General features: G+C 57.1%; 53 protein-coding genes (2 of these 53 only partly in view). 24 read left to right on the forward strand and 29 right to left on the reverse strand.

What is annotated here, in order from left to right; genetic code table 11:
• The 4 genes from prfA to P4L78_RS04865 form a co-directional block, all read right to left on the reverse strand.
• On the reverse strand, window positions 1-704 hold the 5' portion of the coding sequence (gene prfA, locus P4L78_RS04850) for a peptide chain release factor 1 (RefSeq protein WP_283148257.1). Its footprint begins 373 nt before the window's first position; the window shows 704 of its 1077 coding nt (coding positions 1-704); it begins with the start codon at window positions 702-704; its stop codon lies beyond the left edge, outside the window.
• Window positions 701-1162, reverse strand: a complete 462-nt coding sequence (locus P4L78_RS04855; protein WP_283148258.1) for a GNAT family N-acetyltransferase — start codon at window positions 1160-1162, stop codon at window positions 701-703. The genes prfA and P4L78_RS04855 overlap by 4 nt, the downstream gene beginning before the upstream one ends.
• A gap of 5 nt (window positions 1163-1167) precedes the next feature.
• On the reverse strand, window positions 1168-2421 hold the full coding sequence (hemA, locus tag P4L78_RS04860; RefSeq protein ID WP_283148259.1) for a glutamyl-tRNA reductase: 1254 nt from the start codon (window positions 2419-2421) through the stop codon (window positions 1168-1170).
• A gap of 199 nt (window positions 2422-2620) precedes the next feature.
• On the reverse strand, window positions 2621-3871 hold the full coding sequence (locus P4L78_RS04865; RefSeq protein ID WP_283148260.1) for an ABC transporter substrate-binding protein: 1251 nt from the start codon (window positions 3869-3871) through the stop codon (window positions 2621-2623).
• Between the two features lie 291 nt (window positions 3872-4162).
• On the opposite strand from P4L78_RS04865, the gene P4L78_RS04870 reads away from it, so the two are divergent.
• Window positions 4163-5188 (forward strand): LacI family DNA-binding transcriptional regulator, encoded by a 1026-nt coding sequence (locus P4L78_RS04870; RefSeq protein WP_309327121.1) that lies wholly within the window; start codon window positions 4163-4165, stop codon window positions 5186-5188.
• 78 nt (window positions 5189-5266) lie between these two features.
• A complete protein-coding gene (locus P4L78_RS04875; protein ID WP_309327122.1) occupies window positions 5267-5683 on the forward strand; it encodes a hypothetical protein in 417 nt (138 codons plus the stop codon).
• 68 nt (window positions 5684-5751) lie between these two features.
• Here P4L78_RS04875 and feoB read toward each other — a convergent pair whose 3' ends face one another.
• Entirely contained in the window at window positions 5752-7524 is a 1773-nt protein-coding gene (gene feoB / locus P4L78_RS04880) for a ferrous iron transport protein B (RefSeq protein WP_283148263.1), read from the reverse strand.
• 2 nt (window positions 7525-7526) lie between these two features.
• Window positions 7527-7781 carry a FeoA family protein gene (locus P4L78_RS04885; protein WP_283148264.1) on the reverse strand — a complete coding sequence of 85 codons (255 nt, stop codon included), beginning with the start codon at window positions 7779-7781 and terminating at the stop codon, window positions 7527-7529.
• A 532-nt stretch (window positions 7782-8313) separates the two neighbouring features.
• Between P4L78_RS04885 and gltB the strand changes: the two genes are divergently transcribed.
• Window positions 8314-12945 (forward strand): glutamate synthase large subunit, encoded by a 4632-nt coding sequence (gltB, locus tag P4L78_RS04890; RefSeq protein ID WP_309327123.1) that lies wholly within the window; start codon window positions 8314-8316, stop codon window positions 12943-12945.
• A complete protein-coding gene (locus P4L78_RS04895) occupies window positions 12946-14412 on the forward strand; it encodes a glutamate synthase subunit beta (RefSeq protein WP_309327124.1) in 1467 nt (488 codons plus the stop codon). It abuts the gene before it with no gap.
• A 78-nt stretch (window positions 14413-14490) separates the two neighbouring features.
• Here P4L78_RS04895 and P4L78_RS04900 read toward each other — a convergent pair whose 3' ends face one another.
• The 3 genes from P4L78_RS04900 to P4L78_RS04910 all read right to left on the reverse strand — a co-directional run bounded on the left by P4L78_RS04900 (window position 14491) and on the right by P4L78_RS04910 (window position 18437).
• Entirely contained in the window at window positions 14491-16314 is a 1824-nt protein-coding gene (locus P4L78_RS04900; RefSeq protein ID WP_309327125.1) for a hypothetical protein, read from the reverse strand.
• Between the two features lie 388 nt (window positions 16315-16702).
• A complete protein-coding gene (locus P4L78_RS04905) occupies window positions 16703-17122 on the reverse strand; it encodes a hypothetical protein (RefSeq protein ID WP_309327126.1) in 420 nt (139 codons plus the stop codon).
• A gap of 190 nt (window positions 17123-17312) precedes the next feature.
• Entirely contained in the window at window positions 17313-18437 is a 1125-nt protein-coding gene (locus P4L78_RS04910; protein WP_309327127.1) for an ABC transporter substrate-binding protein, read from the reverse strand.
• 116 nt (window positions 18438-18553) lie between these two features.
• On the opposite strand from P4L78_RS04910, the gene coaD reads away from it, so the two are divergent.
• The 3 genes from coaD (at window position 18554) to P4L78_RS04925 (ending at window position 20855) form a co-directional block, all read left to right on the forward strand.
• Window positions 18554-19054, forward strand: coding sequence for a pantetheine-phosphate adenylyltransferase (gene coaD / locus P4L78_RS04915; RefSeq protein WP_283148270.1), 501 nt, complete (start codon window positions 18554-18556; stop codon window positions 19052-19054).
• A 144-nt stretch (window positions 19055-19198) separates the two neighbouring features.
• Window positions 19199-20137 carry a class I SAM-dependent methyltransferase gene (locus P4L78_RS04920; protein ID WP_309327128.1) on the forward strand — a complete coding sequence of 313 codons (939 nt, stop codon included), beginning with the start codon at window positions 19199-19201 and terminating at the stop codon, window positions 20135-20137.
• Between the two features lie 100 nt (window positions 20138-20237).
• Entirely contained in the window at window positions 20238-20855 is a 618-nt protein-coding gene (locus P4L78_RS04925) for a lytic transglycosylase domain-containing protein (RefSeq protein ID WP_283148272.1), read from the forward strand.
• Between the two features lie 75 nt (window positions 20856-20930).
• Here the strand turns inward: P4L78_RS04925 and P4L78_RS04930 are convergent, their stop codons facing one another.
• The 5 genes from P4L78_RS04930 to P4L78_RS04950 form a co-directional block, all read right to left on the reverse strand.
• Window positions 20931-21692 (reverse strand): Crp/Fnr family transcriptional regulator, encoded by a 762-nt coding sequence (locus tag P4L78_RS04930; protein ID WP_283148273.1) that lies wholly within the window; start codon window positions 21690-21692, stop codon window positions 20931-20933.
• 57 nt (window positions 21693-21749) lie between these two features.
• Window positions 21750-22520 carry an exodeoxyribonuclease III gene (xth, locus tag P4L78_RS04935; RefSeq protein ID WP_283148274.1) on the reverse strand — a complete coding sequence of 257 codons (771 nt, stop codon included), beginning with the start codon at window positions 22518-22520 and terminating at the stop codon, window positions 21750-21752.
• Window positions 22521-22591: 71 nt separating this feature from the next.
• Window positions 22592-23074 (reverse strand): glutaredoxin family protein, encoded by a 483-nt coding sequence (locus P4L78_RS04940; protein ID WP_283148275.1) that lies wholly within the window; start codon window positions 23072-23074, stop codon window positions 22592-22594.
• A 53-nt stretch (window positions 23075-23127) separates the two neighbouring features.
• On the reverse strand, window positions 23128-23568 hold the full coding sequence (locus P4L78_RS04945) for a hypothetical protein (protein WP_309327129.1): 441 nt from the start codon (window positions 23566-23568) through the stop codon (window positions 23128-23130).
• On the reverse strand, window positions 23559-24509 hold the full coding sequence (locus tag P4L78_RS04950; protein ID WP_309327130.1) for a Nudix family hydrolase: 951 nt from the start codon (window positions 24507-24509) through the stop codon (window positions 23559-23561). The genes P4L78_RS04945 and P4L78_RS04950 overlap by 10 nt, the downstream gene beginning before the upstream one ends.
• A 110-nt stretch (window positions 24510-24619) precedes the next feature.
• Between P4L78_RS04950 and P4L78_RS04955 the strand changes: the two genes are divergently transcribed.
• Entirely contained in the window at window positions 24620-25072 is a 453-nt protein-coding gene (locus tag P4L78_RS04955) for a hypothetical protein (protein WP_309327131.1), read from the forward strand.
• Between the two features lie 22 nt (window positions 25073-25094).
• Here P4L78_RS04955 and P4L78_RS04960 read toward each other — a convergent pair whose 3' ends face one another.
• Complete coding sequence (locus P4L78_RS04960) at window positions 25095-25961, reverse strand: ATP-binding protein (RefSeq protein ID WP_283148279.1); 867 nt, start codon at window positions 25959-25961, stop codon at window positions 25095-25097.
• Window positions 25962-26484: 523 nt separating this feature from the next.
• On the opposite strand from P4L78_RS04960, the gene dapA reads away from it, so the two are divergent.
• Window positions 26485-27414 (forward strand): 4-hydroxy-tetrahydrodipicolinate synthase, encoded by a 930-nt coding sequence (gene dapA / locus P4L78_RS04965; protein ID WP_309327132.1) that lies wholly within the window; start codon window positions 26485-26487, stop codon window positions 27412-27414.
• 100 nt (window positions 27415-27514) lie between these two features.
• Here the strand turns inward: dapA and argJ are convergent, their stop codons facing one another.
• The 4 genes from argJ to P4L78_RS04985 form a co-directional block, all read right to left on the reverse strand.
• The gene (gene argJ, locus P4L78_RS04970) at window positions 27515-28744 is read right to left on the reverse strand and encodes a bifunctional glutamate N-acetyltransferase/amino-acid acetyltransferase ArgJ (protein ID WP_283148281.1); all 1230 of its coding nucleotides are present in this window, start codon (window positions 28742-28744) and stop codon (window positions 27515-27517) included.
• Between the two features lie 181 nt (window positions 28745-28925).
• Window positions 28926-29582, reverse strand: coding sequence for an FAD-dependent oxidoreductase (locus P4L78_RS04975; RefSeq protein WP_309327133.1), 657 nt, complete (start codon window positions 29580-29582; stop codon window positions 28926-28928).
• Between the two features lie 186 nt (window positions 29583-29768).
• Window positions 29769-30806, reverse strand: a complete 1038-nt coding sequence (gene mutY, locus P4L78_RS04980; RefSeq protein ID WP_309327134.1) for an A/G-specific adenine glycosylase — start codon at window positions 30804-30806, stop codon at window positions 29769-29771.
• A 5-nt stretch (window positions 30807-30811) separates the two neighbouring features.
• On the reverse strand, window positions 30812-33085 hold the full coding sequence (locus P4L78_RS04985) for an AsmA family protein (protein ID WP_309327135.1): 2274 nt from the start codon (window positions 33083-33085) through the stop codon (window positions 30812-30814).
• A 151-nt stretch (window positions 33086-33236) separates the two neighbouring features.
• Here P4L78_RS04985 and P4L78_RS04990 point away from each other — a divergent pair, with 151 nt between their 5' ends.
• The 3 genes from P4L78_RS04990 (at window position 33237) to rlmD (ending at window position 35588) form a co-directional block, all read left to right on the forward strand.
• A complete protein-coding gene (locus P4L78_RS04990) occupies window positions 33237-33647 on the forward strand; it encodes a thioesterase family protein (RefSeq protein ID WP_309327136.1) in 411 nt (136 codons plus the stop codon).
• A gap of 2 nt (window positions 33648-33649) precedes the next feature.
• Window positions 33650-34132 (forward strand): LEA type 2 family protein, encoded by a 483-nt coding sequence (locus P4L78_RS04995; RefSeq protein WP_309327137.1) that lies wholly within the window; start codon window positions 33650-33652, stop codon window positions 34130-34132.
• Window positions 34133-34286: 154 nt separating this feature from the next.
• Window positions 34287-35588 (forward strand): 23S rRNA (uracil(1939)-C(5))-methyltransferase RlmD, encoded by a 1302-nt coding sequence (gene rlmD, locus P4L78_RS05000; protein ID WP_309327138.1) that lies wholly within the window; start codon window positions 34287-34289, stop codon window positions 35586-35588.
• Between the two features lie 121 nt (window positions 35589-35709).
• Here rlmD and P4L78_RS05005 read toward each other — a convergent pair whose 3' ends face one another.
• Window positions 35710-35916 (reverse strand): hypothetical protein, encoded by a 207-nt coding sequence (locus P4L78_RS05005; protein ID WP_283148288.1) that lies wholly within the window; start codon window positions 35914-35916, stop codon window positions 35710-35712.
• Window positions 35917-36146: 230 nt separating this feature from the next.
• Between P4L78_RS05005 and pnuC the strand changes: the two genes are divergently transcribed.
• Both pnuC and P4L78_RS05015 read left to right on the forward strand, forming a co-directional pair.
• On the forward strand, window positions 36147-36719 hold the full coding sequence (gene pnuC / locus P4L78_RS05010) for a nicotinamide riboside transporter PnuC (RefSeq protein ID WP_283148289.1): 573 nt from the start codon (window positions 36147-36149) through the stop codon (window positions 36717-36719).
• Window positions 36716-37225 (forward strand): ATP-binding protein, encoded by a 510-nt coding sequence (locus P4L78_RS05015; RefSeq protein ID WP_309327139.1) that lies wholly within the window; start codon window positions 36716-36718, stop codon window positions 37223-37225. Before pnuC ends, P4L78_RS05015 begins: the two co-directional genes overlap by 4 nt.
• Before the next feature lie 41 nt (window positions 37226-37266).
• Here the strand turns inward: P4L78_RS05015 and P4L78_RS05020 are convergent, their stop codons facing one another.
• The 3 genes from P4L78_RS05020 to xseA form a co-directional block, all read right to left on the reverse strand.
• A complete protein-coding gene (locus P4L78_RS05020) occupies window positions 37267-39267 on the reverse strand; it encodes a UvrD-helicase domain-containing protein (RefSeq protein WP_309327140.1) in 2001 nt (666 codons plus the stop codon).
• 114 nt (window positions 39268-39381) lie between these two features.
• Window positions 39382-40512: a PLP-dependent cysteine synthase family protein gene (locus P4L78_RS05025; RefSeq protein WP_283148292.1), complete on the reverse strand. Its 1131-nt coding sequence runs from the start codon at window positions 40510-40512 to the stop codon at window positions 39382-39384.
• 104 nt (window positions 40513-40616) lie between these two features.
• Window positions 40617-41933, reverse strand: coding sequence for an exodeoxyribonuclease VII large subunit (xseA, locus tag P4L78_RS05030; RefSeq protein WP_309327142.1), 1317 nt, complete (start codon window positions 41931-41933; stop codon window positions 40617-40619).
• 594 nt (window positions 41934-42527) lie between these two features.
• Here xseA and P4L78_RS05035 point away from each other — a divergent pair.
• The 6 genes from P4L78_RS05035 to adk all read left to right on the forward strand — a co-directional run bounded on the left by P4L78_RS05035 (window position 42528) and on the right by adk (window position 46304).
• A complete protein-coding gene (locus P4L78_RS05035) occupies window positions 42528-43154 on the forward strand; it encodes a MotA/TolQ/ExbB proton channel family protein (protein ID WP_283148294.1) in 627 nt (208 codons plus the stop codon).
• 15 nt (window positions 43155-43169) lie between these two features.
• Window positions 43170-43592, forward strand: a complete 423-nt coding sequence (locus tag P4L78_RS05040) for a biopolymer transporter ExbD (RefSeq protein ID WP_283148295.1) — start codon at window positions 43170-43172, stop codon at window positions 43590-43592.
• A complete protein-coding gene (gene lpxK / locus P4L78_RS05045; RefSeq protein WP_309327143.1) occupies window positions 43592-44647 on the forward strand; it encodes a tetraacyldisaccharide 4'-kinase in 1056 nt (351 codons plus the stop codon). The genes P4L78_RS05040 and lpxK overlap by 1 nt, the downstream gene beginning before the upstream one ends.
• Window positions 44628-44813, forward strand: coding sequence for a Trm112 family protein (locus P4L78_RS05050; RefSeq protein ID WP_283148297.1), 186 nt, complete (start codon window positions 44628-44630; stop codon window positions 44811-44813). Before lpxK ends, P4L78_RS05050 begins: the two co-directional genes overlap by 20 nt.
• The gene (kdsB, locus tag P4L78_RS05055; RefSeq protein WP_309327144.1) at window positions 44810-45574 is read left to right on the forward strand and encodes a 3-deoxy-manno-octulosonate cytidylyltransferase; all 765 of its coding nucleotides are present in this window, start codon (window positions 44810-44812) and stop codon (window positions 45572-45574) included. The genes P4L78_RS05050 and kdsB overlap by 4 nt, the downstream gene beginning before the upstream one ends.
• Window positions 45575-45647: 73 nt before the next feature.
• Complete coding sequence (adk, locus tag P4L78_RS05060; protein ID WP_309327145.1) at window positions 45648-46304, forward strand: adenylate kinase; 657 nt, start codon at window positions 45648-45650, stop codon at window positions 46302-46304.
• Between the two features lie 73 nt (window positions 46305-46377).
• Here the strand turns inward: adk and P4L78_RS05065 are convergent, their stop codons facing one another.
• The 5 genes from P4L78_RS05065 to aceB form a co-directional block, all read right to left on the reverse strand.
• Window positions 46378-47013, reverse strand: a complete 636-nt coding sequence (locus tag P4L78_RS05065) for a histidine phosphatase family protein (RefSeq protein WP_283148300.1) — start codon at window positions 47011-47013, stop codon at window positions 46378-46380.
• Between the two features lie 122 nt (window positions 47014-47135).
• Window positions 47136-47633, reverse strand: coding sequence for a glycine zipper 2TM domain-containing protein (locus P4L78_RS05070; RefSeq protein WP_283148301.1), 498 nt, complete (start codon window positions 47631-47633; stop codon window positions 47136-47138).
• A gap of 153 nt (window positions 47634-47786) precedes the next feature.
• Window positions 47787-48404 (reverse strand): glutathione S-transferase N-terminal domain-containing protein, encoded by a 618-nt coding sequence (locus tag P4L78_RS05075; RefSeq protein WP_283148302.1) that lies wholly within the window; start codon window positions 48402-48404, stop codon window positions 47787-47789.
• Window positions 48405-48571: 167 nt separating this feature from the next.
• Window positions 48572-49885, reverse strand: a complete 1314-nt coding sequence (locus tag P4L78_RS05080; RefSeq protein ID WP_309327146.1) for a DUF3422 domain-containing protein — start codon at window positions 49883-49885, stop codon at window positions 48572-48574.
• Between the two features lie 822 nt (window positions 49886-50707).
• Window positions 50708-52303, reverse strand: coding sequence for a malate synthase A (gene aceB / locus P4L78_RS05085; RefSeq protein WP_309327147.1), 1596 nt, complete (start codon window positions 52301-52303; stop codon window positions 50708-50710).
• Between the two features lie 215 nt (window positions 52304-52518).
• Here aceB and P4L78_RS05090 point away from each other — a divergent pair, with 215 nt between their 5' ends.
• The 3 genes from P4L78_RS05090 (at window position 52519) to P4L78_RS05100 (ending at window position 55019) form a co-directional block, all read left to right on the forward strand.
• Window positions 52519-53415, forward strand: coding sequence for a LysR family transcriptional regulator (locus P4L78_RS05090; protein WP_309327148.1), 897 nt, complete (start codon window positions 52519-52521; stop codon window positions 53413-53415).
• 199 nt (window positions 53416-53614) lie between these two features.
• The gene (locus P4L78_RS05095) at window positions 53615-54070 is read left to right on the forward strand and encodes a hypothetical protein (protein WP_309327149.1); all 456 of its coding nucleotides are present in this window, start codon (window positions 53615-53617) and stop codon (window positions 54068-54070) included.
• 304 nt (window positions 54071-54374) lie between these two features.
• Window positions 54375-55019: a glutathione S-transferase family protein gene (locus P4L78_RS05100; protein WP_283148307.1), complete on the forward strand. Its 645-nt coding sequence runs from the start codon at window positions 54375-54377 to the stop codon at window positions 55017-55019.
• A gap of 694 nt (window positions 55020-55713) precedes the next feature.
• Here P4L78_RS05100 and aceA read toward each other — a convergent pair.
• Window positions 55714-56994 (reverse strand): isocitrate lyase, encoded by a 1281-nt coding sequence (aceA, locus tag P4L78_RS05105; RefSeq protein ID WP_309327150.1) that lies wholly within the window; start codon window positions 56992-56994, stop codon window positions 55714-55716.
• A 579-nt stretch (window positions 56995-57573) separates the two neighbouring features.
• On the opposite strand from aceA, the gene grpE reads away from it, so the two are divergent.
• A protein-coding gene (gene grpE / locus P4L78_RS05110; RefSeq protein WP_283148309.1) for a nucleotide exchange factor GrpE crosses the window boundary here: on the forward strand, window positions 57574-57671 show its 5' portion. The gene runs 445 nt beyond the window's last position; only the first 98 of its 543 coding nucleotides appear in the window; its start codon is at window positions 57574-57576; its stop codon lies beyond the right edge, outside the window.

The following is a 57671-nucleotide window of genomic DNA, read 5'->3' on the forward strand; positions in this document are numbered from 1 at the left end:
TGCCCGCCCGCGCCTGAAGCGCGGAAGGTGTCGATACGCAGATCAGCAGGGTTGATGTTGACCTCTTCGGCCTCATCCGCCTCTGGCATTACCGCCACGGTACACGCGGAAGTATGAATCCGACCTTGCGTTTCGGTTACCGGTACGCGCTGCACACGGTGGCCGCCGCTCTCGAATTTCAGCCGCGAATACGCACCAAAGCCGACGATGCGGGCGATGATTTCCTTGTAGCCACCCAGGTCGGATTCGCTGGCGGACATGATCTCCACCTGCCAACGGTTGCGCTCGGCAAAGCGGCTGTACATGCGGAACAGATCGGCCGAGAACAGTGCCGATTCATCGCCACCGGTACCGGCGCGGATTTCCAGAAAAATATTGCGCTCGTCGTTCGGGTCTTTGGGCAGCAAGGCTTTTTGCAGGTCCAGCTCCAGCGTTTCCAGCTTTTGCTTGCCGTCTTTGATCTCTTCCTCGGCCATTTCTTTCATGTCCGGGTCGGTCAGCATGTCTTGCGCCGCGGCGATATCGGCTTCGATCTGGTTGAATTGGTGATACAGCGCCACCACCGGCTCCAGCTCGGCGTGCTCACGCGTGAGCTTGCGATACTGGTTCATATCGCGCGTGGCTTCTTCCGAAGCCAGCAGCGCGCCGACTTCTTCCAGCCGGTCAGCCAGTTGTGCCAGTTTGGCGAGAATCGAAGGTTTCATTGTTTGTACGGGTCCGTATTTAACCGTTCCAGATAACGCTCGGGACGGGCCGCTGGTTTCCAGCCAAATTGTTCATAAAGGCCGTGCGCGTCGGCGGTAAACAGCATCCAGCGGCGCAAGCCTTGCAAGTCCGGATGAGTGTGTATGCATTGCAGCAGCCATTTGGACAAACCTTGGCCACGATGTTCGGTATCGATAAACACGTCGCCCAGATAGCCAATGGTGGCGCCGTCGGTAATCACGCGGGCAAAACCCACCAAGCGCTCGCCCTCGTAAATGCCAAAGCACAAGGCACCTTGCACCGAACGATGGAATGTCTCGAATGGCATACCTTTGGCCCAATAGGATTGGCGGCCAATAAAGTCATAAGCAGTTTCAAGGTTGAGATTCAGGCGCGCAGGGTCGGTGTCGACCTCAAACGCGCCCTGTTGCCAACGGGCGGTCTGAAAGTGGGACATCACAGCTATTCCTCGTCGTGCAGGCGAAAAAGGCGGCGGGCGGCCACGACCAGCGCGGCTTGCTCCTCACCAGAGGCGGCATTCAGTGAAGCGAGTGGGGCGTGCAGAAATTTGGCGGATAGCTGTGCGGTGAGTTTTTCCAGCACTTCTTCCGGATTGTCGCCTGCGGCCAGGCGTTTCTTGGCGCGGGCCAGTTCGTTACGGGCGGCGCGGTCGGCGTTGTCGCGCAAATCGCGAATGGTGGGCACCAGTTCGCGGCTGGCCAGCCAGTGATTGAACTCGCTCACGTGGTCAGAGATCAACGCTTCGGCGGCGACCACTTCGCCCTGGCGCGCATGCACGCCTTGGCGGACCACTTCGGATAGATCGTCCACTGTGTAGAGGTAGACATCGGCCAGCTCGGCGGCTTCAGGCTCCACATCACGTGGCACGGCCAGATCAACGATGAAAATGGGGCGATGTTTGCGCAGTTTGATGGCGCGCTCGATCATGCCTTTGCCTATCACCGGCAGTGGCGAGGCAGTGGAGCTGACCACGATATCGAATTCATGCAGGCGCTCGGCCAGATCGGTCAGCAACATGGCGTCGCCGCCATGTTCTTGTGCCAGCCGTTCGCCGCGTTCGAGGGTGCGATTGGCCACAGCGATTCGGGCAGGCTTTTGCGCGGCAAAATAAGTGGCGCACAGTTCGATCATCTCGCCAGCGCCCACAAATAACACTTTGCATTCGCCCACTGACGGAAAAATGCGTTCGGCCAGCTTGACTGCCGCGGCGGCCATAGAAACCGATGCCGAACCAATACGCGTTTGTGTGCGCACATCTTTGGCGACTTGGAACGCGCGCTGGAACAAGCCATTGAGCAGCACACCCATACTGCCCGATTCACGCGCCTGGCGTTCCGCGTCTTTCAGTTGCCCCAGAATCTGGGTTTCGCCCAGCACCATTGAATCGAGCCCGGCTGCCACGCGAAAAGCATGTTTGGCGGCGTCCTGGCCGGAATGCAGATAAAGATAGCTGCCCAACTCATCCGGATTGCGGCCGCGATTGGCGGCGTACCAGTCCAGCAACGCCTTGCCATCGTGGGCGTTGCAGTAGAGTTCGGTGCGATTACAGGTGGAGATGATGGCCGCTTCCATGACGCCAGGTTGCGCCACGAGGCCTGGCAGCGCGGTCTGCAATTCGGTCGGCGAGAAGGCAAGCCGCTCCCGCACCGATAGCGGAGCGGTTTCGTGATTGACGCCGAGTACGAGCAGATTCATCGCTGCAGAAGAAATTCAAAACAGCCGATTATACCGTGATTGGGGGTGTTTGCTTACGACGATTGCCGAATGGCTGGCAGATCAAGAGCTTGGCTTGGCGGCCGGTATGGCGCCATGCGGCGCAAATGAATGGTTACGGACAGGAGGCCCGGCCACTTGGAGTAGTAGCCAGGCCAATTTCCCTCAAGTCGGTCAGTGCTTATTTGGTCTGCGCCGCAGCGGCAATTTTCTCAGCGGCCATTTGCGCAGTCATGCTGTCGTCGTTCCAGAATTGGGCGGCCACATCATAGATGGCACCTTCCACTGCGGGCGAGATTGCCATGTCATGAGCCCATGACGGTACCAGCGTGCCCTTGGCTGCTGCGGCTTTGAAGTCGGCTGCGGATTTTTTTCCGCACTCGTCAAACTTGCTCAAGTCCATACCCTGACGCGCGGGGATCGACCCCTTGTATAGATTGAAGACTTCCTGGAATTTCGGGCTCATCAGCAACTGGGCCAGGTCTTTCTGACCCTTTTGCGCATCCTTGTCTTTGAGCTTGAAGAAGGCAAACGAATCTACGTTAAAGGTATACGAGCCCGCACTGCCCGGCGCCGCCACGCACAGGTAATCCTTGCCCGCTTGTTTGCCCGCTACCGTGAACTCGCCCTTGGCCCAGTCCCCCATAAACTGCATACCGGCCTTGCCGTTGATAACCATGGCGGTGGCCAGGTTCCAGTCACGACCATTGGCGGCCTTGTCGGTATACGGCTTGATGCGTTTGTAGGTTTCCAGCACCTTGATCATGGTGACGCTCTTGAGCGAGGCTTGATCCAGCTTCACAAACGCCTTTTTGTAAAAGTCCGCGCCACCCACACCCAGGGCGACGCTTTCCAGCAATTCGGCCTCTTGCCAGGATTGCCCGCCAATGGCTACGGCGGTGACGCCGGACTTTTGCAAGGCATCAGCAGTTTTGAAGAATTCGTCCCAGGTGGTCGGGACTTTGGCGTTGGCTTTCTTGAGTACATCGGCGTTGATCCACAGCCAGTTCACACGGTGCACGTTGACTGGGGCCGCCACATATTGACCCTTGTACTTCATGACATTCGCCACCACCGGCGGCAGGACTTTGTCCCAGTTGTCGGCCTTGGCCACATCATCAATCGACACCAGTACGCCCTGATCGCCCCATTCCTGAATGGCTGGGCCTTTCAACTGTGCTGCCGCAGGCGGGTTGCCAGAGACCACGCGGGTTTTCAGCGCAGTCATGGCGTTTTCTCCTGCACCACCGGCCACGGCAAAGTCTTTCCATTTGTCGCCCTTGGCTTCGAGCATGGTTTTTAGTTCGCCCGCTGCTTTGGCTTCGCCGCCGGATGTCCAGTAATGCAGCACTTCCACTTCGGCCGCTTGCGCCGCTAACGCGCTCACGCCAAAGACAGCGGCAGCACACAAGGTCAGTCTCAGGTTCAACATGATCGATCTCCAGAATGAAGTGTATGGACCACGATTGTTTTCGCAGCCCGACAGTGGTGCCAGCGCAGGTCTTGGGATGGCTTTGGTTGTTGGTGCAGGGCAAATGTTGTCAGATTTTCATGACTACATTGCGAGTAATGTTAACGTTAACAGAGGAGGGTGTCACAATAAATGAATACCCCGATAGGGCGAGCCTCTGCGGGGTGACGCCGGAAAAATCCGGTATCCTGAAAGGATTCAAACATGGACATCCGGACAACCAGCCCCGGATGTTGAGTAGCAAAAAGCACCATGCCGCGTAAACCCAGTCAAAAAACCGCTCGCGCCGCGACCTTGCATGATGTGGCCGCCAAAGTGGGCGTAAGTGCGATTACCGTGTCGCGTGCGCTTAACGCGCCCGATCTGGTCTCGGAAAAAGTGCGCACGCAAATCCTCGCCACCGTGGATGAACTTGGCTACGTGCCCAATCGCTCAGCCCGCACGCTGGTGTCCTCGCGCTCGCATACGGTGGCGGTGCTGATTCCGTCGTTATCCAACACCGTATTTATCGACACGTTGGCGGGTATCAATGAAGTGCTTGATCCGCGTGGTTATCAGATATTGATTGGCAACACTGCCTATGACGACGAGAAAGAAGAGCGCCTGCTGCGCACTTATCTATCGCACAAGCCGGACGGGGTGCTGTTGACCGGCACACGGCAACAGGCGCAAATGCGTGCGCAGCTGGCGCGCCTCGGCATTCCGGCGGTGCATATGATGGAGCTGGATCCCAGCAATGAGCGCTTGTGTGTGGGGTTCTCGCAGGAAGAAGCAGGGCGGCAGATCACCGAGCATTTGCTGGCACGGGGTTATCGGCATATCGCCTTTTTTGGCGCGCGGCTTGATCCACGAGTGATGCAGCGGCTGGATGGTTATCGCAAAGCGCTGCAAGGGGCAGGTTGTTATACGCAGGAACTGGAATATCTGAATCCGCGCCCATCCCGCATTGGCCTTGGCGTGGAAATGCTGGACGTGTTGCGCCGTGAGCACCCGGAGTGCGATGCCGTGTTTTGCTGCAATGATGACTTGGCGCTAGGTGTGCTGACGGGGTGCCAACGCACCGGCATCGCCGTGCCGTCGCAGCTGGCCGTGACCGGGTTCAATGATCTGGAAGGGGCTGCTTGGGCGACGCCCACACTGACCAGTGTACGAACACCGCGATATCGGGTTGGTCTGGAAGCCGCCAAGTTGTTGCTGCAACTCATGGATGGCAACGCTCCGCCAGCACAACGGCAACTGGACCTTGGCTTTGAACTGCAATTACGTGGCAGTAGCTGACGTGTGATTCACATGCAGTGACTGTGCCAGCGAGCAAACGCAGACTGGTTCTCGAATGTTTTATTTTCCTGGCAAGACATGGATCGCCTGAACGAACTCCCGATCAATACAGATATCCCGCCCTATGGTGCGGATGATCAAACCGAGCAAAGCTGGCGCTGGTTGCAGGCTGTGGGCCAACTGGTGGCCGCCGAACTGGTACAGCAACCGCGCGGTACGCTGGCGCTGGTAGAAGAAACTGACTGCGTTTACTGGGTGTTGGTGCTGGAAGAACAAGTTTATCTGGCAACCGCGCCGATCCACGACGGCGAAATCATGTTGCAACATGGCGCGTTGTTGCAGGGTTTGATTGGTGTCAGCGTGGAAGAACTGGTTTATCGGCGGATGGCGCTTGAGAACTGGTTGCTGGCTCAGCCAACCATGCGCATCGGCGAGCCCAAGCGCTTGCAACTGTGGAGCGAAGTGCCCAAACAGGGCGAGTGGGATAGCAATTGAAGATGTCGATAAGGTGGATTGGCTATGCCGAATCCACCTTGCGAATTTTCTCGCCTGACAAGCAAGCGTTACAACCAGCCAGTCACCAAGCGCGTGCCTTGGTAAAACACAAAGCACAGCACCCATGCCAGTCCTAGCGACCAGACCACCGACCCCGCCGTGAACCAGGCGCTTTTCGATTCTTTATGCATGGTGGCAACCGTTGCCACGCAGGGCACGTAGATCAGGGTGAACAGCATGAACGAGATCGCCGAAACCGGGTCCATACTGCCTGCCAGATGATGCGCCAGTGCATCGCCCTGCACCCCGGTAATGACCGACAGCGCGCCCAGAACGACCTCCTTGGCGACAAAACCAAAAATCAACGCAATCGACATTTCGGAATGAATGCCAATCGGCGTCAGGACTGGCTCTAGCACGTTGGCAATCATCCCCGCATAGCTGGCGTGTTCCGATGGGTAATGGGTAAGGAACCACACCAGCAATACCCCAACCACAATCATGGTCGAAGCCATGCGCAGGAAAGAACGGGTTTCGCCCCAGCCGCGAGCGCGAATCTGCCTTAGCAACGGCATGCGGAACGGTGGCAATTCCAGTGCAAAAGGCTCGCTGGAGGCAAAGCGTTTGCGGAAGACCCAGGCCGAACCGAGCGCGATGACGATGCTCGCTAGATACAACCCTAGCAACACCCACGGCGCCTGCGTTGGCGTGAACAGCGCCGAAGATAGAAACAGAAAAATCTGCAACCGCGCTGAACACAACGAGAACGGAATAGTGAGCATGGTCAGCTTGCGCGCGTTGGGATCGCGGATCACCCGCGTGCCCATCAACGCGGGCACGTTGCAGCCAAAGCCCATCAGCAGCATGACAAAACCACGGCCATCCAGCCCCAGGCGGCTCATCAGGCCATCCATCATGAAGGCGGCGCGGGCAAAATAGCCGGAGTCTTCAATGATCGCCATCAGCGAGAAAAACAGGAAGATCAGCGGGGCAAAGGTCAGCACCGTGCCCGCGCCGTCGAACAGCCCGTCGAGCAAGGCGCCGCGTACAAATTCGGGCGCACCGGCGAGTGCGGGTTCCAGCCAGGTGTGTTTGATCCAGTCCATGCCGCTGCCCAATGCATCCTGGAGCGGAGAACCAATGGCAAAGGTGAGCTGAAACAAGATGAACATCATCAAGATAAATAGTGGCAAACCAAGCGCCGGGTGCAGAATCCAGCGGTCCAGTTTCTCGGTCATGCTCGCCGGCATGGTCGGCGGACGGGAGACAAAGGCATGATGCAGCCGGGTTTCTTCGGCATGGAATGCCGTAGCCGCTTGCAGGCTGGAGAAATCAAGCTGGATATCGCCGTTCAGCGCAATGTGCTGGCTGATGGCGGTTTTCAGTTCTGGCACGCCCTGGCCCAGTTTGGCCGAGATCGGCAATACCGGGCAGCCCAGTTGGGCCGATAGCCTGGCGTAGTCGATGACGATGCCCGCGCGTTTGGCTTCGTCCGTCATATTGAGCGCGACAATCATCGGCGCGCCCAGGGCTTTCAATTGCAAAGCCAGTGCGAGTTGGCGATCCAGTTGGGTGGCGTTCAGCAGCACCACAATGGCGCTCAGTTCGGTATTGGCCAGAAACGCCTGCGCTACGCGTTCGTCTTCAGCGCCGCCTGATAAATCATAAATACCCGGTAGATCGACCAGTTGCACCATGCTGCCGCCCAGCAAAATACGATGCGTGGCCAATTCAACCGTGAGCCCCGGCCAGTTGGCGACGCGGGCATTGCCACCGGTGATACGGTTGAATAGTGTGGATTTGCCGGTGTTTGGCATGCCAACGAGCGCGATCCGTTTCATGATCAGGCCTCGTTACGCTGGATGGGCAGGGCGGAGATTTCGACTTCAATGGCGCGGGCGTGTTCCCGGCGCAACATCAGTTCAGTGTTGCCAATTCGCACTTGCAACGGCCCGCCAAGCCAGCCGCGCCTGAGTACTGTAAGCTCGCGCTCCGGGCGTAATCCCATGGCAAAAAGACGTTGGGTAAGTTCGGCCGGAGTATGTAGTTTTAATACACGAGCGGGCGTTTGCAGCGGCAGATCGAAAAGCGGACACATGGGTGATTTCCGGTTTCAAGAATCATTCTCAATTATTGAATCATGATTACCCGGAAGAAGCTGTGCATTGATACCTATCAAGCCTGTGCCTTGGCAGGTAAAAATCACAGTGGCATATGGTGTGTAGTTTGCTGATGCGTGGCTGACTCGCTGCATACATAAAACGATGTAGTCGAAGGCCGTGCACTAACAAAATCGCGTTTCCCGACAAACGTCAGGGTGTTTGCACTAATTTCTGTCATTTTTTAGAAAAAATGCCTCTGATCGGGGCGCAATTTCTGGCAATATAATTGCCATTTTGTGCAATGCGTTATACCAACGCGCAAGGCACCGTGCGCTGGCTACCCCGCCAGCCAAGTCGACGCTAGCTCCGTGCGATCCGGACCAGCCGCTCGACCCCTGTCATGATTCGAAAATTGGACCGAGGCTGACGCAATGTCGGCCTTTTTTGACCTGCGCGCCCGAGGTACTAGAGGTTCTAGTTAAACCAGGCTGCGCTTAGCCAGAAGGAAAGAGCGTGATGGATCACGTGATGCCCCAGCAACAGGGGATGTACGATCCCGCTAACGAACACGATGCCTGTGGTGTCGGTTTCGTCGCCCATATGAAGGGCCAGAAGAGCCATTCGATCGTCGAGCAAGGGTTGTTGATCCTGAAGAATCTGGATCACCGCGGTGCCGTAGGTGCCGATCCGTTGCAAGGTGACGGCGCTGGTATTCTGATTCAAATCCCCGATGCTTTGTATCGCGAAGAAATGGCGAAACAAGGCGTCACGCTGCCCGCCTTTGGCGAGTACGGCGTGGGCATGATTTTCCTGCCGCAAGAAGCCGCCTCGCGCGCTGCCTGTCAGGAAGAAATCGAGCGTGCTGTGCGCGTGGAAGGGCAAGTGCTGCTGGGCTGGCGCGATGTGCCGGTCAACCGCGACATGCCAATGTCCCCGACCGTGCGCGCCAAAGAGCCGGTGATTCGCCAGATTTTCGTCGGCCGCGGCCCGGACGTGCTGGTGACCGATGCGCTGGAGCGCAAGCTGTATATCATCCGCAAATCGGCCAGCCACGCGATTCGCCGCCTCAAGCTCACGCATGGCCACGAGTTCTATGTGCCGTCGTTCTCCGCCCGCACCGTAAACTACAAAGGTCTGCTGCTGGCTGACCAGGTGGGCGTGTATTACAACGATCTGGCCGATGCGCGCTGCGTATCCGCGCTGGCACTGGTGCACCAACGCTTCTCGACCAATACCTTCCCGACATGGGACTTGGCGCATCCGTTCCGCATGATTGCCCACAACGGTGAAATCAACACCGTGCGCGGCAACGTGAACTGGATTACCGCCCGTGAAAAAGCCATCAGCTCGCCGGTATTGGGCAAGAGCCTGGAAAAAGTCTGGCCGCTGATTTATCCTGGCCAGTCTGACTCAGCCTCGTTCGACAACGCGCTCGAACTGTTGGTGATGGGCGGTTATTCGCTGGCGCAAGCCGTGATGATGATGATTCCGGAAGCGTGGGAAAAACACACGCTGATGGACGAAAACCGTCGCGCCTTCTATGAATACCACGCCGCGATGATGGAACCATGGGATGGTCCTGCCGCCGTGGCGTTTACTGATGGTCGCCAGATTGGTGCCACGCTGGACCGTAACGGTCTGCGTCCGGCGCGTTATCTGGTCACCAACGATGACTTGGTGGTGATGGCTTCCGAATCTGGCGTACTGCCGATCGCCGATAGCCGCATCAACAAAAAATGGCGTCTGCAGCCAGGCAAGATGTTCCTGATCGATCTGGAACAAGGCCGCATCATCGACGACCAGGAAATCAAGAACACGCTGTCCAACTCCAAGCCGTACAAAGAGTGGATCGGCAAGATTCGTATCAAGCTGGACGAAGTTCAAAGCGCCACGGAAATCCCGAAGGCGCCCTGTTCGACTGTGCTCGATTGCCAACAAGCTTTTGGTTACACCCAGGAAGACATCAAGTTCATCCTGGAGCCGATGGCCAAGAACGGCGAAGAAGGCACTGGTTCGATGGGTAACGACTCGGCGCTGCCAGTATTGTCGAACAAGTCCAAGACGCTGTATTCCTACTTCAAGCAGCTGTTTGCGCAGGTGACCAACCCGCCAATCGACCCGATCCGTGAAGATCTGGTGATGTCGCTGGTGTCGTTTATTGGTCCAAAGCCCAACCTGCTGGACCCGGCTGACATCAACCCCCCAATCCGCCTGGAAGTGTCGCAACCGGTGCTGTCGGCCGACGATATCGAAAAAATTCGTTATATCGGCAAGTACACCGGCGGCAAATTCCGCTCGCACGAACTGAATATCTGTTACCCGGCTAGCTGGGGCGCGGCAGGTATTGAAGCTCGCATGGCGTCGTTGGTGGCTGAAGCCGAAGACGCCGTGAAGAGCGGTGCCAACATCCTGATCGTGTCGGATCGCAAGATGGATCGCAACAACGTGGCGATCCCGGCTCTGCTGGCCACGTCCGGTATTCACCTGCATCTGGTGAACGAAGGCCTGCGTACCAGCACCGGTCTGGTGGTGGAAACCGGTTCGGCACGCGAAACGCATCACTTTGCCCTGCTGGGCGGGTTCGGCGCTGAAGCCGTTCACCCGTACCTGGTTATGGCAACACTGGCCGATATGGCCGGTGGCGATGCTGAAACCGCAGCCAAGTATCAAAAGAACTTCATCAAGGCCGTGGGTAAGGGCTTGATGAAGGTGATGTCCAAGATGGGCATCTCGACTTACATGTCTTATACCGGCGCGCAGATTTTTGAAGCCGTGGGCCTGAAGAAGTCACTCGTTGCCAAGTACTTCACCGGCACGCCTTCGAACATTGAAGGTCTGGGCTTGTTTGAAGTGGCTGACGAAACCTTCAAACTGCACAACGCTGCGTTCTCGACCGATCCGGTACTGGCTGACGCGCTGGATGCGGGTGGTGAGTACGCCTTCCGTATCCGTGGTGAAGACCACATGTGGACGCCGGATTCGATCGCCAAGCTGCAGCACGCCACGCGTACCGGCAAGACTGAGACATACAAGGAATACGCCAAGCTGATCAACGATCAGACCAAGCGCCACCTGACTTTGCGCGGCCTGTTTGAACTGAAACCAGCCGGTGCCCCGGTGCCGCTGGAAGAAGTCGAATCGGCTAAAGACATCGTCAAACGCTTTGCTACTGGCGCAATGTCGCTGGGCTCGATCTCGACCGAAGCTCACACCACGCTGGCCATTGCAATGAACCGGATCGGCGGCAAGTCGAACACCGGCGAAGGCGGCGAAGATGCACGTCGTTTCATTCCGCTCAAGGCGGGTGAAACCTTGTCGGAAGTGATCGGCAAAGGCCGCATCGAGCGCGACTACACCTTCAAAGAGGGTGACAGCCTGCGTTCGGCGATCAAGCAAGTTGCGTCGGGTCGTTTTGGTGTCACCACCGAATACCTGGTCAACGCGGATCAAATCCAGATCAAGATGGCGCAGGGCGCCAAGCCGGGCGAGGGCGGTCAACTGCCAGGGCACAAGGTTTCCGAATACATCGGTTTCCTGCGTCACTCCGTACCGGGCGTGGGTCTGATTTCGCCACCGCCGCACCATGACATCTATTCGATTGAAGATCTGGCCCAGCTGATTCACGATCTGAAAAACGTGAATCGTCAGGCGTCGATCTCGGTCAAGCTGGTGTCGGAAGTCGGTATCGGGACCGTCGCTGCTGGTGTCACCAAGGCCAAGGCGGACCACATTGTGGTCGCGGGCCATGACGGCGGCACCGGCGCTTCGCCGCTGTCTTCGATCAAGCATGCCGGTACTTCATGGGAACTCGGCCTGGCTGAAACTCAGCAAACGCTGGTGCTCAATCAGTTGCGTGGCCGCGTGCGCGTGCAGGTTGACGGTCAAATGAAGACTGGTCGTGACGTGGTGATTGGTGCGCTGCTGGGCGCCGATGAATTCGGCTTTGCCACCGCGCCGCTGGTCGTCGAAGGTTGCATCATGATGCGCAAGTGTCACCTGAACACCTGCCCGGTCGGTGTGGCGACACAAGATCCGGTACTGCGTCAGCGCTTCTCTGGTCAGCCAGAGCACGTGGTGAACTACTTCTTTTTCGTTGCTGAAGAAGTACGTGAACTGATGGCACAACTGGGCGTACGCAAGTTTGACGAGCTGGTTGGCCGTGCCGACCTGCTGGACAAGCGCGCCGGTATCGAACACTGGAAGGCGCAAGGTCTGGACTTCGGTCGTGTGTTCCATCAGCCGGATGTTCCGGCAGAGGTGCCGCGCCTGCATGTCGATACTCAAGACCACGCGCTGGAAAAAGCTCTGGACAACCAACTGGTTGCCGCCGCCATGCCCGCGCTGGAAAAAGGCGAGAACGTTAATCTCACCTTCCCGATCAAGAACATCAACCGCACTGCGGGTGCGATGCTCTCCGGTGAAGTGGCCCGCCGTTACGGCAACAAGGGTCTGCCGGATGGCACCATCCATATCACGCTCAATGGCACGGCTGGTCAAAGCTTCGCGGCTTTCCTGGCTCGTGGCATTACGCTGAATCTGGTTGGCGAAGGTAACGACTACGTCGGTAAGGGTTTGTCCGGTGGCCGTATCGTGATCCGTCCGCATGCCGAGTTTGCTGGTCACACCGCAGAGAACATCATCTCCGGCAACACCGTGCTGTATGGCGCCACCGAAGGTGAAGCCTTCCTGGCTGGCGTGGGTGGCGAGCGCTTCTGTGTACGTAACTCCGGCGCGACTGCCGTGGTGGAAGGCGTGGGCGATCACGGTTGTGAATACATGACTGGCGGTACGGTTGCCGTGCTGGGTAAAACCGGCCGTAACTTTGCAGCAGGGATGTCGGGCGGCGTGGCCTATGTGTATGACGTGGATGGCGACTTTGCTGACCACTGCAACATGGCCCAAGTCGCGCTGGAAGCGGTTGTTCCGGCTGCCGAACAAGCTGCCGACGAACCGAAACACCGCGGCATGGCCGACGAAACCCAGCTCAAGGCGCTGATTGAACAGCATCTGGCGTTGACTGGTAGCTCGCGTGCCAAAGAACTGCTGGCAGATTGGCCAGCGGCACGTGCCCGCTTCGTCAAGGTGTTCCCGAACGAATACCGTCGTGCACTGAAGGATATGGCTGCAAGCAAGAGCACGCAGCACAAGGAGATCGCATAAATGGGCAAGTCTACGGGTTTCATGGAATTTGAGCGCGTATCAGAGTCTTACGCGCCCGTGGCCGAGCGTGTTACCAATTACCGCGAGTTCGTGCTGCGTTTGACTGATGATGCCGCCAAAGTGCAAGGCGTGCGCTGCATGGATTGCGGAATTCCGTTCTGCAATAACGGCTGCCCGGTGAACAACATCATTCCGGACTGGAATGACCTGGTTTATCGCGGCAACTGGCAAGAAGCGCTGACCGTACTGCATTCGACCAATAACTTCCCGGAGTTCACCGGTCGTATCTGCCCGGCACCATGCGAAGCGGCCTGTACCCTCGGCATTAACGCTGATCCGGTCGGCATCAAGTCGATCGAGCGTTATATCGTCGACAAGGGTTGGGAAAACGGCTGGATCGCGCCGCAGATCGCTCCGGTGAAAACCGGCAAGACCGTTGCGATTGTCGGTTCCGGCCCGGCCGGTATGGCCGCCGCGCAGCAACTGGCGCGAGCAGGCCACGCAGTGACTGTGTTCGAAAAGAGCAGTCGCGTGGGCGGTTTGCTGCGTTATGGCATCCCCGACTTCAAGCTGGAAAAATCCATCATTGATCGCCGCATGGTACAAATGGAAGCCGAAGGCGTGGCCTTCCGCACCAAGACTATCGTGGCTGTCGATGGCAAGTTGCCAGCCGGTATCGTGAACGATGCCGTCACCGTGGTGACACCAGACCAGCTCAAGGCAGAGTTCGACGCCGTGATCCTGGCCGGTGGTTCCGAAGTGCCGCGCGATCTGCCGGTACCAGGCCGTGAATTGACTGGTGTGCATTACGCGCTGGAATTCTTGATTCCACAAAACAAGTCGGTTGCTGGCGATGGCCCGAACCCGATTTCCGCCGAAGGCAAGCATGTGGTGGTGATTGGTGGTGGCGATACCGGTTCCGATTGCGTGGGTACCTCCAACCGTCACGGTGCAGTCGCCGTAACGCAACTGGAAGTGATGCCAATGCCGCCGGAACAAGAAAACAAGTCGGTGACTTGGCCGTACTGGCCGCTCAAGCTGCGCACTTCGTCCAGTCACGAAGAAGGCGTAGACCGCGACTTCGCCGTGATGACCAAAGAATTCATCGGCGAAAACGGCAAGCTGACCGCGATCAAGTGCGTACGTCTGGAATGGCAAGGCGGCAAGCCAGTTGAAGTTGCTGGCAGCGAGTTTGAAATCAAGGCCGATCTGGTCTTCCTGGCCATGGGCTTTACCAATCCGGTTGCCAGCATTCTGGAAGGCTTCGGCGTGGAACGTGACGCTCGCGGCAATGCCAATGCCACTACCGATGGTGAAGGTTGTTACGCCACCAACGTAGCCAAGGTCTTCGCTGCCGGTGACGTACGCCGTGGTCAATCGCTGGTGGTCTGGGCCATCCGCGAAGGCCGCCAGGCTGCGCGGGAAGTCGATGCTTTCCTGATGGGCTCATCGTTGCTGCCGCGCTGATTTATCAAGCGTAAGCGTAATAAGAAAAACGGCATCTGGCGATGCCGTTTTTTTATTTCCAGGATTTTCAGAAAAAAATCAGTTTGTGGGGCTGAGCCACTGCGCACTGGTCATTGCAATCCGGCCGGCACCCACCTTGCTGTTGGGGCCACTGAGCAGATCCTTCAACTGACTGACTTCATGCATGTGCGCGGTATAGGCCGGAGTACCGTTGTGCCACACAAACGGGATTTCCGGTGCCTGAAGTGGCCCAAGTGTCGAGCCAGCGCCATGACTATTACCTTCCCAAGTCGCCCAGACATTGCCGAGCGTGTCTGTATACGTTGACTGTTGGGATGCGAATGGCATTTGTGAAGCCAGCAAGTCATGCCTGACGTCGAATGCCCGGATCGCGCCGGTATAGGCTGGATTGGATGGGTCTGACTGGTTGTTGCGCAAGGGGGTTAGCACCCCAAGATACGCACTCTTTGCAATTTCCATGGAGCCACCCTCAGTGGAAATGGAACCGTTGGAGATGATTTCGAAGTGGTACTTCTGGGTGCCGCCCTTGCCATCAAGGTCTTTGGATAACTGCGGGTCCAGGCTGACGATGTTGTCCCGCCATTGCTTTGTCAACAGGTTATCCGAACTGTCCGCATACAAATTGTAGATATGAACATCGCCGCTGCGCAGTCGGGGCATGCGATCCTGGAGGTTTTTGAAGTAGTCGTGATGGAGCGTAACGGTGTAAACGCTGGACTCTTTCAGGTCCAGCGCACCAACCAGCGAGTTCTTCTTCTGGGGCGTAGCGACGCGGATGATGTCAGCTTCACTGAAGCCTGCCTTGCGCAGGTAGTCGTACATCGGATTATTGGCGCGATCAGCTTCGATGGCATCGAACTCGTGCCGCATGAACGCCGGGTCTTCCAGCACGATCTCGCTCCACGAAATGGTCACCCCCGTAGTGCCTCCGGTTGCACTTGAAGCACCCTTGATGTCGGTGATGCCATCATAGGCTTTGGTAAACGTGCAATGGTCGATCCACACGCCGTTCACTACACCGCCACCGTCGCCAGTGGTGATGAAGTCCCAGTCGTTCTTGTCGTAGTTGCCTTTGGTTCCCTCATCCCATTCCCACATCTCGGCGAACTTCAGATTGCGCAGGATGATGTTGCTGCCGTTCTTGATATTGAACTCGGCGTGACGGATGGTCGCGCCATTCTTCGAAAAGATCGTCAGACCGCTGAATGACTGAATGTTGATCAGGGAAGTACCAGCCGCCCGCATGGTCGTAAGCGTTGTTGCCGGCAGGGTGGATGGATTGTTCGAACTCATGTTGCCAGTCTGATTTGCGGTACCGATCTCGTTCCAGCCAAGGTTCAGGTCAGCCGTGATTTCGATAACTTTGCAGGGGGTCTTTGCCGTTGTCTTGATGTTGTTGATAGCCGCAGTGAACTGGTTAGCATTCCCTACTTTGCAGTAATTGGCGCTGGTTTCGGCAATCACCCCGCCGCCGGTGACATTTGCGGTTTGCGCGTAACCTTCCAGGTTGAACAGCGCCAGACTGCTGGATGCCACTGGATTGGCCATTGCTACCGAGCTTTGAGTGAATTCGTTGGGAGAGGGTGTCGGGTTGGACGTCGGGGTTGGTGTAGGTGTTGGTGTAGGTGTTGGCTGAGATGTTGGCTGAGATGTTGGTGTGGGAGTCGGTGCGGAGTCTGGATTGATGGTTGGAGTCGGAGTGGGTTGAGATTCAGGGTTTGGAGTTGGGCTGGGGGCTTCAGTCGGGATTGGCGTTGGAGTTACCAAGCCATCTTCGTAACTGTTGCCACCACCGCAGGCGCTGAGTGCAAGGGCTAATGCTGCCGATAATAAGGCGAAGCGCCTGGTGTGGCTTTCTGGATATTGTTTTGCGGTTGACATTTAATCTTCCTCCTGTTTGACCTTTGATATATCAGACTGGCTGATCTGGTCATGCTACAAGCGGCGGAAGGAGGCTACTTTCTGATCCTGTTGTTCAATGATGTAAGTCAATTGTCAACTTGTATAATTTTCATCTGACATATTTGTAATGAATAAAAAGGCACCTGCTCGAAAATAAATAGCCATCTCTCCATCAGCTAGCCGTGTTTTGGCAAAGCGCAGTGCGCCCGATATTAACGGTATGAAGGGATATTGAGCTGGAGAAGTACTCTGAGTTCGGGTGGGGGATGGCAGATTCCGGCCCGAACTATTGAACGACGGTGTGTTGTGTATTTCAAAATTGAAAGCCCCCGGCTTGCGAGGGCTTTGTATTTGGCTTTGCTCTAACTTAAAACACAATATGCGTGTCCCCGCCACCGCGGCTTGCGACCTGGACGGTGCGGCTTTGCACCTTGTCATCCAGCGTGGCGTTGATCTTGTATTTGCCTGCGGGGAGTTTGGCGTAGAGGTAAGGGCCGGTGGTGGTCGTATCCAGCACTATCTGGCCCTTGGCGCCGGTCACCTGAACTTTGACGCCGGACTCAAACTCGCCACCTTTGCCGGTAAACAGTACATGCAGGTTGTAATCACTGCGGGACGATTTGAGTTGGGTCATTTCTTCATCGCCAACACCGCCACTGATATAGCTACCACCGTTTTCAGTTTGCTGGGGCTGCAAAGGCTGGGCCATATCGTCGGCCATGACTTGGTGAGCCAGCAGGGCTAGTGGAAGGGCACAGGTTGCAATCGCACTTTTGATTGAAATCATCGTGTTTTCTCCTTGTCACGTTTGATGTCACGGTTGGGATAAGTGGCGTGTCGCCATATCTGGTTCGACGAAATGATCTGTGGAAGGTTTCAATGAAATTGCCGCATTCGAATGTAGGCTATGGCTGACAAAGATAAAAAAAACCGGCAAGGTGGCCGGTTTTTTCTTCAAAGACATACATTATCAAACGTTAACGAGTGAGCGTGCCGGTAGGCGAGATCATCGTCAGTTCAACAAAGTTTGAGCCCAGACGTTTCTTGTCGCTGAAGTCGACGATGAAGCCGCCCAGGTCGAACCGCTTCATGTTGTTGAGAGCGGCATAGACGCTGGCACGAGTCGGTGTTTTACCAGCGCGTTTGATGGCTTCAGTCACCAGGCGGGCCGAGATATAGCCTTCCAGCAAGGCGTAGCTTGGATAATCGCCGGTCTTCAGAAACGGTTCGGCGTCTTTCTGGAAGTCTCGCACCAGCTTCAGTTGAGCGTTGGTAGGTGCCGGAAAGACTTGCGACAAGCCAATGCCATGCGCGTTGCCGATACCTACCAGCTTGGTCACTTCGTCATATTGAATGGGCGACAAGCCGTACAGTTGCGAAGTGCCACCCAGCGCCTTGTATTGCTTGGCAAAGGTGCCGGCAGGTTTGGAAATCGCGACCATGATGATGGCTTCCGGGTTGACCTTGGCCAGTTCTTGCGCGGCTGCGTTAGTGTCTCCGCTGTTTTTGTCGTACCAGCCTTCGCCGGCCAACGTCAGTTTGCGCTTGGCCAACTCTTCCTTCACCGCGGCATAGCCGGCTTCACCGAAGCCATCTTTTTGCGCCAGCACGGCAATGCGCGTTACGCCCAGATGGTCGTTCAACAAGGACACGATCTTTTCGACTTCCTGGGTGTAGCCAGCACGCGTCTGGAAGAAATATGCGCTGGCGCCAGTGCGTACGCTGTCAGCGCCGGTATAGGCGCCCACCAGCGATATCCCGGAGGTATCCAGAATCTTTGATTTGATCAGTTCCTGCAGCGGGGTGGTGCCGTAGTAACCAATCAGAGCGACGGCGTTTTCTTTATCGATCAGATCGCGGGTATTGGCCAGCGTGCGCGCCGCATCGTAGCCGTCATCACGCGTGATCAGATTGATATGCTCACCGTTGATGCCACCTTGGGCATTCACACGGCCAAAGTAGATTGAGGCACCCAAAGCCAATGCCTTGCCAGTATCGCCAGCCAGACCAGAGGTGGGAACCGATTCGCCGATATTGATATCGGCATATGCGAGGGTTGCTACAGAGAAGGCAAGTGCAAGCAGAGTTCGAACCACGGTCATTCCCCCAACTTCTTATGTGAATTTATAGTTAATACATACCCAGGATTTATTGAAGTCATCTTTGTTTAACATTCGAGGATGTTATAGTGGCGGCTCGCGTCTGGAAAGGAAATGACATGCGGCGTGGCGTTTATGCCGGTAGCTTCGATCCGGTGACCAATGGCCATTTATGGATGATCGAACACGGTGTGCGTTTATTCGACGAAATGATCGTAGCGATCGGTGAGAATCCCGATAAACGCTACACGTTCAGTGTCGAAGAACGCCTGGCGATGTTGCGTGAATCAACCCAGCATTTGCCCAATTTGCGGGTAGAGCGGTTTGAGAACCGCTTCTTGGTTGATTACGCGCGTGACCTGAATGCGGATTACATCATTCGCGGGATTCGTGAGGCGGCCGATTACGAGTTCGAGCGCAAAATGCGCTATGTGAATGCGGATCTGGCGCCCCATATCGACACCATCTTTTTGATGCCACCGCGCGAGATTGCGGAGGTCAGCTCTACCATGGTTAAAGGCTTGGTCGGGCCGGAAGGGTGGGAGGGCGTTGTTGGGCAATATGTGCCGGAGCCCGTATTCAAGCGACTGCTGGCGTTGTCTAGCCGTAACCCGATCTGACCGGCAACTGGCTATCTGACCAGTTGCCCTGTGTAACCTGTTCTGGCGAGTGCGACGGCAAAACTGCCGTACCTCGCCTATTGTTTTTTGCATTGATCGCCACGCGTTGCGTCTGAGCTGCGCGGGCATACCGGATACGAATTCATGCCTGATATCGCCAGTTACAGTAACCGGCTCGCCAAGAACTTCAAACGCCTGAGCAAATGGGCGCGCAAGGAAGACATCAGTTGTTTTCGCTTGTACGACCGCGACGTGCCTGAGTTTCCGGTGATTGTGGATTGGTACGACGGCCATGTGCAGTTGCAGGAATACGATACCGGCTGGGTAATGACCGAAGAGGCGCACGAAGAGTGGCTGTCGGATATCTGGTACGCCACTGCCGATGCCCTGGGGATCGATGAAGACCTGGTCGCTATCAAAACCCGCGCCCGCCAGCGTGGCGTGAGTCAGTATGAGAAGAATGAAGTCGAAAGCGAACAGTTCGTGGTCGAAGAGCACGGGCTCAAGTTCCTGGTGAACCTGGATGCTTATCTGGATACCGGCTTGTTCCTGGATCACCGCAACACCCGCCAGCGCGTGCGCCAGGAAGCAGCGGGCAAACGCGTGCTGAACCTGTTCTGTTACACCGGCGCGTTTTCGGTGTACGCGGCGGCGGGTGGTGCCAAAGCGACGACCTCGGTTGATCTGTCCAACACATATCTGGACTGGACCGCGCGCAATATGGCGCTCAATGGTTTCGACAACCCGGCCCATCGCCGCGTGCGCACCGACGTCTTGCAGTACCTGGAAGAAACGCTGGATGGTGGCTGGTTGTTTGACTTGATCATTCTGGACCCGCCGTCGTTCTCCAACTCCAAGAAGATGCAAGGCGTGCTGGACGTGCAGCGTGACCACCGCTGGATGGTGGAAAGCTGTCTGGATTTGTTACATCCGGGCGGAGTGTTGTATTTTTCCAATAACTTGCGCACCTTCAAAATGGACGAAGCGTTGATTCCTTTATGTGAGGACATCACCGAGCAATCCATCCCGGAAGACTTCCGCAACAAGCGTATCCACCAGTGTTACCGCTTCCAGAAGCCATAACACTGCTGGCTTGAGCGGGTAAGCGTGACGCATTGCCAGCTATAAGGCATTGACCAGCTTGCCCGGCGGGCTTACATTCGCGCCATTGTGCTGTCTTGATGTGTTTCCAGTGAAAAAAGCCTTATTTATCTGTTTGTTAGCCTGTTCCTGTTTCGCCTTCGCGGGTGCCCAGAAAGAAGAGGCGTTGTCCACGTCCGTACAGTCGGCCATGGCCCGTTCGGTGGGCGATGGCATTCAGCCGCGGCTGGTATTTGATAACAAGGCCGAAGGTGATGCCTGGCTGGCCGAAATGTCGCAGCGCCTCACCAAAAAGATCCCCGATGAATTCATGCGCCGCAAGCTGCTGGTGGCCGTGCAATACGAAGCCACCCGCGCCGGGCTCGACCCGCAAATGGTGCTCGGTCTGATCAATGTCGAAAGCGGCTTTAATCGCTACGCGATCTCCAGCGTGGGTGCACGCGGCTTGATGCAGGTGATGCCGTTCTGGGTGCGCCAGATTGGTACCACTGACCAGAACCTGCTGGATATCAACACCAACCTGCGTTACGGCTGCACCATCCTGCGTTATTACCTGGATGTGGAGAACGGCGACTTGTTCCGTGCGCTGGGCCGCTACAACGGCAGCCTGGGCAAGCCCGATTATCCCAATCTGGTTTATGGCTCATGGAAGGCGCTGTTTTCGTGGCACGATATCGGCGGCAATATCGCCCAGCGTTAACCGCGCCAGTTGTCCGCAGCGCGAGCAACAAAAAACCCGGTCATTGGCCGGGTTTTTTGTTGCTACGAAGGAGGCTCAGTGCGGCAATTCATCCGGCTTGAGCAGGCGTAGATAGCCACCTGACAGATCGACCAGGCCGTCATCCACCCACACATTCAACTGCTTGTTGACTGATTCACGGCTGGCACCGACCAGATTGGCAATTTCCTGCTGGGTCAGTTTCAGATCGATCAACACACCGCGATCGGTTTGATCGCCATGCTGCTCGCCCAACTGGCGCAACATCTTGCCCAGGCGTTGCGGCAAATTCAGGAACAACGTGTCCTGCAACAGGTCATCGGCCGAACGCAGGCGCTGGCACAACGCGGCGATCAACTGGCGCATTACTTTTGGATGGGTTTCCAGAAATGCCATCACCGATTCGCGCCGCAAGACCAGCAGCTCACAGGGTTCCAGTGTCTCAACGCCAGCCGAACGCATGCCACCATCGAGCATCGCGAGTTCACCGAAGACTTCCCCGGCTTCAAGCAGGCTTAACGTGGCTTCGCGGCCGTCTTCAGTGCTGCGCACAACCTTGAGCCGACCATGCAGCACGGCATACATTTCATCACCGGGCGTACCCTGGGAGATGACACTTTGCTTGGCCCGCACGGTGCGTAATTCGGCATGCTGGGCCAGACCTTCCAGTTCATCCGGGGTCAGCTCGCAAAACAGGCTGCTACCGGACAGGAGTTTTGCTTTATCCATATGAATACAGGCGAGTTTTGTTTGAACGCGCTCATTCTGCACCAACGCCGGGTTGCTGTCGCTGGTCGTGAACGATCTTGACGATGTCATTAATACGCAGCGGCCAGCACCAGCGCGTTATAACTGCTAGCCAGACGCGAGAGGGACTTAGTCGGCCAGCGTTACGATCACGGGCGTATGGTCTGACGGCCGTTCGTGGCGGCGCGGCTCTTTGTCGATGCTGCAGGCAATGATGCGGTCTTTGAGCGCGGCGGACACCAGCAAGTGGTCAATCCGCAGGCCAGCGTTACGCTTGAAGCCATACATGCGGTAATCCCACCAGCTGAAGGATTTTTCGGCCTGATCAAACAAGCGGAATGAGTCTGTCAGCCCCAATGCCACCAACTGGCGAAATGCCGAGCGCTCTGGCCCGGACACCAGTACCTGGCCTTCCCACTTGGCAGGATCATGCACGTCGCGATCTTCCGGGGCGATATTGTAATCGCCACCCAGAATCAGTTGCGGATGGCTCACCAGTTCAGCTTGTAACCAATCCGTAAACGCCTTGAGCCAGTTCAGCTTGTAGCCATATTTATCTGAGTCCAGGCTCTGACCATTCGGGATGTACGCACAAACAAAGCGGATGCCGTTGACGGTGGCGGCGATTACGCGTTTTTGTTCATCGCCAAAACCAGGAATGTTGACGACGACTTCTTCCAGCGGGGCGCGCGCAATAATGGCGACACCGTTGTAGGTTTTTTGCCCGGCGAACACCACGTGAAATCCAGCGGCTTCAATCTCCGCCTGCGGGAAGGCATGGTCTTCCAGCTTGGTTTCCTGCAATCCCAGCGCGGTGATTTGTGGATTGGCTGCCAGCCATTCCAGTACCTGCGGCAGGCGGATTTTCAGGCTGTTGACATTCCAGGTGGCAAATTGCATCGGGGCATCCATAAGACAACGCGCCGGCCATGGCCGACGCGGTGAGTGTTCAGGTCACGCTTTACGTGTGTTCAGGGCTTTTCAGGCGGTACTTCAGCGGAATAACCGGCTTTGGTCAAGACGGCCTGCCATAAAGTCAGATCCCAGCCTTTATATATGTCTTTGCCGACCGCCAGCACAGGCAAGGGGCTGGTGGTTTCCCCAGTTAATTTATAGAACGCCAACACCTCTTGCTGCGAACCGGTGATTGAATGCAGTTCGTACGGCACCTTGTTGGTGTTGAGCAGATCGCGCGCAGCCGTGCACGGCGGGCAGTTTTCAATCACATACAGTTTGATGCCCGAAGCCGCTGCAGCGGCGGCACTGGCATTACTGCGGCCATCCATTACGTTTGGCTTGATGGTACGCGTTTGTGCCTGGACATGATTGGGCGGGGTGTCGCTGAAAAACAAATTGCCGTGGTCATCGCGCCATTGATAGACCGAGGCAGCAAGCACCTGCGTGGCAACGAGGGCGACCGTGAGCAATAAAAGAAAGCGGGACCGGGTTTTCATATCCACAATTATGCCGTAACAGCCTTACAACAGTAATGCGCAATGGGTCACACTCAGCGGGACTGAGTGGTCAAGATGACGTTGTTACCATCCAGATTCAGGGTAAGTTGCCAGTCATGCCGCGCCTGGGTACAGAATGGCAATGCAGTCTGGGTTTGCCATTGATTGCTCCCCGTCGCGGCAAAATGAAAGCGGTTCGGCCCCATCTCCATCCCCACCATTTGCCAGCTTGCGCTTGCCTGTTTGAGCGGTTCGCCTTGCAAAATCAATGTGAAGGGATGTGCCGGGTTGATCGGGCGATCGCTTTTTACCGCGAATGATTTCCCGTTCAATACAAACTGGCAGCCCTGGGTCAGATCGGCGCAGGCGGCTTCAACCTGCGCCACCGGCGCACTGCTTCCAGGATGAATCCAGCCCAGACTCCAGACCAGGAAAAACACGCCAACGGCAATGGCTGCGCTAGCGCTGGCGATGCTGCGCAAATTCACAGCCATGCCCCAGACAACCATGCGATACCGTGAGCGCCGTTTTGCTGGGCGATGCTGACATCGCTCGCTTGCAAACCACCGATGGCGTAGAGCGGAAACGGCCAGCCCTGGGCGGCGAGTTCTGCAAAGCCCGTCCAACCCATCGGAGCTTGATCGGGATGACTGGTCGTGGCCTGCACGTGTCCAGCCATGGCGAAATCGACCCCGATGCGCTGCGCCTGCGCCAGCTCTGCCGGGTTGTGCGCCGAAGCGCCTACCCAATCCAGCCCACGTGGCCGCTGACTGAACTGGGCCGCAATGCGGGCCGGTAAATGGACACCGTCTGCGCGTAGATCGCGAGCTAGCTCGGCGTGGGTATGCAGCAGTACTTTGGCGTCATGGCGGCGAGCAAGGGCAATGACCTGTTGCGCCAGATCGCCATAGGCGTTGGCCGATAACTGCGGTTCGCGCAGTATCAGCCATTGCATACCGTTTTCCAGCGCACTTTGCCAGCGGGCAAGCCATGGCTCGACGCCCAGCCCAGCCGCGTTTGACAGTGCCAGTGTGGCGGGCAATTGCAGGCCGCGCATGATTGGGCCATTGGCGGGCAGGATCGGCGACACGCACAGAGTCCGGTTGGCTTGCCACGCAAACGATTGACCTTCGCGGGCTTGCAATTCACCTTCCCAGCCGGTGACCCGGAAGAAGTGCAGCCGCACGGTAGCGTGAGGATAGGTAAAACTCTGAGTCAGCCAGGGTGTCGCCTTAGTGACCGTTATGCCCATTTCTTCATGCAATTCGCGCTTGAGCGCGTCCAGAGCGGTTTCGCCAGCCTCCAGCTTGCCGCCGGGAAACTCCCAGAAGCCCGCAAACGGTTTGCCCTCTGGTCTGCTGCCGAGCAGGAAACGACCGTCAGGCTGAATCAGAATGCCCACGGCGACATCAACGATACGTTCATTGCCGCTCATGTCATCGCTCCATGGCTCATGTGAATGTATGCAATCGTGTTTAAAACTACTAAGATCATCTTGGCTTTTAACTTTTGTAAGTAATGATTTTCTTAACCCGGTTGCCCATCGTGTCACAGCAAATTACTGAAATCCAGCCTGTTACTGTCGAACAAAGCTGGCGGCTGCTTGCTGCGCTCGCCCGTTCACCCTGGACCGTTTGCAGCATTGTGGCCGCATCGCCGGTACGGGTGGAAAATGGCCAGGCGTGGGGTTTGCTGGTGCAGGTCCTGATCGTGCAGGAGGATGGCTGGTATCTGGTGCGCGACGCCTTGCCCAATAGCTTGCAGGAACTGGTCGAAGGATTGCGGGGTAGTGGTCGGCCAGCATTTTTTGCCGCTGGCAAAGTGCGACCATTAAGCGCTGACTCAATGGAAGATGCTGCCCGGCATCTGATCGGCGTGCCGCCAAAAGTCATGTCTGAAGGTACCCTGCAACAGTTCTACAACCTGTTTACGCCTTGCCTTGGCGAAACGGTGCGCTTTGTCGAGCCCATGCCGCAACCAGCGGCATTAAGCCGATAAGCGCTCCCCGTTGGCCGGTGGCTCAGTGGCTGCCAGCCCAGTCCCGCGCGAATTGCCAGGCGATACGGCCACTGCGAGCCCCGCGCCCCAAGGCCCAGTTCAAAGCTTCACGCTCCACTTCGTCGTTCCATTCCGGTTGCCCAAAGTGACTCAGCCAGTGGCGCACGGCGTTCAGATATTCCGGCTGGCTGAAACCGTAGAACGACAGCCACAGACCAAAGCGCTCGGATAACGCGATCTTCTCTTCAATGGCTTCGGCAAAGTGGATTTCATCGCCCACGTGTTTGGTTTGTTCGTTTTCGCTGAAATATTCCGGCACCAGATGGCGGCGGTTGGATGTCGCATAAATAAGCACATTGGCGCTGGGCGCGGCAATGGAGCCGTCCAGTGCAGTCTTGAGTGCCTGATAACCGTAATCGCCTTCTTCAAACGAAAGATCATCACAAAACACCAGATAGTTTTCGGCACGATCGGCCACTAGCGCCACGATATCGGGCAGATCGGTCAAATGCGCTTTATCGACTTCAATCAAACGCAGACCGGATGGTTGAAACTCGTTCCAGGCTGCTTTGACTAGCGACGACTTGCCGCAGCCACGCGAGCCGGTCAGCAATACGTTGTTAGCCAGCTTTCCCGCAACAAACTGGCGGGTATTTTCAACCAGCCGATGCTTTTGCGGTTCGATGTTCTGCAAATCATCCAGGCCAATTTTGTGGACGTGTTTGATCGCCTGCAGGTAGCGATGACCATTATTGACGCGCCAACGATAAGCGCTGGCAGACCAATCAGTTACGGGCGGCGCCGGTGGCAGCGCAGATTCCAGACGCGAGATCAGGCTTTGCAGTTGCGCGGTGAGTTTCTCGAAATGGGGGTCCAGTGGATGCGCCATGTTGGATGCTCGTAACGGAAGAAATGAAGAAAATGGACTCAAGCGTACACTTTCAGGCGAGCAGGCTCGACCCCATCGCGATGATTTAATCTCGATAAATCATCTATCTATATGTTTTATCATGATAATTTTGCTCGTTAGTAGATGGCCGGGACTGGTTCTGACCGCTTTGCCTGGCGCGCATGCGTTGCCCGATTCCGGTTATCCCACTCATAGCAGGCTTTACACGGCACCTTCGGCGCAGCTACAGTTGCTGCTGTCACCGACCCAATACCGATCACCATCGTGAACCAGACCCTGCCCGTTTCCGCTGCTGTGTGTTCCCTTTATGGGGCTGCTGGCGTGCGCGTGTCTGCCGGTAAAAAATCGAAAAAACAGATGCTCCGCTGACGGGCTCTGTGTCCCGTTTGCGCGAGCGCCAACGGGACTGCCAGATCACCTTGCCTTAGACGACCTTTGCAGAATCCCCGGCGCCACCGCAATGGGCTGCTGACAACGCAAATTTCGTTTATCCAGAGAGGCAATGATGACTGTCCCCAGTACCACAAACCCTGTTTCACCCTCAACGACCACCACGCCTGTCACTGCCTTTAGCGGCATCTGGGTGCCTTTGGTTACGCCATTTCATCACGGCAAGCTTGATCTGCCTGCTATGCAAAAACTGACGCTGGATTTGCTGGCACGCGGCGTGGATGGTCTGGTGGTCTGTGGTACAACCGGCGAAGCGGCCACCCAAACCGAGGCCGAGCAATTTGAACAACTGGCAGTGGTCAAAGCGGCGGCCGGAAAAACACCGGTGCTGATGGGCATCAGTGGCAGCAATACCGCCGAAATGACTGGCTTGGTTGAGCGAGCGGAACGGCATGGTGCTGACGGTTTGTTGATTAGCGCGCCAGCCTACGTGCGACCGTCCCAGGCCGGGATTCGCCTGCATTTTGAAATGCTGGTTGCGGCTACCAGGTTGCCCATCGTGCTCTACAACATTCCGTATCGCACCGGCGTCAATATTGAAATCGACACAGTCAAAGCGCTGTCCGCCAATCCCCAGTTTGTGGCGATCAAGGAAAGTGGTGGCGGCAATCTGGCGCAACTGACTGCCTTGATCGAACAAACGCCGCTAAAAGTATTGAGTGGCGAGGATCATCTGATCTTCATCACGGCCTGTCTGGGTGGGCATGGTGGTATTTCGGCCGCGGCACATATCCGCCCCGATCTTTATCGCAAAATGCTGGCGCACGTCGGCGCTGGCGAATTGCCGCAAGCGCGGGCGATTGCGCAGGCGCTGGCACCGCTGATCAAGCTGCTGTTCAGCGAGCCCAATCCCGCCCCGGTCAAAGCAGCGCTGGCAATGCTGGGGTTGATCCGCAATGAATTGCGTTTGCCCATGACGCCGGCTTCCAGCGCATTACGGCAGCAACTAGAGCAGATACTGCCGAGGGTGATGGCGTTGTAGTTGGCCACAAAAACAACGGCCCTGATTTGCCATATGGGCAAGTCAGGGCCGTTGATAAACATACTGCTATCTATCCAGACTGGCGCCGGGGTATGGGTTGTTAGCTGCGATAGTCCGCGTTGATCTTTACGTAGTCGTATGAGAAGTCGCAGGTCCAGATGGTGGCATTTTCAGCGCCGCGATTGAGTTTCACCGTAATGGTGATCTCCGCCTCCTGCATCACGCGCTTGCCTTGTTCTTCGGTGTAGCTGGTCGCACGGCCGCCGTCTTTGGCGACCAGCACGTCGCCCAGCCACACTTCCAGCTTGTCGACATCCAGATCGGGCACCGCCGAATAACCAATAGCGCACAAAATGCGGCCCAGATTGGGATCGCTGGCGAAGAACGCGGTTTTGATCAGCGGCGAGCGGCCAATGGCATAACCAACGGCTTTGCACTCTTCGCGCGAAGTGCCGCCTTCCACGTTGATGGTCATGAACTTGGTCGCGCCTTCACCATCACGAATGATGGCTTGGGCGAGAGTTTGTGCCACATCCAGCACCGCGTCGCGCAGCACGGCAAATTCGGCGCTGGTTTCACTGGTGATTTCAGCCGCGCCGGACTGGCCGGTGGCGATCAGGATGTAACTGTCGTTGGTGGAGGTATCGCCATCCACCGTAATGCTGTTGAACGAGCGATCCGCAGTCCACGCCACCAGCTTTTGCAGCAGTTCTTGCGAAACAGCGGCGTCGGTCGCTACATAACCCAGCATGGTCGCCATATTGGGATGGATCATGCCCGCGCCTTTGGAAATACCGGTGACGGTGACGGTTTTGCCATCAATCTGTACCTGGCGGCTGGCCGCCTTGGGCGCCACGTCGGTGGTCATGATGGCTTGGGCTGCTTGCGCCCAGTGGGCTGGTTGCAGGTCTGTCAGCGCGGCGGGCAGGGCCGCGATGATCTTTTCATGCGGCAGCGGTTCCAGAATCACGCCAGTAGAAAACGGCAGCACTTGCTCCGGTGCAATCTGCATTTGCCCGGCCAAAGCCGTACAAATGGCTTGAGCGCGAGCCAGACCATCGACACCGGTGCCGGCATTGGCATTGCCGGTGTTAACGACCAGCGCGCGGATATCGCCACGTGCGGCCAGATGCTCGCGGCACAGGCGTACCGGTGCGGCGCAGAATTTGTTCAGGGTAAACACACCGGCAGCACGGCTACCGGCGGCCAATCGGATGACCAGCACGTCTTTGCGGCCAGCAGTTTTGACACCGGCGGAGGCAATGCCCAATTCAACCCCGGCAACCGGGTGAAGACTGGACGGATCGAGTGCAGGCAGATTGACCGGCATGGTGCTTATCCTTGAGAGCGGCTGAAAACCAACAAGGATACCGGAATCACGTTACATCTGGCAGCGCTGAAGGCGGCATTTTTTAGGGGATAAACAGCGAGGGAAAGCCAGGCGCCTGGCAGGTTGGGCGTAGCGGATACAGGCCGCAGCAATCCGGCGGCATGTTGTTCAGGAAGGATGGTCAGTGCTGGGTGGTAGCAATGCCCGGTGCAGCATGCATGGCGTTGGCCAGTGCTCGGGTGCGTTCCAGATCGAATGATGCCGGATTACTTATTGCCACGGTTTCTTCCGTGTTCTGCCATTCATGCGGTAGCCACTGCGAGCACGCATCCGCAGTCACCACTACGCGGTCAGCACGCATGGTGCCGTTCAGGGTGTAAACGCAGCCTTTTTCCACCGCGAGAATGGTGCGGCAGGGAAAATAATCGATGTGCTGGCTTAGCCAGTGCTTGAGGGTGCGCAGCGCCAGTTGCAAATCACCGTGGGCCAATTCTTCGAACGACCAACCCGGCGCCGGATTGGCGTGCCGGACTGCGCCGGTGAGGCATTCACGCAGGACTTTGGCTTCCAGCTCGTCGCGTTGCAACAGCGACAAACCGGCGGATTGCGCCCGGGCGGTGGGGATGCGGTGCCAGCGCTCGCGGCTGGGGCGGGTGAGCGGCAGTAGCTGCGGTGGCAGCCCGTTTTGCAGAATCAATCCGGCTTCGGCCGGCGCGTGACCGTCAACGCCACTTTCCAGCAGCGCTACGCTTAAACCTCGTTGCAGTGCGACCCAGGCTCGCGAAAGCCCGGCAATGCCACTACCAACGATCACAACGTCCCACACATCCTCACGCATATCCCCTCCTTGGGGGATGACTACATCATTGATGCAATTCGTCTTTTTTAGCTGCATGCCAAATCAGGTTCGTTTGATACGACTGATTGGTCTGGCGCAGCATAGCCCTTGTTGGGCGGCAGGGCACTGCGCTCTGTCAGCTTTTCTTGTAAGTTTATCGGGTTTATTTAGAAAATTGGAAATTGCTTATATAGACGGTAGCAACAGCAGTTTGCGCAGGGCCGTAGGAATGCCTGCAGCGAGGGCTTCTTCGCGGGTAAACCAGCGGGTATTGCTGGCTTGCACGCCAGTTGTCGCCAAAACCCGGGCCGGTTGCGGCGTGATGGTCAGCCGGAAATGAGTGAAGACGTGAACCAGCTCGGGCAGGCTGGGCTCCAGCTCAATCTGCAAACCAAAGCGTGACTGAAAATCCTGTTCTGCTGCCAGCGTCGTGCTGGTTTCCGGCAGGCACCACAATCCGCCCCAGATGCCGGTAGGCGGGCGTTGTTCCAGCAGCAAACGACCGTGATCTGACACCAGCAACATCACGGTTTGCCGCTCCGGGATTTTCTTTTTGGGCTTGGGAGCCGGCAGTTCAAGTTGACGACCCTCGCGCCGGGCTACGCAATCTTCGTTGAGCGGGCAGGTCAGGCAAGCGGGCTTTTTGGGCGTACAGAGCGTGGCACCGAGATCCATGATGCCTTGGGTGTACGCCGGCATATCTGCCGCTGCTGGCAACAAGAATTCTGCCAGCGCCCACATGCGGGTCTCGATGGCTTTGCTGGCGACGTTGCCGTCAATTCCGGCCCAACGTGCCAGCACGCGTTTGACGTTGCCATCAAGTATTGCTGCCCGAGTCTGGTAGCTGAACGCGGCAATGGCGGCGGCGGTGGAGCGGCCCACGCCCGGCAGGCTGCAGATATCTTCTGGTGTGCGTGGAAAAACGCCGCCGAAATCCGCCATTACTTTTTTTGCGGCCGCGTGCAGATTGCGCGCGCGGGTGTAGTAGCCCAGGCCAGCCCACAGTGCCATAACGTCGTCGTGCGATGCGGCGGCGAGATCGGCCACGGTTGGGCAGCGCTCCAGAAAACGCTGGTAGTAGCCGATGACGGTGGTGACCTGCGTCTGCTGCAGCATGATCTCTGATAACCACACGCGGTACGGGTCGCTCACTTGCCAAGGCAAGTCATGGCGACCATGCGTGGCGTGCCAGGCCAGCAAACGTTCGGCAAATGTTGCTGGCATGAGGTTCAGGGCTTCTTCTTGGGGGAAACAGCGGTGGGTGGTGCGGATTTGCCTGCTTTGGCCGGTTTGACAGCGGCTTTGGCGGCTGCCGCGCGGGCCTTTTCAGCTTTTTCGGCAGCGGCTTTCTGGCGTTTGATGAATTGCTCTTTCACGTCACCGTATTCGACGTGATAGTCCGGCGAAGCCAGCGGACCAGACAAAGTAATGGGCAGCGTCAACCCGGCCAGGCTGGCCAGTTCCGGCACACGTGAGTTGGCGGTGGCCTGCATCTGGTAATCGATATAACCCTGACCAAGGTCGATAGCGCCATTGCCGGTGAGCTTGATAACGCCGGTAGCAACGGCCAGATCGCTATTGCGTGCCACGCCGTCCTTGATTTGCAAACTGGCCTGCAGTTGGGTGAAGCGGGTACGCGCATCCAGATCGGCGGGCTGGGTAATATCGCCGCCCAGTAACGCCAGCTGCTTGCTGGTATTGCGTAGCAGCGCTTCAACGTCGATACCGCGAATCGCCCCTTCTTTGAGCTGAAGATGAGCGCTGCCGTTAGTGGTGCGGCGCAAGTCTTCCAGCGAGGTGCCACGGCCGGAGATATCCAGATCAACCTGGCCCCGCCCTTCAAAGCGGCTGGTATCAAGCACGTCAACCAGCAGCGTGTTGATATTGGTGTCCGTCAGGCGCTGGCGGGCGTGAAATGCCGGTTGGTCGCCCGAGGTGTCGATTTCCATGCTGCCGGTCAGTTGCCCTTCGTACAGGGTCGCCTGCAGCGGATCGAGTGTGAGCTTGCGATCCTTGGCGTTGAAGCTCATTGCGATGTCGTCAACGTGCAGGTTCTTCACGACCAGCTCGCCGATCCGCACCTGACCTTGGGCGCGGGCGTGCTGCAGCCAGGTAAAGTCGAGGTCTTTGCTGGGGTCGACCTGTTTGGCGCCTTCACTGACCACCGGCAGATACGGCGTGAGGTCCAGCTTGCTGATATTGAAGTCAAACTGGTATTCGGGCGAGACAAAATCATTCACGCCCAGGCTCATCGAAACCGGTTCGTGGTCCAACTGCCCGCGGCTGGCCAGATGCAAAAATTCCGAGCGCAAATCCAGCGTGCTGTTGCCAGCCAGTTGCAGGCCGATTTCGCCCCGCGGCAAAGCGGCGTTACTGTAACTGCCGGTCAGGTTGTATGCGGGCAATGAGAAGCGGGTACCGCCTTGCATTTCCAGCGGGCTGACAAATTTGGCAGTCAGTTTCTGCCCTGGGCTATTGAGTGCCACGTTGATGCTGGCGGCATCGGCGCGTAGCACACCGCCCTGGTTGCCAGACAGTTTGGGCACCATCATTTGCGCCGAAAGCCGATTGCCCGGGCTCTGCATATCCACCTGCAACTTGAGGCGGTTAAGCGAAATCACGTTATGCACTACGCCGATTTCCGGCAGATCCAGCTCGCCAGTCCAGCTTTGCCCGGCGCGTTTGCCTGATGCACTCAGACGCAGATCGCCACCGGTCAGTCGCAGCGGTTGCCAGCCATAAACCAGATTGCCAATGGCGGTGATTTGCGAATCGGCCACCTTCAAGGAGGGCGAACTATCGCCTTGTTGGGTGATGTCCAGGCGCAAATCGGCCACCAGCAGGCGCCGTTCCTGCGCGTGATAGCGCATGGCCGCGGTGCCTTTGATCTTGCCATGCCATTGCAGCGCTTGCGGGGGGCCGACCTGCAACTCGCCATCCAGCGCGAGTTCACCGTTTTTCGGATCGCCCAGCTTGTCCATGTTCCATTGCAGATTGGTCAGGCGGAAGTTTTCATTCAAACCGTTGTCGCGGTAGGCCAGATCGCCATCGCTGAATGCCACACGGTCGATATCAAAATTGATACCGCTGCCCACATCGCGTTTTCGTAGCAGATCATCAAAGTTGTAGGTGCCATCAGGCTGGCGTTCGATATGCACCTGCGGATGATCTACGTCCAGCCGGTGTACCACCACCGAGCGCGAGCGTAACAGTGGCCATACCGAAAACTCCACGCGCACATGTTCGGCCTGCGCAAACACTTGCGTACTGTGCGGCTCGGTCAGTGTTACCTTGTCCAGCAGCAGCGATGGACGCGGTAACAAGACAAGCCGGGTTCGCCCCTGCACATTGAGCGTGCGCTGGGTATCGTGTTCCATTTGGGCGACCAATGCGTTCTGGGCAAAGTCCGCTTGCAGGAACCAGGGCGCGATTCCGACGACGGCGATTAACGCCGTAATCAGCAAAAGCGTGATCCGGAAAGGTTTGGAGTGGCGCAGGTCCATCTGGAGCGATGCTGCTTTTTATGTAAGTATGGTTGTCGGTGGTCTCGGGATTATCCCTAACACCCGCGGATTTATCAAAGAGCATGTTCGTTTTGGTTTGGTTCCCGCAGTGCTCCTGTACTGCAGTTCACAGAAATCAGATGGAGTTGCAATGCCGTATCGTACCGAGATCAAGGTTCGCGGGTATCACCTCGACCTTTATGGCCACGTGAATAACGCTCGATATCTTGAGTTCCTGGAAGAAGCCCGCTGGAACATGATGGAACTGCATGGCGACCTCGAATGGTTCATGCAACGACGCTATGCCCTGGTGGTGAGCCGCATCGACATCCGCTACAAACGGCCCGCCACCATGGGCGATTTGCTGGTGGTGGAAACCCGCTCGGGTGAAATGGGCGAACGGCATGTCATTGTGGAACAGAAAATCGTGCGGGCCGATAACGGCAAAGTGGTGGCAGAGGCCGAAGTGACGGTGGCAGTCGTGCATCCGGAAACCCCCGGCGCCTTGCCCATGCAAGGCGAGATCGCCGAGCGTTTTGCGCAACTGGTCAGGGAGCACTGAACATGCGGCGTTTGCTGGTACTGATGCTGGTACTGATGCTGGCGCTGTTACTGGCCAGCTGTGGTGGTTTGCCCATGAACTGGGAAAAACCGCGCATTTCTCTGGCTGGCATTACCCTGAAACAGGCCAATTTCTTGCAGCAGCGCTTTACTCTGGCGCTGACGATCCAGAACCCCAACAATATTTCGGTGCCAGTGACCGGGCTGGAAGCGCGGCTCACGGTGAATGGCCAGGAAATGGCGCAGGGTGTTTCCAACGAAGCGCTGACCATTCCGGCGTTGGGTGAGGCGACGGTGCATATTGATGTGATCAGTAATATCTCGCAGCTGATCAAGCAGTTACGTGTACTCAAGCCCGACGAAGTGCCTACCTACAAGCTGGCGGGCAAGATCTACTTGCCAATGAAACCCGATGGCATCGCCTTCAGCAAAACCGGTGATATGCCGCCTCGTGATGAATGGCTGCCCAAGGATTTGCGCTTCTGAAATCCGGCCGTATCGCAGTGTGTAAAAACGGAGCCAAGGCTCCGTTTTTTTGTTGCCCGGCGTCAGCCCAGGCCCGCGTTGGGCGATCTGCAAGCACCATCGTCATGTGCGCAGGTATAATTGTCTGTTTTGTCAGTCCATTAGACTAATCACCATGCCGCAAGCCCGGATTGAATCGCTGGACCACGAAGGTCACGGCGTTGCCCATGTTGAGGGCAAGACCATTTTTATCGACGGCGCACTGCCGTTTGAAACGGTCACCTATAACAGCTATCGCAAAAAGCCTGCTTTCGAGAACGCGCAGGCGCTGCAAATCCATAACGAAAGCTTTATGCGCACCAAGCCGCAATGCCCGCACTTTGGCGTATGCGGTGGCTGCTCTTTGCAGCATATGGAGTTCACGGCCCAGGTCGCTGCCAAGCAACGCGTGCTGGAAGACAATCTGCAGCGCATTGGTAGTGTGAAGCCGGAAACCTTGCTGCCAGCCATTTACGGCCCGCAATGGGGCTATCGCCATCGCGCGCGTTTGTCGGTACGTTACGTTGCCAAAAAGGGCGGCGTTTTGGTGGGTTTCCACGAAAAGCGCTCATCGTTCATCGCCGACATGACTGAATGCCATGTGCTACCCAAGTCGATGTCCGATCAACTGGTTCCGCTGCGTGAACTGGTAGGCAAGTTGTCGATTGTGGATCGCATGCCACAAATTGAACTGGCCATTGGCGAGAACATCACCGTGCTGGTGTTCCGCAATATGGAAGCCATCAACGAACAAGACGAAGCTCACTTCAAGGCCTATGCCGACCAGTGGGGCGTGCAAATCTGGCTGCAACCCAAAGGCCCGGACACCGCTTACCCGTTGTACCCGCTGGATGCTCCGCCGCTCACATACCAGATGCCCGAGTTCGGCATCACCATGCCGTTCAAGCCAACCGAATTCACCCAAGTGAACCACGCGGTGAATCGCGTCATGGTGGAACGGGCCATTCGCTTGCTTGATCCGCAACCGGGCGAAGTCATTGCCGACATGTTCTGCGGCTTGGGCAATTTCACCCTGCCGATCGCCCGCCGCGGCGCCAAGGTGCTGGGTATGGAAGGTCTGCAGCAATTGGTCGACCGCGCTTTTGAAGGTGCCCGCCACAACCAACTGGAACACCTGACTGATTTCAAGGTCGCCAACCTGTTCGAAATGACTGAAGAATGGCTCGATAAACTCGGTCACTTCGACAAAATGCTGATCGACCCGCCACGCGATGGCGCCATGGAGCTGGTCAAGTCGATCAGTGCCGAACATGGCCCCAAGCGCATTGTTTATGTGTCCTGTAGCCCATCCACGCTGGCACGCGATGCCAACATCCTGGTCAATGACAAGGGCTATACGCTCAAGTCGTCAGGCATCGTAAACATGTTCCCGCACACCGGGCATGTGGAATCGATGGCGTTGTTTGAGAAGGATTGATGGTTGTCTCTGCCTGATCGGGCAATAAACCACCAAAATAAAACCCCGGGTCAGACGAGCCGGGGTTTTGTTTTGGAATGAGATTTGATAAAGCCGGATCGAATCCGGTTAGCGGCTATAGTCAGGCAAATGTATCAATCGTGCGGCCCATGCTGACCAGGCCCGAGCCAATAGCGCTCACGCCACTACCCACGGCACTGACGGCTGTGCCGACCACGGTGGCCGCAGTGCCAACCGTCTTCGCCACGGCCTGCACCGGCAACCCGGCAGCACCCGTTATCAGGCTGGGAGCAGCGGCGGCCAGCAATCCTGATGCAATTGAGTTCATGGGCGCTCTCCGGCTGGGTGGCGATAAACGGGAAGTCTGGCCAGGCTTGTCGCCAAAGCCGCTGTAGCCAAGTTGTACCAAGGTTGTAGCATTTGTAGTGGCGCCAAAAAAATGCCACTGCAATATTTTTGCACGATTTGCCCTAAGCGGCCACGCCAAACGGCGTGACTATCTGTGCGTGCTACCATCCCACTCCATTTTGAAACGCCATTGCAAAGGTCAGTTCAGGCATGAGCAATCTTGAAATTATTGGTTTTGTGACCACGCTGCTGGGCATCTGGCTGGCTACACGCGGGCATGTGCTCACCTGGCCTTTGCAACTGGTTGCCAGTTTGCTGTACGTCTATCTGTTTCTGGATGCGCATCTGTTTGGCGAGAGTGTGTTGCAGTTTGTCTACGCCGCGCTGGCGGTGTATGGCTGGTGGAGTTGGCAGCGCAAACCGGTCAGCGATACCGGCAGTACGCGCAGCTTGCCGATAAGTCATATGTCACGCCGAGAATGGGTCTGGATCAATCTGCTGGGCGTGGCATGCACGGCGGGCGTGGCGACCATGCAGGTGCATTTCTTGCCCACGGATGTGCCTGTGCTGGATTCGGGCATTTTTGTGTTCGGTTTGCTGGCGCAATGGATGCAGGCGCGCAAGAAGATCGAAAACTGGCCGTACTGGATTGTGCTCGACACGGTCGCGGCCGGGGTTTACTGGCACAAATCGCTGCAACTGACTGCCGTGCTTTATATCATCCTGGCCGTTCTGGCGGCGTGGGGCTGGTGGCAATGGCGACGTGAGGTTCGCGGGCAATGACGCGCAAAATCGCTATCGTCGGGCCGGAGTCCAGCGGTAAAACCACGCTGGCGCGTGATCTGGCCGCCGCCTTGGGCTGCGATTGGGTGCCGGAATATGTCCGTGAGTATTTTGCGGCCAAGGGCAACAGCGATTATGTGCTGGACGATATCGTCGCCATTGCTCACGGCCAGCGGGCGGTAGAGCAGGGCGTGTTACCGGATCAAGACTGGCTGGTGTGTGATACCAACGGTTTGGTCTGCAAAATCTGGGCAGAAGTACGGTTTGGCCATTGTCCGCAGGAAATCACGGCTCAATGGCCCGCGCATGACTATGCGTTGCACGTATTGGTCGCACCGGATATCCCGTGGGAGCCCGACCCTTTGCGCGAAAATCCGACTGATCGGGATTGGCTGTTTGGTTTATATGAAGCGGCGTTGATTGAGGCAGGTGTGAAATACGTGGTGGTGCGCAGTGGGCGAGAGCAGCGGGTGGCCGCTGTGCTGGCGGCTCTGGCAACAGTTTGAACCGTTGCCGGGATATCGGGATTCTCGCAGCGAACCCCTGGTTACATCCCGCCCAATTTATCCATCAACCCGGCCAGGGTGGCGCGGCCTTCGGTTTTGGTGACCTGATTCTGGCCTTTATCTGGCGCCAATCGTCCGGTAACGCGGATATCCTCGGGTGGCAATTCACGCAGAAAGCGCGACGGCTCGACAATTTGCCACTCGCCAGCACGGCGGCGCTTGCCGCAATAGCTGATGGTCAAGGTGCGCTGGGCGCGGGTAATGCCGACGTACATCAGCCGCCGTTCTTCTTCCACCATGCCCGATTCAATTGAGTTGGCATGCGGCAGGATGTCTTCCTCACAGCCAATCAGAAACACGTGCGGATATTCCAGGCCTTTGGAGGCATGCAGGGTGGACATGCGCACGGCGTCGACTTCTTCTTCATCGCGGCCTTCCAGCATGGTGATCAGCGCGATGGTTTGCATCACCTCAATCAGATTTTTGCCTTTGTCTTCGCTGTGTTTCTTCACCCAGCCGCAGAACTCCTGCACATTTTTCCACTTGGCTTCGGCCGGCTTGGGATCATCGCTGTCGTATAGCCAGGTTTCGTAGTCAATCGCCCCGAGCATTTCTTCCAGCAAGGGGCCCGCTGCCTCACGCTGGGCGCGCGGTTGCATGCGATTGATGAATTCGCAGAAATTGTGCAAAGGCTCGTACTGCTGCGGCTGCACCTGATGAATAAAGCCTTCTTCGTAAGCCGCCGCAAATAGCGAGATCTGGCGATTTGAGGCATAAGCGCCCAGTTTTTCCAGCGTCACGTTACCCACGCCGCGCTTGGGCGTGGTCACTGCGCGGATAAACGCCGGATCATCATCTTCATTGGCAATGAGGCGCAGATAGCCCAGAACGTCCTTGATTTCGGCCCGATCAAAAAATGATTGCCCGCCGGCCATCACGTAGGGAATGCGATGTTCGCGCAACTGCGTTTCGATAATGCGGGATTGGTGATTGCCGCGATACAGCACCGCGTAATCAGAGAACTTGGTGTTGTGCAGAAACTTGTGGTTGAGCATGTTCATCGCCACCATTTCGGCTTCAGCTTCCTCGCTCTTGGCCTCGATCACCTGGATTGGATCGCCAATGCCCAAGTCAGACCACAGGGTCTTTTCAAACAACTTGGGGTTGTTGGAGATCACCGCGTTAGCGCATTTCAGAATGCGCGCCACCGAGCGGTAGTTTTGCTCCAGCTTGATTACCTGCAATGACGGGAAGTCAGTCTTGAGCAGCGCCAGGTTTTCTACATTGGCGCCGCGCCAGGCGTAAATGGACTGGTCATCATCGCCCACGGCGGTGAACTTGCCGTTGCTGCCGGTGAGAAACTTGAGCAGGTCGTACTGGGTGTTGTTGGTGTCTTGATACTCGTCGATCAGCAGGTAGCGCAGCCGTTGTTGCCACTTCAAGCGCACCGCTTCTTCCTGGGTGAACAGGTCAACCGGCAGCCGGATCAGATCGTCAAAATCCACCGCCTGATAAGCCTGCAGCGTGTCCTGATAAGCTCGGTAGAGCTTGGCCAGATGCAGTTCGCCCTCGGAATCTGCGTTCAGCAAGGCACGATCTGGCGACACCCGGTCTGTTTTCAGCATGGAGATGCGGGAGATGGTGGTGCGGATCAGTTGCTTGTCGGTGGTGGTGAGGATATCGGAGATGATCTTCCACTGATCGCCGCTATCCAGAATCGAAAATTGTGGCTTGTAGCCCAGATGTTTCGCTTCTTCACGCAAGATGCGCATGCCCAGCGAGTGAAACGTGCTGACCGTCAGCCCGCGCAAACGGTCGGCGGGTAGCAAGGTGGCTACCCGCTCGTTCATTTCGCGCGCGGCTTTGTTGGTAAAGGTAATCGCCGCGATATTGCGGGCGTCCATTTGCGCCACCTGGATCAGGTAGGCAATCTTTTGCGTAATCACCCGCGTCTTGCCCGAGCCCGCGCCAGCCAGCACCAGGCAAGGGCCGTCCAGATATTTAACAGCGGCGCGCTGCGGTTCGTTCAGGTGATCCAGCATGAAAATCCGGGGAAGTGGCAGAAGGTAGGTCGGGCGCCATTTTACCGGTTGTGGTCATGCTGTTGCAGTTAATGCAGGTGCGGCGCGATAAATGGGTCGACCTGGCGGATTGCTTCAATGATCGTGGCGTGCAATCTGCGTCGTCATCGGCGCGGCGGTTTGCGCGCAGGCGGTAATTTGCTGATGGCCTTCGCTCAGATCAAAGCCATTGGCCGCCAGCCACGCGTCGTTGTAATACGAGTGGATGTAACGGTCACCGCTATCGCAAATCAGCGTGATGATGGAGCCGCACTCGCCGCGTTCCCGCATCTCGCAGGCCAGTTGTAAAACGGCGACAAACTGGCAACCGGTAGAGCCGCCCACTTTGCGCCCGAGTTGATTGGCCAGCCAGCGGGTAGCAGCAATCGACAACATATCTGGCACCTGAAACATGGTGTCGATCACGCCGGGCATAAACGATGGCTCCACGCGCGGGCGGCCAATGCCCTCGATCTTTGAACCACAACCCAGCGTATGGTGGCGTTGGCCAGAGACAAACGCCTCGAAGAACACCGAATTATCCGGATCAGCGCAGGCAATGCGTGTCTTGTGGCGGCGATAACGCACATAACGCCCCAGCGTGGCCGAGGTGCCACCGGTGCCACAACTGGCGACGATCCAGGTGGGCTCTGGGTAGCGCTCCAGTTTCATCTGACCAAAAATAGACTCGGCGATATTGTTGTTGGCGCGCCAGTCAGTGGCACGCTCTGCAAAGGTGAATTGGTCCATGAAATGGCCACCGGTTTCTGCGGCCAGCCGTTGCGACTCAATCGTTATTTGCGTGGCATCGGCCACCAGATGGCAGCGTCCGCCGTGAAACTGGATCGCCGCAATTTTTTCCGGGCTGGTGGTGGCGGGCATTACTGCAATAAACGGCAAGCCGAGCAGGTTGGCAAAGTAGGCCTCAGAGACTGCGGTCGAGCCACTAGAAGCCTCGATCACCGTGCTACTTTTATGCAGCCAGCCATTGGCCAGCGCATACAAAAATAACGAGCGTGCCAGCCGATGCTTGAGGCTGCCGGTCGGATGGCTGGATTCATCTTTCAGATAGAAATCGATATCCGGAAAGCCAGCCAGCTTGAGCGGAATGAGATGCGTATCGGCCGAGCGATTAAAGTCGGCCTCGATAATGCGGATGGCTTCAGCGGTCCAGAGTCTTGAGGCGTGCATGGCAGGCAGGCTGGGAAATGGGCGATGGTGCAGCATGGCATCGGATGCCCGCTGCGCCAAGGTTCAGCTTGTGAGTGGAGACAAGGGCACAGTTGGGCGATTTACCTAGCTCGCGGAATGAGGCCGCCAAATCGCGAAACTCAAAATAATTCCTGTTGCTCCACTGGCTTGCCAGTCACCGCCGCATCGACCGCATCATCCGCAAACCGCACCTTGATGCGATCACCTGCATGCAACTGGTCAGCACGCTGTACCACCTTGCCGTTGGCGGTTTCGACCAGCGCATAGCCGCGCGACAAAACTGCGGTCGGGTTCAATGCCTGCAAGCGCGCCGCCAGATTGCCCAACCTTGCCGCACGTTGTTCCAGACTGCGCACGCGGGCGGCTTCCAGTCGCTGACCGGCGCGTTCCAGCCGAGCGCGGGCTGGCGCGGTATCCGGGCCAGCATGAATCAACCGTAAGCGCATTTGCGCAAGGCTATTGTGTTTGCGTTCCAGCTGTCGGGCTGGCGCCGCTTGCAGACGCAAGGTCAAGGCTTGCAAGCGTTCGCGCTGGCGTTCCAGTAATTCACCCGGATGGCGCAAACGACGGCCGAGGGCATCCAGCTTTTGCATGCGTTGTTGCAACTGCCGTTCAAAGGCGCGTTGCAGATGGCGGCGCTGCTCGTTCAGCCGCCCGAGCCATTCCGCCCGGTTCGGGCTGGCCAGTTCAGCGGCAGCGGTGGGCGTAGCGGCGCGGATGTCAGCGACAAAATCGGCGATGGTGAAGTCGGTTTCGTGCCCAACACCGCTAATCAACGGAATAGGGCATTCGGCAATGGCGCGGGCCACGACCTCTTCATTGAAAGACCACAAGTCCTCCAGGCTGCCGCCGCCACGGCACACAATCAGCGTGTCGACTTCATTGCGCTCGGTGGCTTTGCGGATGGCGTTGGCAATCTCTGCCGCTGCGGTAGCGCCTTGCACTGCGCAAGGGTAGAGGATGACGGGCAGGCCCGGCATGCGGCGGCCCAGCGTGGTCAGCACGTCGCGTAATGCGGCGGCTTTGGGCGAGGTAACGATGCCGACCGCTTTGGGAAAGGTCGGGATGCTTTGTTTGCGCTCGGCGGCAAACAAGCCTTCAGCCGCGAGTTTGGCCTTGAGTTTTTCGAAGGCCTCAAACAACGCGCCCAGACCGGCCGGGCGCATCGCTTCAACGGTCAGTTGATAATCTCCGCGTGCTTCGTACAGCGTGACCACGGCGCGGATTTCTACATGCATGCCTTCGCGCGGCTGAAAATCCAGCAAGCCAGCGCGGTTGCGAAACATTACGCAGCGGACCTGGGCGGTTTTATCTTTCAGGCTGAAGTAGCAATGCCCCGAGTCGTAGCGCTTGAAGTTGGAAATTTCGCCGCTCACCCACAAAACCGGCAGACTGCCTTCCAGTAATTCGCGCACGGTCCGGTTTAAATCGGACACGGTCAAAACGGCGTTTGAAAGACTTGACAAGTTGGAGAACATGCTTCGAAAAACCCGAAATAATCCACAAAAGCCACGCTGCTCAAGGCATAGCGACGTTTTCGCGGGTTGTAGTTGATGTAGTTGCTGTAACTTATTGATTTATAACGAACATGGCAAAATGCACAATTTCCGGGCAACTTGTCTGGACCCCTTTGCCAACAGGCATTTAGGGCCTGTTCAATCAGGTTGTTCACAAAGTTATCCACAGCTTGTGTGGGTAAATGGAAAAAACCAAGGCAGGACGGGCAGTTACCCACTTTCCTTCATTTGGAGTCAGGTAGTACGGGCTCCAAATGCATGTCAAAACGCGTAGCAGTAATGTGCCAGCCGGATAATTGACCCGCTTGATATTGCGCGTTACAAAATTCGCGCGCCCGAACTGGCGTACAAGCGGTATCCTCCGTCGGTGTTTCGCAATTGCCCGCGCGGCAGGCTGGCCCTTCACGACAAGAGGCAATCCGGCTAAAGTTACGCGATTCGTGAAGGCATGCCTATCCCGCTAGCATACCAACGCGCTGTCGCAGACCCATAAAACGCACCACAGGAATTTCTATGCTGGAGATTATTCAAGCCGCTGGCTGGCCGATCTGGTTGATTATTGCGGCCTCGGTCGCTGCGCTGACCATCATCATTGAACGGCTGCTGACGTTGCGCAAAGGCCTGGTTTTACCAGAGGGCCTGCTGGCCCGAGTGGTGCAGGAATACCGCAGTAACGGCGTGAGCGCCGAAATGGTGTCCAAGCTGGCCGTCTCTTCGCCGCTGGGTAAAGTACTGGCCGCTGGCCTGAAGAATGTAAAAAGCTCACGCGAGATCATGAAAGAGTCGATCGAAGAAGTGGGCGGTGTGGTGTCGCATGATCTGGAGCGCTATCTGTCGGCGCTCGGTACCATCGCCGCCATCACGCCACTACTGGGCCTGTTCGGCACCGTAGTCGGCATGATCGAAATTTTCGGTGCGCAATCACCCGCTACCGGCGCGAACCCGGCTGCGCTGGCACACGGTATTTCGGTGGCGCTGTACAACACCGCCTTCGGTATCATCGTGGCGGTGCCTAGCCTGCTGTTCTACCGCGTGTTCCGCACCAAGGTAGATGGTTACCTGGTCGAGATGGAACAACAGGCGGTGAAGCTGGTGGAAGTGGTCCACGGCGAGCGCCAACTGAACAGCACCAACAAGTAAACGGCGGATTCCGACATGAATTTTCGACGCGGCCGCAAGCGGGAAGAACCGGAAATCAACTTCGTCCCGCTGATCGACGTGCTGTTGGTGATTCTCATCTTTGTGATGGCGACCACCACGTACTCCAAGTTTGCTGAACTCAAGATCAACTTGCCGACGGCCAGTGCCGACAAAACGCCGGATAACCAGCCGCAAGCAGTCAATGTGGCGGTTTCGGCCAACGGTCAGTACAGCATCAATAACCAGCTGGTCAGCTTCAGTTCGCCAGATGACTTTGCGCTGCAACTGCGCAAGGCGGCAGGCGGCTCGACAGATCCGATGATCGTGATCGACGCTGACGCGCAGTCCACTCACCAAAGCGTGGTGAACGTGATGGAAGCGGCGCGCATTGCCGGTTATGGCAAGCTGACCTTCGCGACGCAGAACCAGAGCAAGTAATGTCGCAAGCAAATACGCGCTCCACCGGCTTTGCCCAGTGGCTAGTGCAAGCGTGGTACAAACCCGGTCCTGGTGGCCGGGTTTTGCTTTTTCTGCCGCTGGCGTGGCTGTATGGCGCCATTACGGGTTTGCGGGTTTGGCTGTATCGTCGCGGCTTCAAGCGTAGCGAGCATCTGCCGGTGCCGACCATTGTGGTGGGCAATATCACGGCCGGTGGTAGCGGCAAAACCCCGCTGACCATCTATCTGGCACAACAACTGGCAATGGCGGGCTTCACGCCCGGCATTATCAGTCGCGGCTACGGTGGCTCGGCGGAAGTGGCAACTGAAGTCACGGCCAGCGCTGATCCTGCCCTGGTCGGCGATGAGCCGGTGCTGATGGCTCAAGCCACCGGTGTGCCAGTGGTGGTGGGGCGCGATCGTATCGCGGCTGGCCAGGCTTTGCTGGCTGCTCACCCCGGCGTGAACGTGATCCTGTGTGACGACGGTTTGCAGCATTACCGGCTGCAGCGCGACATTGAGTTGTGTGTCATTGATGGCGAGCGTGGCTTGGGCAATGGCTTGATGTTGCCAGCGGGCCCGTTGCGGGAAGCAGTCTCGCGGCTGGCTGCGGTCGATGCCGTGATCGTGAATGGTGGAACGCCTCGCTCATGGCACGAGCGCACCTTCGGTATGCAATTACTACCTGGTGCGATCTACAGCTTGGGCCAACCGACCCAAACCACGCCGGTGGCGGCGCTGGCCAATCAGACGCTGCATGCTGTGGCGGGTATCGGTAATCCAGCGCGTTTTTTTGCCACACTCGCGCAACTGGGCCTGAGCACGCAAAACCACGCATTTGCCGACCATCAGGCCTATACCGCAGCTGATCTGCCCGCCGATGGCATCATCATCACCACCGAAAAAGATGCAGTGAAGCTGGCAACGTTGTCCGGGATTGTCGCTTCGGATGATAGAATCCGGGTTTTGCCGGTACGCGCACAACTGGATGACGGGTTGATGACGTGGCTGGCGGCACGGATCAATGAGGTTAGCAATGGACGCCAAACTGCTTGAAATTCTGGTCTGCCCGCTCTGCAAAGGGCCGCTGGTTTTCGACAAAACCCGCCAGGAACTGATCTGCAAGGCTGATCGGCTGGGCTTTCCGATTCGCGACGGCATTCCCACCATGCTGGAAACCGAAGCACGCGAATTGCCAGCCGACGAGGAAGTAAAGGCGTGAGCTACGTAGCGCTGATCCCGGCCCGGATGAAATCCACCCGCTTGCCGGATAAACCCCTGGCGGATATCGGCGGCAAACCAATGATTGTGCGCGTGGCTGAACGCGTGGGTTTGTCTGCGGCAATTCGCGCAGTGGTCGCCACGGATGATCTGCGTATTCGCGACGCGGTGGAAGCGGCCGGCTTTGAAGCAGTGCTGACGCGGGAAGATCACCCTTCCGGCACGGATCGTCTGGCCGAAGCAGCTGATCTGCTGCAACTGGCCGACAGCGATATCGTGATCAATGTGCAAGGTGACGAGCCGTTGATTGACCCGGCGTTGCTGGATCACGTGGCCGCATTGTTGCAGGCTGATCCGGATTTACCCATGGCCACCGCCGCCCACCGTATCCACGATGCGGCAGACTTCTTTAATCCGAATGTGGTGAAAGTGGTGCTGGATGGGCGCTCGCGAGCGCTGTACTTCAGCCGCGCGCCGATTGCCTGGGCACGCGACGCCTTTGCTGCCGACAAAACAACCTTACCAGATGGTTTTGACGGGCTGCGCCACATTGGCATTTATGGTTATCGTGCCGGTTTCCTGCGTACATACAGCAGGTTGCAAGCTGCGCCGCTAGAGGGCTGGGAGGCGCTGGAACAATTGCGGGTGCTATGGCATGGTTACGCTATTGGTGTGCATGTGGCCGAACACGCACCGGCGCCCGGCGTAGACACCCCCGAAGATTTAGCACGCGTGCGCGAGTTTTTTGCCGCGAACGCCTGACCCGATTTCGCTTTACTTGTTATTTATCCAATAGTCATTAATCCAATAAACGAAACCACAGGGACTGCACACAATGAGGTTGATTCTGCTTGGCGCACCAGGGGCCGGTAAGGGCACCCAGGCCACCTATATCAAAGAAAAATTCAACATCCCGCAAATTTCTACCGGCGACATGCTGCGCGCTGCCGTCAAGGCGGGCACTCCGCTGGGCCTGGAAGCCAAGTCCATCATGGATGCGGGCGGCCTGGTGCGTGATGACATCATCATCGGTCTGGTGAAAGAACGCATTGCGCAGCCGGACTGTGTAAACGGCTTTCTGTTTGACGGTTTTCCGCGCACCATTCCGCAAGCTGAAGCCATGAAAGATGCTGGCGTCGTCATCGACTACGTGGTTGAAATCGACGTACCCGATAGCGCCATCATTGAGCGTATGGCTGGCCGCCGCGTACATATGGCGTCGGGCCGCACCTATCACGTCAAGTTCAACCCGCCTAAAGTGGCTGGCAAAGACGACGAAACCGGTGAAGAGCTGATCCAGCGCGAAGACGACAAAGAAGAAACCGTGCAAAAGCGTCTGGCCGTGTATCACGAACAGACCGAAGTGCTGGTTGGCTATTACGGCAAGCTGGCCGCAACCGGTGATGCCACCGCGCCCAAGTATGTAAAGGTCAATGGCGTGGGCGATGTAACGGCCGTGCGTGATGAAATCTTCAAGGATCTGGGCGTCTGATTCATCAGCCCCGGATTTAAAACAAAACCCCGCTTTGGCGGGGTTTTGTTTTTGCTGGCTGCCGCGGGCAGGGTTATTCCAGAATGCCCGGGTCCAGGTGCGATACGTCGCCCCAATCGATCATGCTGAATTTCTCGCCATCAAACGCAATGCGGTTGATGCTGGCATTCAACAGCAAGTGATCACGCGGCACTTCATAGCTCTGGCCCATCGCCAGGCGATAAGCAATATCCAGCACGCCACCGTGGGCCACCACCACCAAATTGCCATCCGGGTACTGGCCGGCAATGCGCCGCAGCACTGTATCCACGCGGTGGGCAAACTGGTTGATGCTTTCACCCTCCGGAATCTGGAAATCCACATCCCGTGCCTTGATGGCGGCCGAAGCATCAGGATGTTCCACCGCGATCTCGGCGCGCGTCAGCCCTTCCAGAACGCCATAGTTGCGCTCACGTAGTTCCGGGTCCAGATGCATGGGCTGGCCAAGTGCGCCGCTGGCGGGTTGCGCAGTTTGCTGCGCGCGACCCAGATCGCTGACCCAAAACGCGGTAAACGGCTGACGCTCGTTTTCGGCAATCAAGCGCTGGCCCAGCAGGGCGGCTTGTTCCAGCCCGGTTTCGTTCAGCGGAATATCGGTGTGGCCTTGCATGCGGCCAGCGGCGTTCCAGGAGGTTTCGCCGTGACGAATGAGCCAGAGAGTTGTTGCCATGCGCTGCGTCCTTGTGAAATGACTTGAGCGTCGGAAGAGGGGAAAAGCAAAAGGCCGCATTCGCGGCCCTGTACTTTTACTTTCAAGCGGACTGACAGCTTACCAAATATCCACCGCGCTCGTTATCGCGGAGTGACATTAACCTCAACCGGAATACGGTCACCCGGCTGTTGCGGCATGTTGGCAGTGAACTGGCGGCCCTTGTAGTCATAAGTCACGCGATAGCCAGTAACCTGATCTTGCCAGCCATCAACCTGGCGGCAACGCTGCACTTGCTGGTTTTGCACTTGCGGCTGGCCGCTGCCGACCGAATTACCGATCAGCGCACCGCCGATAGTACCGGCAACCGTGGCGGCATCTTTCCCTCGCCCGCCACCCACCTGGTGACCAAGCACACCACCGGCCACACCACCGATAATGGTGCCCAGTACGCCACCCGACTGATTCTGGGTTTGTACCTGCTGGTTTTCAGTCCAGCATTCTTGATGCGGGGTGTTTACACGTTGCACGATGGCAGTGGAATTCACCACACGTGCGTAATCTGGATAAGCCTCGGCCATTGCGCAACCGGTGACCAAAGCAAGCAAGACGGCAATTTGTGTTTTGATATGATTCTTCATGGTTTTCTCCTCGTGATACTTCCGTATGACATGGAGATTAAAACGCATAAAGCTTCAATTGGCTTACGACAAATTCACACTCTGACGCTTCGTTACACGCGGACACACAGCGCTGGTGAGATCGTTCACAGGCCGGAGCGGCAAAAACACCAATCAAGCGGCCGGGGGCGGTGGGGCGGTTTCGATAAACGAAGGACGCTCAGCCAGTTTCAACTGCAATTTCAGCAAGTTGGGCCAGGCTGTTTGCCATTCCAGCGCGGGAAAGCGCATGTTCAGATAGGTCAGCAGGCAACCGACCGCCACATCGGCCACGGTGAAGGTCTCGCCCGTGCACCATTTGCGCTCGCCCAGGTCAGTCGACAACTGCGCCAGGCCGCGATCAATGCGCGCCTGTTCATGGCTGATTACCGCTGCCGATTGCTGTTTGGCTGGCCGCCGATGTTCTTTGACGATAACGATGGCCGCATCCAGCATGCCATCGGCCAATGCTTCCCAACGCTTCACCCCGATCGCCTGGCGCTGGTCGGCCGGAATCAGTTTGCCAACCGGCGAGACGTGATCCAGGTAGTCGACAATGACGCTGGAGTCATACAGGGCCCGATGGTCGTCCAGGATCAGCGTTGGCACTTTGCCCAGCGGATTGAGGTCATTCACCGGGCTGTCAGCCACCCCGGTTGCGACCTCGATCAATTGCAGGTCAATGCGCTTCTCCAGGCACACAATGCGTACCTTGCGGCCGAACGGACTAGTCAGAGAGGTATAAAGCTTCATGGATGGCGGTTTTGCGTGGGCTCTTGATCGATTCTAGTTGCCATCATGGACGACAGCTAGCTCCGTTGCAGCAAAGCCACATTACGAGAATCATGGACGGGCCATGATCCTCGCATAGATAGCGGCGAAATAGCGCAGATGTTTGCTGCCGCCCGTCGGCATAGCGCTTAGCGATGGATTTCTGCTGCCAGCCTGCGCCGCAGTTTGCGCCCCGTCAGATAGATACCCAGCGCGACCAAAGGAATGGACCCGGCCATGACCATCTCGGGATTCAGCGACAAGCCGGCTGCCTTCAGCCCCTTAGCCACGTAGCCAATCAAGGCAACGCCGTAATAGGTGATCGCGGCAATCGACAGGCCTTCCACCGTTTCTTGCAGGCGCAATTGCAAATGTGCGCGCCGATCCATCGAGCTCAACAGTTCCTGGTTTTGCCGTTCCCGCGAAATATCGACGCGGGTACGCAGCAGCGCCGAGGCGCGATTCACTCGCTCGGCCAGCACTCGCTGACGCCCGGCGACGGATTCGCACGTGTCCATGGCCGGTCGCAAGCGCCGTTCCATAAATTCATGAAACGGCTGGATGCCCTGAATGCGCACCTCACGCAATTCCTCGATCCGCCGCCGCACGATGTCGTAATACGCATGCGAAGCCGAAAAGCGAAAATCAGTCATCGACAGGGCACGCTCAATACGCGCCGCCAGTTGCGTCAGACGGTCCAGCACCAGCGGCTCATCGGCCATTCGGGCCTCGGTCATGGCGTTGGTCAGCTCAGACAGTTCGCGATCAGCATGGGTCAGTTCCGGCGAAATACTCTTGGCCAGCGGCAGCGCCAGAAACGCCATCATGCGATAGGTGTCGATCTCGAACAGCCGTTGCAGCATACGGCCAGCTTGCCTCTGCCCCATACTGCGATCAACCAGTAAATAACGCGAGAAACCGTCCGGGTGGATATGAAAATCCGTCAGTACCTTGCCCACACCGCCACCAATTTCCGAGCCGATCAGATCGTTTCCGGCAAAGAACTGGTTGGCAATGGTTTCCATGCCGTGCGGCAAGTCGCGCTCGCTCATCATGCCGGCGTGCGCGGCCACCAGCACTTGACCAGGCAATTGTTGCAGCCAGTCCGAAGGCACAGTGCTCAGCGCCGGCTGGGCAAAGGGGTCGGGCACCCAGCCATGACGAGTGAAGGTGTACGAAGAAAACTCAGAATGCCGCGCCCACTTGATACGCATGGCACCCACATCCACCGAGTAATGAATCTGCGCCGAATCAGGCGGCGTGGCATCAAATTGTGTGCAGAGCTGGCTCAGTAACCAGTGCTCTTGTTCGTGGGTGAAATTGCGATTCAGAAAGGCGATATAGCTGATCTGGCTGGGCGCGCTCACCGGATCAAAGGGCCGGGCATGCGCTTCATCGGCCAGATCGTGGCGTAGTGGGTGATCAACCAGCCGTAACGAAGAAGGGGTGTCGAGGACGAGCATCGGTGTCTCCTGGTTCGTTCAATGACACAGGCATGATACTTGTTTTTGGCAAATTTTGTGCGATGCAGCATGGGCTGTGGGTTGTAGTGGAAATAGTGCAACTTCGGTTTTCTTTGGGGTGGGGCGGGTGTAGCCAGCCGTTGCCTGGTTTCAATGCCAGCATAAAAGCCAAAGCTTGAGTGCCTTCGGCACGGGTGTGAAAGGCGCTTGATACCCCGGGGTGCCGGGGAGCACGTTTGTTTTCTTTGCGTCGCCAAAGAAAAGAAACCAAAAGAAAGGCGACCCGGGACGCGAGCGTCCGACGGGGCCCAAGGTCAAAGGCCGAAACGAACCGTCTGAGTGCCAAGAGTCTTCGCGCGCCTCCGGCGTTCCCTCGGTCGGCCGGAGCCTGAGGTCTCCGGCTCTCGGTCAGCGTGATCAGCCGTATTGTCTACCAGGTAAAAGCAAAAGCATTCCCCCGTAGGGTGGATTCGGAGCGAAGCGACAATCCACCATTTGCAACCTGACAGCAACAGCAACAATCTTTGGCATACCCACAACATCGTCATTCCCGACCTGGCGGGATCCAGATTCGTAGCCCGGATAAAGCCTGCCCCTCGGGGGCCACTACAAAGGACCTGGATTCCACATATGCCAGTTGCAGGGGGCGGCGGGAATCCGGGGCCGCAACATATCAACTTGGCGCCAGCATTGGCGATTGCCAATGTCACTCCCCGGATTGCTGTGCGAATCCCGGCTACGGTTTCATCGCAATGAATCACGCTTCCAATGGTCATAAAAAACGGCACCAACTGGTGCCGTTTTCATTAGCTACAACTTCAATCAAATTTCTTCATACAGCGGCAAAGTCAAAAACTCTGCAAAGCCCGCGTTGGTACTCATGTCTTCGAAAATCGCCGCTGCGCGGGTATACGGGATGCGCTGGAAGGTGTCGTCGCCATGTTCCGTGCGGATCGCTTGCAGAATCTGCGGGATCATCTCGCGCACCATGCTGGCGGTGACTTTGCGGCCATCGTCCAGCAGGCCCTTGTCAGAGCGAATCCACTGCCACACCTGGCTGCGGCTGATTTCGGCGGTGGCGGCGTCTTCCATCAGGTTGTGGATCGGCACGCAGCCGTTGCCCGCCAGCCATGAGCCCAGATACTGGATGCCCACGTCGATATTGGCACGCAAACCGGCTTCGGTGATCGGTGCTTCGGGCTGGAAGTTGAGCAGGTCGGCGGCCGTGGTGTTGACATCCGGGCGTTGTTTGTCGATCTGGTTGGCGCGCTCACCCAGCACTTTTACCCATTCTTCCATAGCAATTCCGACCAAGCCCGGGTGGGCTACCCAGCCGCCGTCAAAGCCATCGCCCGCATCGCGGGTTTTGTCGGCGCGTACGGCGGCCAGCGCTTTTTCGTTGGCGACCGGGTCGTTCTTGATCGGGATCAGCGCGCTCATGCCGCCAATGGCCGGGGCGTTACGGCGGTGGCAGGTCTTGACCAGATTAAGCGCGTAGGCGCGCATGAATGGCACGGTCATGGTGATCTGGGCGCGGTTGGCCAGGCAGAAGTCCTTGTCGGTCTTGAACTTCTTGATGCAGCTGAAGATGTAATCCCAGCGGCCCGCGTTCAGGCCCGACGAATGTTCGCGCAATTCGTACAGGATTTCGTCCATCTCGAAAGCGGCGAGAATGGTTTCGACCAGTACAGTGGCTTTGATCGTGCCTTGCGGGATGCCGACTTCTTGTTGCGCCAGAACGAAAATCTCGTTCCACAACCGCGCTTCCAGGTGTGATTCCATCTTGGGCAGATAAAAATACGGTCCGCTGCCACGGGCGATCAGTTCTTTGGCGTTGTGGAACAAGAACAGTGCCAGATCAAAAATCCCGCCGGAAACCCGCTGGCCATCCACAGTGACGTGTTTTTCATCCAGATGCCAGCCGCGCGGGCGCACGATGAGCGTGGCGACTTTATCGTTGAGTTTGTATTCCTTGCCCGCTTCATTGCGAAAACCCAGCGTGCGGCGAATGGCTTGCTTGAGGTTGATCTGGCCTTGAATCTGGTTGTCCCAGTTGGGCGTATTGGAATCCTCAAAGTCCGTCATGTAACTGTCCGCGCCAGAGTTCAGCGCGTTGATGATCATCTTCTTTTCAACCGGGCCGGTAATCTCGACGCGGCGGCAGGCCAAATCGGCCGGTAGCGGCGCAATGGTCCAGTTGCCTTCGCGTATGTGTTTGGTCTCGGCCAGAAAATCCGGACGCTTTCCGGCATCCAGTTCTTGTTGGCGAATCACCCGCTTGCCCAGCAACTCCTGGCGGCGGCCTTCAAAAGTACGGTGCAATTTGGCTACCAGAGCCAGCGCTTCGGGCGTCAGAATTTCGGCAAATTCAGGCGTAACGGTGGCGTGAATGGCAACGCCTTGGGGCAACTGGCTCATGAAAGCATCCTCAAGTTGAAAGGTAGTGGGCTGATTTGTGACTACAGCCAGTGTAGTTAGCAAATCATGAGATAAAAAGACCTGTCAGCGCACATGATCTTTTACTTTTTGGTACATAATTGCCTGGGCCAAGCGGACGCAATTGCGCTCGTGCGCGGTGGCGTGACTGTCCTGGACTTCCCGACCCATTACTTATCCCGCAGCGGTAAACAGATATGAGCTCTCTTAAACAACTCCAGACGTTCATCGAGGTCGTTAACCAGGGCTCGCTCAGCGCCGCTGCGCGGGCTGAGGGCGTAGTTCCTGCCGTGATCGGCCGACGGCTGGATGCGCTGGAGGAGCGCCTTGGCGCCAGGCTGCTGGTACGCACCACGCGCCGCATTACGCTGACGCAAGAAGGTATCGCCTTTTTTGAAGATGGCCAACGCATCCTGGCTGAACTGGAAGAGGCCGAAGCGGCGGTAGCTTCTGGTAGCAGCCGGGTGCGGGGGCATTTGCGGGTGACGGCCCCGGCGGGATTTGGTCGCCGCCATGTAGCGCCACATCTGGCAACGTTCCAGCGCGCTCACCCGGATTTACGTGTCACGCTGGATTTGTCCGACCGGCTGGTTGATCTGGCGGGTGAACGCGTGGATTGCGCCATTCGCATCAGTGAACTGGCCGACTCCAGTCTGGTGGCGGTGCGGCTGGCCGAGAACCGCCGCGTGGTGGTGGCTGCCCCGGCTTATCTGGCGCAACACGGCATTCCCAAATCGCTGGGCGATCTGGCGCGGTTTGAATGTCTTTCGCTGGGGGCCAGCCAGTCGCGCGGCTGGACCTTCCGGGTCGATGACCAACTGGTGAATCACAAGGTCAGTGGGGTACTAGAGTGCAACGATGGCGCAGTGCTGCATGAGTGGGCGCTTAAAGGTTATGGCCTGGCATGGCGTTCGCTATGGGAAGTGAAAGATGACCTCACCGACGGGCGCCTGGTGACGGTGCTGGACGCGTTTTCTTCGCCTGACTACCCGGTTTATGCGGTGATGCCGCAGCGTAAATTCCTGCCGCAACGCGTGCGCCACTTTATCGACCATCTCAAACAGATCTATGCCCAGCGCGATTACTGGGATTAACGCACCCGCATAGTGCGTAAACGGGCGCAGATCGCCGCGAAAAGCGCATAAATACACCGTAAGTCGGCTTACGTTGTGCCAAGGTTGTCAGACAGCGAAGCGGTCATATTCATTACATGACACCGGAATATAATATTTCTCACGATCAAACCATCGGGTTACAGATGGCCTGGGAGTATGTGTTCTTGGGGTGAATATCATGAGTAAGGTCGCTTCGCCGTTATATGCGAGCGCGATGTATATGGCGGTGCTTTCCGCCGTGGCTGTACCGGGGTTGCTGTTGTCTTGTGTCGTTTCAGTGTTGATGAAGCTGGAATTAATGAACTTGGGAATGAGCCGTGGGCACGCTGCAACATCTGCAGATGTGCTGGGTTTTGGATTGCTGGCAGCAGTATGTGCCTTGTGGTTCCTGCGTGATGCAGTGCGGTTGACTGACTGGGACTGGAACGTTTTATTCCGGCCCTGGTTTGTCGGTATGGTCTTCAATTTTTACCTCGGGCTGGCCATTTGCAGCCGCCGGGTTTTTGATGATCTGCTGGGTTTGCAACCTTCGCTGTCGATCGCGCTGGCTTTCTGTGCTTGTGTCTTGATCTCCAGTGCGTGGTGCTGGTTCTTGTTACAGGTGCGCTTTGCCCAAGTACTTGATGTGACCTGACTGCGGTCAGGGGTAGTGCGCCAGATCTGCTGACAGAAGCGCGATCTGGTCAAGCGCCAGCTTGATCCGGGCTGGCAAGGGGGCGCGTTGTGGTCGGTATCGCTACAGCTGATACATCTGACCCAACCACTCGCGTGTACTCATGTCGCATGCTGACCAACTAGCTGCATATCGGTATGTTCTACGTCGCGATCAAAATGAAAAACCGCCAGCGATGGCGGTTTTTCTTTGTCTGGCATCGGTCTATCCTGTTGATTCACGTCGCCGTTAGTCTTGGCGCCACCGCTCATGAATGGAGAAAAGCATGCTTAAAGTCTGGGGTAGACGCAATTCGCTGAACGTGCAGAAAGTAATGTGGGCTATCGGCGAACTGGGTCTGGCGCACGAACACATCAACGCGGGCGGCGCTTTTGGCGGGCTGGATACGCCGGAATTTCTGGCGCGTAATCCGCATGGCCGCATTCCGCTGATTGAACATGATGGCGTGAACGTGTGGGAGTCCCACGCCATTTTGCGCTACCTCGGCGCGGTGGCGGGCGAGGGCTCGCTCTGGTCAGCTGATCCGGCACAACGCGCAGTGGCCGATGGCTGGCTGGATTGGGCGCAGACCTCCTTGCAACCGGCATTCATCGATCTCTTCTTTGGCTTCTACCGCACCCCGGAAGCTCAGCGCGACCCGGTTCGCATAGCCAAAGCGACGCAACGCTGCGCAGAGCTATACACCTTGCTGGATCGGCAACTAGCACAGCGCCCGTATCTGGGCGGCAATACGCTGACGTTGGCAGACTTTGGCGCGGGAACGACGTTGTATCGTTACTTCGAGATGGATGTGCAAAGACCAGATATTCCCCATGTACAGGCCTGGTATGCGCGACTGGCGGAGCATGCCGCGTATCGCGAGCATGTGATGCTGCCGTTTGAGGATATGTATGGGAATTTGCCCGCTTAGATGCATGGGTTTTCGAGTGCTGGTTGGGTAAGGTGGGTACAAGCACCGCCGTGCACGGTAGCGTTTGAAGTCAAAAGCGTGAGTGCCTGCGGCACGGTGTTAAAAGCATTTGATACCCGGTGGTGACCGGGACCACGTTTCTTTCTTTTGCGTCGCCAAAAGAAAGAAACCAAAGAAAAGGCGACCCCGCTGCCGCAAGGGGCCCCGAGGTCAAAAGCTGGACCCCTCGGGGGCACCCCCACAACGATGCAGAATGGTTCGGATGCAGGTCGCAGGGGGAACAACCGTCTGTTGGCACGTGTTCTCTGCGCGGCTCCGCCGTTCCCTCGGTCGGTCTGAGCCTAAGGTCTCTGACTCTCGGTCGGCGAATTTTGTGGCTTTGTGTGCCTCGTTAAAAAGCATCGCGATAGAGGATTTGTAGCCCGGATGAAGCGTGCCCCTCGGGGGTACCCCTGCAAAGTCCCCGCATGCCACATATAACCGTTGCAAGGGGTTGCGAGAATCCGGGGTTGCGGTGCGTCAACAGGGCACTGGCTTTGTTTTGGTCAACATGGCTTCCCGGATTCTCACTTCGTTCATCCGGGCTACGATCCTGTTCCCCGTTTCCCGCCCAAAAAAAAGCCGCCCCAGACAGGGCGGCTTGTTAATGCGTGAAGACAAGAACTGCAGTACTACTACATCAACACATCGAACCTCAGTGAAACTGTTCTTCCTCTGTCGAGCCCTTGAGCGCGGTGGTGGAGGACTGGCCTTGCTGGATGGTTTGTGTCACGGCATCAAAGTAGCCAGTGCCCACTTCGCGCTGATGCTTCACGGCGGTGAAGCCACGATCGGCGGCGGCGAATTCGGCTTGTTGCAGTTCTACAAACGCGCTCATGCCGGTGCGGGCATAACCGTGGGCCAGGTTGAACATACCGTAGTTCAGTGAATGGAAGCCAGCCAGGGTAATAAACTGGAACTTGTAGCCCAGTTTGCCCAGCTCTTGCTGGAACGTCGCGATGGTGGCGTCGTCCAGGTTTTTCTTCCAGTTAAAAGACGGTGAGCAGTTATACGACAACAGCTTGCCCGGGAACTTGGCGTGGATAGCCTGAGCAAATTTGCGGGCGTATTCCAGGTCCGGCTTGCCGGTTTCGCACCAGATCAGATCGCAGTACGGCGCGTAGGCCAGACCACGGCTGATGGCTTGTTCCAGACCGGGTTTGGTCCGGTAAAAGCCTTCTGGAGTGCGTTCGCCAGTGCAGAATGGTTGATCGTTGGGGTCCACATCGCTGGTCAGCAAATCGGCAGCTTCAGCGTCGGTGCGAGCAACCAGAATGGTCGGCACGCCCATGACATCTGCAGCCAGACGTGCAGCCACCAGTTTTTCAACGGCTTCACGCGTTGGCACCAGCACCTTGCCGCCCATGTGGCCGCATTTCTTGACCGAGGCCAGTTGGTCTTCAAAGTGCACACCGGCAGCGCCGGCTTCGATCATGCCCTTCATCAGTTCATGTGCGTTTAGCACGCCGCCAAAGCCGGCTTCGGCATCGGCCACAATCGGGGCAAACCAATCCAGGCTATCGTCGCCTTCGGAATGCGAAATCTGATCGGCGCGTTGCAGGGTATTGTTGATGCGACGCACGACTTGCGGGACCGAGTTCGCTGGGTAAAGCGACTGATCCGGATACATTTCGCTACCCAGATTGGCGTCGGCGGCGACTTGCCAACCTGAGAGATAGATGGCTTTCAGGCCTGCTTTGACTTGCTGCATGGCCTGGTTGCCGGTCAGCGCGCCCAGCGCGTTGACGTATGGTGTTTCGTGGAGCAGTTTCCACAATTTGTTGGCGCCGGTACGGGCCAGCGTGTGCTCGACTTGTAGTGAGCCACGCAGTCTTTCAACATCAGCAGCCGTGTAGGGCCGCGTAACGCCTTTCCAGCGCGGGTTTTCTCGCCAATCTTGTTCCAGTTGAGCAATACGTTGTTCACGAGTGGTCATGGCGTTCTCCCGCTGTAATATTGGCTTTGCAGCCAGGTTGAAATATTTTGCAGAGGTGCTTTACGCAGAAATATTGCGTTGCAGCATCAAATGTAGTCCGATTTTTATTACTACATATTGGGGATTGCCCCAGGGGCGGAATTTGAAATGCAAAGCGTCCTGAATAAACAGTCGGCTGCTACGTTTTAGCTGATATTGCCCGCCCGTCGTGTCGTTGCGGCGCAACATAAAAAAACCACATTTTCGGGCTGAAACAGGGGCGCAATCAGGCTGGGCGTACCGTCTGGCGAGCGAAATGGCGCATATGGATTGTCTACGCGCACCAGCCTGGTTAATCTCTGCCCGCCCCGGATTGCTGGCTCATACCAATCTGAATGTTTTCGAATGTTTTTTTCCGGGCGGCAAACTGGACGAAACCACGACAAGGCCGCTGCGATATGGCGTTCTTGCGAGGCTTTCGTCCGGTTTGAGAAAATTCTGGCCAGGTTAATTGCTCAGGAAAACCGGCCGCCCGGATGAATACCCTTGAAATGGGTGGGGTCATCCCCATTTCTCGCTGCATCGTTATGGAGGTTTGCAATGTCAGGTGAAAATCAAAATCAACCGAATCCGGAAAATCTGCAGGAAGTAGAAGCAGGCGCCGCCACCGAAGCTGCACAAGATGGCGCGCAACTGGA

It is taken from the genome of Silvimonas sp. (assembly GCF_031291215.1).
Classification (GTDB): Bacteria; Pseudomonadota; Gammaproteobacteria; order Burkholderiales; family Chitinibacteraceae; genus Silvimonas; species Silvimonas soli.

Coding starts and splice junctions, on each gene's coding strand:
- P4L78_RS04855 (WP_283148258.1), bottom strand. CDS start 1,162: ATGTCCCACTTTCAGACCGCCCGTTGGCAACAGGGCGCGTTTGAGGTC.
- hemA (WP_283148259.1), bottom strand. CDS start 2,421: ATGAATCTGCTCGTACTCGGCGTCAATCACGAAACCGCTCCGCTATCG.
- P4L78_RS04865 (WP_283148260.1), bottom strand. CDS start 3,871: ATGTTGAACCTGAGACTGACCTTGTGTGCTGCCGCTGTCTTTGGCGTG.
- P4L78_RS04870 (WP_309327121.1), top strand. CDS start 4,163: ATGCCGCGTAAACCCAGTCAAAAAACCGCTCGCGCCGCGACCTTGCAT.
- P4L78_RS04875 (WP_309327122.1), top strand. CDS start 5,267: ATGGATCGCCTGAACGAACTCCCGATCAATACAGATATCCCGCCCTAT.
- feoB (WP_283148263.1), bottom strand. CDS start 7,524: ATGAAACGGATCGCGCTCGTTGGCATGCCAAACACCGGCAAATCCACA.
- P4L78_RS04885 (WP_283148264.1), bottom strand. CDS start 7,781: ATGTGTCCGCTTTTCGATCTGCCGCTGCAAACGCCCGCTCGTGTATTA.
- gltB (WP_309327123.1), top strand. CDS start 8,314: ATGCCCCAGCAACAGGGGATGTACGATCCCGCTAACGAACACGATGCC.
- P4L78_RS04895 (WP_309327124.1), top strand. CDS start 12,946: ATGGGCAAGTCTACGGGTTTCATGGAATTTGAGCGCGTATCAGAGTCT.
- P4L78_RS04900 (WP_309327125.1), bottom strand. CDS start 16,314: ATGTCAACCGCAAAACAATATCCAGAAAGCCACACCAGGCGCTTCGCC.
- P4L78_RS04905 (WP_309327126.1), bottom strand. CDS start 17,122: ATGATTTCAATCAAAAGTGCGATTGCAACCTGTGCCCTTCCACTAGCC.
- P4L78_RS04910 (WP_309327127.1), bottom strand. CDS start 18,437: ATGACCGTGGTTCGAACTCTGCTTGCACTTGCCTTCTCTGTAGCAACC.
- coaD (WP_283148270.1), top strand. CDS start 18,554: ATGCGGCGTGGCGTTTATGCCGGTAGCTTCGATCCGGTGACCAATGGC.
- P4L78_RS04920 (WP_309327128.1), top strand. CDS start 19,199: ATGCCTGATATCGCCAGTTACAGTAACCGGCTCGCCAAGAACTTCAAA.
- P4L78_RS04930 (WP_283148273.1), bottom strand. CDS start 21,692: ATGACATCGTCAAGATCGTTCACGACCAGCGACAGCAACCCGGCGTTG.
- xth (WP_283148274.1), bottom strand. CDS start 22,520: ATGCAATTTGCCACCTGGAATGTCAACAGCCTGAAAATCCGCCTGCCG.
- P4L78_RS04940 (WP_283148275.1), bottom strand. CDS start 23,074: ATGAAAACCCGGTCCCGCTTTCTTTTATTGCTCACGGTCGCCCTCGTT.
- P4L78_RS04945 (WP_309327129.1), bottom strand. CDS start 23,568: ATGGCTGTGAATTTGCGCAGCATCGCCAGCGCTAGCGCAGCCATTGCC.
- P4L78_RS04950 (WP_309327130.1), bottom strand. CDS start 24,509: ATGAGCGGCAATGAACGTATCGTTGATGTCGCCGTGGGCATTCTGATT.
- P4L78_RS04960 (WP_283148279.1), bottom strand. CDS start 25,961: ATGGCGCATCCACTGGACCCCCATTTCGAGAAACTCACCGCGCAACTG.
- dapA (WP_309327132.1), top strand. CDS start 26,485: ATGATGACTGTCCCCAGTACCACAAACCCTGTTTCACCCTCAACGACC.
- argJ (WP_283148281.1), bottom strand. CDS start 28,744: ATGCCGGTCAATCTGCCTGCACTCGATCCGTCCAGTCTTCACCCGGTT.
- P4L78_RS04975 (WP_309327133.1), bottom strand. CDS start 29,582: ATGCGTGAGGATGTGTGGGACGTTGTGATCGTTGGTAGTGGCATTGCC.
- mutY (WP_309327134.1), bottom strand. CDS start 30,806: ATGCCAGCAACATTTGCCGAACGTTTGCTGGCCTGGCACGCCACGCAT.
- P4L78_RS04985 (WP_309327135.1), bottom strand. CDS start 33,085: ATGGACCTGCGCCACTCCAAACCTTTCCGGATCACGCTTTTGCTGATT.
- P4L78_RS04990 (WP_309327136.1), top strand. CDS start 33,237: ATGCCGTATCGTACCGAGATCAAGGTTCGCGGGTATCACCTCGACCTT.
- P4L78_RS04995 (WP_309327137.1), top strand. CDS start 33,650: ATGCGGCGTTTGCTGGTACTGATGCTGGTACTGATGCTGGCGCTGTTA.
- rlmD (WP_309327138.1), top strand. CDS start 34,287: ATGCCGCAAGCCCGGATTGAATCGCTGGACCACGAAGGTCACGGCGTT.
- P4L78_RS05005 (WP_283148288.1), bottom strand. CDS start 35,916: ATGAACTCAATTGCATCAGGATTGCTGGCCGCCGCTGCTCCCAGCCTG.
- pnuC (WP_283148289.1), top strand. CDS start 36,147: ATGAGCAATCTTGAAATTATTGGTTTTGTGACCACGCTGCTGGGCATC.
- P4L78_RS05015 (WP_309327139.1), top strand. CDS start 36,716: ATGACGCGCAAAATCGCTATCGTCGGGCCGGAGTCCAGCGGTAAAACC.
- P4L78_RS05020 (WP_309327140.1), bottom strand. CDS start 39,267: ATGCTGGATCACCTGAACGAACCGCAGCGCGCCGCTGTTAAATATCTG.
- P4L78_RS05025 (WP_283148292.1), bottom strand. CDS start 40,512: ATGCTGCACCATCGCCCATTTCCCAGCCTGCCTGCCATGCACGCCTCA.
- P4L78_RS05035 (WP_283148294.1), top strand. CDS start 42,528: ATGCTGGAGATTATTCAAGCCGCTGGCTGGCCGATCTGGTTGATTATT.
- P4L78_RS05040 (WP_283148295.1), top strand. CDS start 43,170: ATGAATTTTCGACGCGGCCGCAAGCGGGAAGAACCGGAAATCAACTTC.
- lpxK (WP_309327143.1), top strand. CDS start 43,592: ATGTCGCAAGCAAATACGCGCTCCACCGGCTTTGCCCAGTGGCTAGTG.
- P4L78_RS05050 (WP_283148297.1), top strand. CDS start 44,628: ATGGACGCCAAACTGCTTGAAATTCTGGTCTGCCCGCTCTGCAAAGGG.
- adk (WP_309327145.1), top strand. CDS start 45,648: ATGAGGTTGATTCTGCTTGGCGCACCAGGGGCCGGTAAGGGCACCCAG.
- P4L78_RS05065 (WP_283148300.1), bottom strand. CDS start 47,013: ATGGCAACAACTCTCTGGCTCATTCGTCACGGCGAAACCTCCTGGAAC.
- P4L78_RS05070 (WP_283148301.1), bottom strand. CDS start 47,633: ATGAAGAATCATATCAAAACACAAATTGCCGTCTTGCTTGCTTTGGTC.
- P4L78_RS05075 (WP_283148302.1), bottom strand. CDS start 48,404: ATGAAGCTTTATACCTCTCTGACTAGTCCGTTCGGCCGCAAGGTACGC.
- P4L78_RS05080 (WP_309327146.1), bottom strand. CDS start 49,885: ATGCTCGTCCTCGACACCCCTTCTTCGTTACGGCTGGTTGATCACCCA.
- aceB (WP_309327147.1), bottom strand. CDS start 52,303: ATGAGCCAGTTGCCCCAAGGCGTTGCCATTCACGCCACCGTTACGCCT.
- P4L78_RS05090 (WP_309327148.1), top strand. CDS start 52,519: ATGAGCTCTCTTAAACAACTCCAGACGTTCATCGAGGTCGTTAACCAG.
- P4L78_RS05095 (WP_309327149.1), top strand. CDS start 53,615: ATGAGTAAGGTCGCTTCGCCGTTATATGCGAGCGCGATGTATATGGCG.
- P4L78_RS05100 (WP_283148307.1), top strand. CDS start 54,375: ATGCTTAAAGTCTGGGGTAGACGCAATTCGCTGAACGTGCAGAAAGTA.
- aceA (WP_309327150.1), bottom strand. CDS start 56,994: ATGACCACTCGTGAACAACGTATTGCTCAACTGGAACAAGATTGGCGA.